29 protein-coding genes and 4 pseudogenes are annotated in these 49,170 nt (G+C 56.5%); 10 read left to right on the forward strand and 23 right to left on the reverse strand.

Annotated elements, in window-relative coordinates:
- The 4 genes and pseudogenes from INR99_RS17600 to INR99_RS16655 all read left to right on the forward strand — a co-directional run.
- Positions 1 to 128: pseudogene (locus INR99_RS17600) on the forward strand (IS481 family transposase); the annotation flags it as partial.
- A 40-nt stretch (positions 129 to 168) separates the two neighbouring features.
- Positions 169 to 1,827: a UvrD-helicase domain-containing protein gene (locus INR99_RS16645; protein ID WP_194117469.1), complete on the forward strand. Its 1,659-nt coding sequence runs from the start codon at positions 169 to 171 to the stop codon at positions 1,825 to 1,827.
- Between the two features lie 322 nt (positions 1,828 to 2,149).
- Positions 2,150 to 3,502 (forward strand): IS5 family transposase, encoded by a 1,353-nt coding sequence (locus INR99_RS16650; protein ID WP_228098407.1) that lies wholly within the window; start codon positions 2,150 to 2,152, stop codon positions 3,500 to 3,502.
- 205 nt (positions 3,503 to 3,707) lie between these two features.
- Positions 3,708 to 4,175, forward strand: coding sequence for a hypothetical protein (locus INR99_RS16655; RefSeq protein WP_194117470.1), 468 nt, complete (start codon positions 3,708 to 3,710; stop codon positions 4,173 to 4,175).
- Between the two features lie 393 nt (positions 4,176 to 4,568).
- Here INR99_RS16655 and INR99_RS16660 read toward each other — a convergent pair whose 3' ends face one another.
- The 3 genes and pseudogenes from INR99_RS16660 to INR99_RS17960 form a co-directional block, all read right to left on the reverse strand.
- Positions 4,569 to 9,443, reverse strand: a complete 4,875-nt coding sequence (locus INR99_RS16660; protein WP_194117471.1) for a sacsin N-terminal ATP-binding-like domain-containing protein — start codon at positions 9,441 to 9,443, stop codon at positions 4,569 to 4,571.
- 683 nt (positions 9,444 to 10,126) lie between these two features.
- A complete protein-coding gene (locus INR99_RS16665; protein ID WP_228098408.1) occupies positions 10,127 to 10,396 on the reverse strand; it encodes a DUF262 domain-containing protein in 270 nt (89 codons plus the stop codon).
- A 294-nt stretch (positions 10,397 to 10,690) separates the two neighbouring features.
- Positions 10,691 to 11,204: pseudogene (locus tag INR99_RS17960) on the reverse strand (DDE-type integrase/transposase/recombinase); the annotation flags it as partial.
- A gap of 852 nt (positions 11,205 to 12,056) precedes the next feature.
- Here INR99_RS17960 and INR99_RS16680 point away from each other — a divergent pair.
- Entirely contained in the window at positions 12,057 to 12,332 is a 276-nt protein-coding gene (locus tag INR99_RS16680) for a type II toxin-antitoxin system Phd/YefM family antitoxin (RefSeq protein ID WP_194117474.1), read from the forward strand.
- Complete coding sequence (locus tag INR99_RS16685; protein WP_194117475.1) at positions 12,332 to 12,673, forward strand: type II toxin-antitoxin system RelE/ParE family toxin; 342 nt, start codon at positions 12,332 to 12,334, stop codon at positions 12,671 to 12,673. Before INR99_RS16680 ends, INR99_RS16685 begins: the two co-directional genes overlap by 1 nt.
- 248 nt (positions 12,674 to 12,921) lie before the next feature.
- Here the strand turns inward: INR99_RS16685 and INR99_RS17605 are convergent, their stop codons facing one another.
- The 4 genes from INR99_RS17605 to INR99_RS16710 form a co-directional block, all read right to left on the reverse strand.
- A complete protein-coding gene (locus tag INR99_RS17605) occupies positions 12,922 to 13,185 on the reverse strand; it encodes a hypothetical protein (protein ID WP_228098410.1) in 264 nt (87 codons plus the stop codon).
- 290 nt (positions 13,186 to 13,475) lie between these two features.
- A complete protein-coding gene (locus tag INR99_RS16700; protein ID WP_194117476.1) occupies positions 13,476 to 18,620 on the reverse strand; it encodes a RecQ family ATP-dependent DNA helicase in 5,145 nt (1,714 codons plus the stop codon).
- 1,661 nt (positions 18,621 to 20,281) lie between these two features.
- Positions 20,282 to 20,632, reverse strand: a complete 351-nt coding sequence (locus tag INR99_RS16705; protein WP_194117477.1) for a type II toxin-antitoxin system ChpB family toxin — start codon at positions 20,630 to 20,632, stop codon at positions 20,282 to 20,284.
- A complete protein-coding gene (locus tag INR99_RS16710; RefSeq protein ID WP_194117478.1) occupies positions 20,626 to 20,877 on the reverse strand; it encodes an AbrB/MazE/SpoVT family DNA-binding domain-containing protein in 252 nt (83 codons plus the stop codon). Before INR99_RS16710 ends, INR99_RS16705 begins: the two co-directional genes overlap by 7 nt.
- Positions 20,878 to 21,481: 604 nt before the next feature.
- Between INR99_RS16710 and vapB the strand changes: the two genes are divergently transcribed.
- The gene (vapB, locus tag INR99_RS16715; RefSeq protein WP_194117479.1) at positions 21,482 to 21,712 is read left to right on the forward strand and encodes a type II toxin-antitoxin system VapB family antitoxin; all 231 of its coding nucleotides are present in this window, start codon (positions 21,482 to 21,484) and stop codon (positions 21,710 to 21,712) included.
- Positions 21,713 to 21,720: 8 nt separating this feature from the next.
- Positions 21,721 to 22,122, forward strand: a complete 402-nt coding sequence (locus tag INR99_RS16720; protein WP_228098411.1) for a type II toxin-antitoxin system VapC family toxin — start codon at positions 21,721 to 21,723, stop codon at positions 22,120 to 22,122.
- A 548-nt stretch (positions 22,123 to 22,670) separates the two neighbouring features.
- Here the strand turns inward: INR99_RS16720 and INR99_RS16725 are convergent.
- The 4 genes and pseudogenes from INR99_RS16725 to INR99_RS16740 form a co-directional block, all read right to left on the reverse strand.
- Positions 22,671 to 23,165 (reverse strand): GNAT family N-acetyltransferase, encoded by a 495-nt coding sequence (locus INR99_RS16725; protein WP_194117481.1) that lies wholly within the window; start codon positions 23,163 to 23,165, stop codon positions 22,671 to 22,673.
- A complete protein-coding gene (locus tag INR99_RS16730; protein ID WP_194117482.1) occupies positions 23,162 to 23,428 on the reverse strand; it encodes a type II toxin-antitoxin system TacA family antitoxin in 267 nt (88 codons plus the stop codon). The genes INR99_RS16725 and INR99_RS16730 overlap by 4 nt, the downstream gene beginning before the upstream one ends.
- Before the next feature lie 709 nt (positions 23,429 to 24,137).
- On the reverse strand, positions 24,138 to 24,935 hold the full coding sequence (gene istB, locus INR99_RS16735) for an IS21-like element helper ATPase IstB (protein ID WP_194117483.1): 798 nt from the start codon (positions 24,933 to 24,935) through the stop codon (positions 24,138 to 24,140).
- Positions 24,928 to 26,143 (reverse strand): annotated as a pseudogene (locus INR99_RS16740) (Mu transposase domain-containing protein). The gene istB and the pseudogene INR99_RS16740 overlap by 8 nt, the downstream one beginning before the upstream one ends.
- 143 nt (positions 26,144 to 26,286) lie before the next feature.
- On the opposite strand from INR99_RS16740, the gene INR99_RS16745 reads away from it, so the two are divergent.
- Complete coding sequence (locus INR99_RS16745; protein WP_194117484.1) at positions 26,287 to 26,682, forward strand: lysozyme; 396 nt, start codon at positions 26,287 to 26,289, stop codon at positions 26,680 to 26,682.
- Between the two features lie 9 nt (positions 26,683 to 26,691).
- Here INR99_RS16745 and brxL read toward each other — a convergent pair whose 3' ends face one another.
- The 10 genes from brxL to INR99_RS16800 all read right to left on the reverse strand — a co-directional run bounded on the left by brxL (position 26,692) and on the right by INR99_RS16800 (position 46,167).
- A complete protein-coding gene (gene brxL, locus INR99_RS16750; RefSeq protein ID WP_194117485.1) occupies positions 26,692 to 28,782 on the reverse strand; it encodes a BREX system Lon protease-like protein BrxL in 2,091 nt (696 codons plus the stop codon).
- Between the two features lie 5 nt (positions 28,783 to 28,787).
- Positions 28,788 to 31,316 carry a PglZ domain-containing protein gene (locus tag INR99_RS16755; RefSeq protein ID WP_194117486.1) on the reverse strand — a complete coding sequence of 843 codons (2,529 nt, stop codon included), beginning with the start codon at positions 31,314 to 31,316 and terminating at the stop codon, positions 28,788 to 28,790.
- Complete coding sequence (locus tag INR99_RS16760; RefSeq protein ID WP_194117487.1) at positions 31,313 to 33,121, reverse strand: DUF262 domain-containing protein; 1,809 nt, start codon at positions 33,119 to 33,121, stop codon at positions 31,313 to 31,315. Before INR99_RS16760 ends, INR99_RS16755 begins: the two co-directional genes overlap by 4 nt.
- The gene (gene pglX, locus INR99_RS17610) at positions 33,118 to 36,939 is read right to left on the reverse strand and encodes a BREX-1 system adenine-specific DNA-methyltransferase PglX (protein WP_228098412.1); all 3,822 of its coding nucleotides are present in this window, start codon (positions 36,937 to 36,939) and stop codon (positions 33,118 to 33,120) included. Before pglX ends, INR99_RS16760 begins: the two co-directional genes overlap by 4 nt.
- A gap of 10 nt (positions 36,940 to 36,949) precedes the next feature.
- Positions 36,950 to 39,670 carry an ATP-binding domain-containing protein gene (locus tag INR99_RS16775; protein ID WP_194117488.1) on the reverse strand — a complete coding sequence of 907 codons (2,721 nt, stop codon included), beginning with the start codon at positions 39,668 to 39,670 and terminating at the stop codon, positions 36,950 to 36,952.
- 2 nt (positions 39,671 to 39,672) lie between these two features.
- Positions 39,673 to 43,314 (reverse strand): BREX system P-loop protein BrxC, encoded by a 3,642-nt coding sequence (brxC, locus tag INR99_RS16780; protein ID WP_194117489.1) that lies wholly within the window; start codon positions 43,312 to 43,314, stop codon positions 39,673 to 39,675.
- A gap of 28 nt (positions 43,315 to 43,342) precedes the next feature.
- The gene (locus tag INR99_RS16785) at positions 43,343 to 43,918 is read right to left on the reverse strand and encodes a BREX protein BrxB domain-containing protein (protein WP_021263471.1); all 576 of its coding nucleotides are present in this window, start codon (positions 43,916 to 43,918) and stop codon (positions 43,343 to 43,345) included.
- Complete coding sequence (locus tag INR99_RS16790) at positions 43,899 to 44,687, reverse strand: DUF1819 family protein (RefSeq protein WP_194117490.1); 789 nt, start codon at positions 44,685 to 44,687, stop codon at positions 43,899 to 43,901. The genes INR99_RS16785 and INR99_RS16790 overlap by 20 nt, the downstream gene beginning before the upstream one ends.
- Before the next feature lie 2 nt (positions 44,688 to 44,689).
- Positions 44,690 to 45,190 (reverse strand): BrxE family protein, encoded by a 501-nt coding sequence (locus INR99_RS16795; RefSeq protein ID WP_228098413.1) that lies wholly within the window; start codon positions 45,188 to 45,190, stop codon positions 44,690 to 44,692.
- Positions 45,191 to 45,252: 62 nt separating this feature from the next.
- A complete protein-coding gene (locus tag INR99_RS16800) occupies positions 45,253 to 46,167 on the reverse strand; it encodes a BrxR family transcriptional regulator (protein ID WP_194117492.1) in 915 nt (304 codons plus the stop codon).
- A gap of 171 nt (positions 46,168 to 46,338) precedes the next feature.
- Between INR99_RS16800 and INR99_RS16805 the strand changes: the two genes are divergently transcribed.
- Entirely contained in the window at positions 46,339 to 47,271 is a 933-nt protein-coding gene (locus INR99_RS16805; RefSeq protein ID WP_194117493.1) for an IS5 family transposase, read from the forward strand.
- Positions 47,272 to 47,332: 61 nt separating this feature from the next.
- Here INR99_RS16805 and INR99_RS16810 read toward each other — a convergent pair whose 3' ends face one another.
- Together INR99_RS16810 and INR99_RS16815 are read right to left on the reverse strand one after the other, a co-directional pair.
- Positions 47,333 to 48,301: a tyrosine-type recombinase/integrase gene (locus INR99_RS16810; protein ID WP_194117494.1), complete on the reverse strand. Its 969-nt coding sequence runs from the start codon at positions 48,299 to 48,301 to the stop codon at positions 47,333 to 47,335.
- A 322-nt stretch (positions 48,302 to 48,623) separates the two neighbouring features.
- A pseudogene (locus INR99_RS16815) lies at positions 48,624 to 49,052 on the reverse strand (transposase); the annotation flags it as partial.
- Positions 49,053 to 49,170: the final 118 nt, after the last annotated feature.

Below are 49,170 nucleotides of genomic sequence, written 5' to 3' on the forward strand. Positions count from 1 at the left end.
ATAACCAGCATTTGCCACAGCGGGCGCTACAGCACCAATCCCCCCTTCAAGCGATGAAGCATTGGCAGAAGCAAAGGCCCGAGTTATTCAAAAAGCGTGTAATCAATCGAGCGGGACTGGACAGCTAGTTTGGTGGTCCTACCCATGGCGTTCTCAAGACGTGGAGTGGTGCGCTACAACTTGATGTTGGATAGGATGGGCGCAGGAGCTGACCGAAATTGTATCAGTCTTGATTCACTGTGCCTCTCAGTCTTGCGCGAGCATTCGATCGCAAAGTCTTGGGAAATTGGGCGGGTGAGCGCAAATATCGGCGATGCCGCGATGGGTCTGGAGCTAATGCGGTTGGCTGTGGATAGCCTGAATGAGCGGATCGTATTGGACGAGTACAGCGAATTGGATCCGCTTTCGAGAACGCATGATTCGCTTCTTAAATATCTTGACCTAATTAATAACATTAAGGTTAGTTTGGCGTTTGAAGCTGAGCCGTTCAATAAAATTGAATCGGACGAGGGGTTAGACGAGTTTGATCTTGAAGCCATTGCTGATGCGTTGGCTGCTCTTGGCTTACCGCCTTTTGCCTTTAGCCTATTTTCCCTGTTTGAAAATCTGCGGCGTGATAGCCGATACATGAGCTGGGCTGATCCAGCCTACGATTTGTGCAGAGAGCCTGAGGCGCTCCGCCGATGGCTCAAATCCGAAGGTGTGGACGTTCTGCTGATCGATGAGTTTCACGACACCAAAGCCAGCCACTTTCAGATGCTGTCACTGCTAAAAAAATTCGGTGTTTCGTATGTGGCGGCTGGCGATCCAGCGCAGGACATTTATGAGTTCCGGGGCATTGCTCCGTTTAATGCGCTGCAACGCATGTTGGATGCAGGAGCATTGAGAGAGACATTAACTAGAAGCTATCGCTTCGGATCGAAAATCGGTCGCGAAGTGTTTGCGCAATTGTCCAAAGCAGAGAGACAGCATATCGAGCTGGATGTAGCCGGCCCGGACGGCGCGGTGGTGCATCTTGATGCGGATGAGTCGCTGGCTAAGCAGCTTGCGAAGCTGCAGCCTCGCTTTGTGAAGCATAATGCTTGGCCGAACAGCACGGTGATTGTTGTGCCTAGCAATCCGCATGCGATGCCTGTCATGCGTGATTTGCTACTGGCAGGCATGCCGGTGCGACAGGGGGCTGGAATGCCTCGGTACGGGCAACGCCTTGAGGTTCTACTGATGCGCGGAGTGGTGCTAATGTCCGGTTGGGTTAGAAGCACAAAAAAGATATGGGCGGATGATGTGATGGCTGCGCTTGAACTGCTCAAGCTGCCGGCGATCGGTGTACCGGTGTATCAGCGCGAGGAAATTGAAGCGGGTCTAGTAATCCAGCAGGAAAACGCTGAGTACGAAACCACGTTCAATATGAAAAAGGCTGCAACATCGATTGCCCAGTTACGCGCGATTTTGTCGATTGAATGCCAGCTTAATCGTGAGTCGCTACAAAGCATCATCGTGCGCTGGGGTATTCATACATATGTTCGTGATCAGGCAGTGACGCAGGCTGAACGTCTCGGTTCTGAACTGTTACTCAATGAGCTAACAGATCGGCTACTAGAAATGGGCGGCAACGACTTCATTGCTGACCTTGATCTGATTTACGAGCGCGGCCAAATGGTCAAGGAGGGTATGCGGATTACCTCGGTGTTGCAGTCAAAAGCGATGGAGTGGCCGGTAGTCATCATGCCGCCACAAGCATGGCACAGTAATCGTAATCGAACGGTTTTAGAGCAGCGCGAACGATATATTGCCATGTCTCGAGCGAAAAGCATGCTTCTGCTTTAGCCGGGATATTCGCCGTCCCAAGAAAGGCGTCCGGTTGGGTGCATTGAATAACCCGACATTTATTAGACAAAAAGCTGTCGGTCAGGTCACCAGCAGCCTGCGCACAAGTCATTAGCGATATGATCACGAGTAATCAGTCGGGTCTCGGTCAGGTCACCAGCAGCCTGCGCACAAGTCATTAGCGATATGATCACGAGTAATCAGTCGGGTCTGAATAATACATAGCGCCATGATTTCAATGACGAAACATGCCATTCGCACCCATGAATTTGCAAGTTTTCATTAAAATCGACGCGTTTCCTTGCACATTTTCGAGACCCGCATGGGCCCCAAACCGCTGACTCCGAAGCCCAATGATCTGTTTCGCCAACGTCTGGATGAGCTGGTCAACCTCCGCCATCCGCTGGTGCAACTGGCGGAACACATCGACTGGAGCGTGTTCGAGCGGGAATGGGCTGGCCTGTTTCCCTCTCAGCGTGGCCGACCGGCGCTGCCTCCGCGTTTGATTGCCGGCCTGCTGTATCTGCAGCACACCTTTGGTTTGTCAGATGACGACGTGGTCTGGGGCTGGGTGGAGAATCCCTACTGGCAACTGTTCTGCGGCGAAACCTGGTTTCAGCATCAGCCGCCGATTGATCCCAGTTCGCTGACCCGCTGGCGCAAACGCATTGGCGAAGAAGGGTTGGAATGGCTGCTCACACAAACCATCCGTGCTGCCGAATCGACGGGCGTGGTCAAGCGGCAGAGTTTCGACAAGGTAATTGTCGACAGCACCGTCCAGGAAAAAGCGATCGCGCATCCGACCGACAGCCGTTTGCTCAACCGTGGACGTGAGCAGCTGGTGAAGCTGGCGGCAGAAGCCGGGTTGACGCTGCGGCAGAACTACAACCGCGAAGCCCCGAAACTGGCCGGTCAGATTGGCCGCTATGCACATGCCAGACAGTTCAAGCGCATGCGCAGTAGCCTGAAGAAACTGAAAACCCTGGTTGGCCGGGTCTGGCGCGACGTCTCGCGTCAGGTGGCACGCATTCCTGCCGAACTGCAGGACAAAAGCCACGAGCTGCTGCACAAGGTCGAGCGTTTGCTCACGCAGCAGAAGAAGGACAAGAACAAGCTGTACAGCCTGCATGCACCCGAGGTGGAATGCATCAGCAAAGGCAAGGCGCGCCAGCCTTACGAGTTTGGCGTCAAAGTCTCGGTGGCGACCACCCACCAGGAAGGGCTGGTGATCGGCATGCGCAGTCTGCCTGGCAACCCGTATGACGGGCATACGCTGCACGAAGCACTGGAACAGCTGGAAATCCTGACGGATCACTGCCCGAAAGAAGTGTTCGTCGATCTGGGCTATCGCGGCCACACGGCTCCCGATGACATCAAGGTCTACCACCGGAATCTGAAGCGAGGCATTACCAGCAGATTGAAACGGGACATCAAGCGGCGCAGCGCCATTGAGCCGGTGATCGGGCACATGAAGAACGACGGGCGACTACGGCGGAACTGGCTAAAAGGCGCGGAAGGCGATGCCTTCCACGCCCTGTTGTGCGGTTGTGGCCACAACCTGCGGCTGATTCTGAAGAAGCTGCGGCTTCTTTGCGCCCTGATCTGGCTGGTGTGTTACCGGCGGTTGATCGGCAGAGGAGCCCGTCAACCGCAGTTTGCGATCGGGGCCATGTGAAAATCGAATTGTTCAGGGCCGACTATGTAAGTGCTTGCTCACATATACTCGGCTTGTTGTCTAAGCGTGCGCTCAACCGGACCCGCAACGGCCTGCCACCGTCGGGCCTCATTTCATTCTGGTCCGCTGGCGTAATGCCGTCGCGGGCCGGTTAGCTAAATCGTTTGGCAACACCACGTACTGATTCACGAGTTGAGGTGATTTCATGTTCCAACCCCAATACTTCAATGTTCACTGGTATGGTCCGTACTCATTTGAAGACGCAGAGGCGCTTAGTGACCCGAACCTAGTTCTCTACATGATTTGTGGTACACACGGTATCTATGGAAAGAGCGTTCCCCTCTACATCGGAAAGACCTTCCGCACACCTTCCAAAAGGTTGGGCGAGCACAAATGGATAGAGCATGAACCAGATCCAGTGCAGGTTTACGCTGCGGCAATTAGTAAACCGTTTCAAGCATGGAACGAAATCGAACACGACGAAGAGTATCCGGCGCCTGAGAATTCAATAATAGAGAAGGTGGAGTCATTGATAATCTTTGCGCATCAGCCCGTCTATAACTCACGATCCAAAGCTGGAACTCAAACCGTAAGCGACGATATTGTCATCTTCAACACGGGCCGTCGCTCCACCTTGCTTCCAGAACTTTCCTCCATGTATTGGTATGCATAAAGTGTTGCTGAACCCATCATTCCACCGGAGCTTCGCGAAAGCCTGCGAGTGGGTGAATTCGGACGTTATTGTTTGGAATGTAACTACAAATCGACATTGATGCCTTGAAGATGAATGTCAGCTCTGGCCGAGCAGCAGCCTGCCAAGTGCGGATTCTGGCGGACATGAACACCCATTCTGATCACTCGTGATCATATCGCTGATGACTTGTGTGCAGGCCGCTGGTGACCTGCCAGGCAGCTTTTTGTCTGCAATTCGGCCATTGCAGTCGTTTTACCCCACTCAGTTGAATGACCGTAGTCGCACACAAAGCTGACTACGCAGTCTCTGCAAAACCGGGGCGATTCAATGGAGCTGGCAATGGGATCCAAGCTGAGGCCAGCTTCGCATGAGTCACGACGATGAACCGGCACAAACGGAGAGCATGAGATGCTCGGCCTCCTTGAAGAGGTCAACGGAAAGCTGCACCTTGCGGCTAACCGAGTGGCCAACCCGAACCTCAGCCGCGAGTTGTTCGAAGGGGTTTCGAATCGTTCGAACGAATGGCTGGGTGTCCTCTAGATCCGAGCGGAGATTGCCTACCAGGTAGAGGTAGAAGCGAGATCTGAGCGCGCTTGAACCGGCCGACTTCCACTCGTTCCAACTCATTTCCTGCACCCGCGACTTCACCCCCGAAGACTTGAGTTCAATAAGGCGATCGAGATACTCAGGAGCTCGTGGGTCGAGGGTGAGCACATCGAATCCAGGCCACTCTTGTGAAATGCCGAACCTCTGGCTGAGGTGCTGCATCGACTCATCGAAGCGCTGTGACAGTTCTCGCGCGCGGGCGATCTTGTCCGGTGATGACACGTCGAATACCAGCGCGTCTGGCTGTTGCTCGCTACGTGCAGGGTCGAATATGTCGGCGTTGATAAGGCCGACCTTACGCAGTCGGTTCCGCTCGAAGGACAGAGTAACCCACATGCCGACTTTGTTGAGTGCGACGAGGTCGGTGTGCCCCCCATACCCGCCATTCTTGGAACCGGTCTGGCCTCCCCCGGGGCTTGCGGTGTCGGTCGACTTTCCGATTGATGTGGGCTGCGGAGTGCCCGCGCCTACGACCAGAACGGGCTGACCGTCGATGAGCAGCTGACCGGGTGAAAATAAGGGCACGCGGCGTATATCGGCCGAGGGCTTTTGCTGGCTTGTGCCATCGGGAAGCACGGCCTGTTGCTCGCGTGTGCCGGTAGCCAGGGTCGTCTTGGGATCGACGGTCGGACCAAGTTCGACATCCGGCGGCATTCCTTCCTCGCCACTACTCAGGAACAACGTCCGTCTCTCCTCAACGTCGAGAGGCGCGCCGGCGCGACGGAGGAGTCGCTCACGATCTTCAGGTGTCCTGGCCTGTATCAGGGCCAGGAACGGCTCGAAATATCCGGCACCAAAAACTTCGCACAGCGCGTTAGCGAGCGCTTCTGCTTCACGCGGTTCTGGAGGCCATGAGTGCTCTCCCCAAACGACAAAAGCCTGAGTCGGCTTGCCCAACTCCAATGCGACGAAAGCGTCTCGACCACCGTTACCAAGGTCAAGTTTTCTCCCTGCCAACTCACAATCGAGTTCCAGATTTGTCACGGCATCTAGGCAGTCAACTAGATTACGCAGACGTTGCGCATCTTGCCTTGCGAGCTTTTCGTCTGATCGTTCCGTAGCAATTCGCGAGAGCAAATAGGGTGCGAGAAGACGAATCTCCTGTCGTAGACGTTCGAGATCTTCGTCGCTCAACGCACTGTCCCCGGGCCGTGGGGCCCATCGGAGCGAGTCTTCTAGTATAGGTACACCAAAGAGGTGGGCGATCGACGTTCGCGCTACAGGCAGCGACTCCATGACGAATGACCAAATGGTCACGTCCGATTGCAGGTGCTCCCGGGTTTCTCGACGATCCATGTAGAAGAGTTGCCCGTCATCGACAAAGCGATAGGCCTTGTGACCATCATGAGCCAAGAGCGGTGCGCTTGCGAGCGGAGCTGCACCAGGGGCTAACTCCCGATTTGAGTGGTCCCTGCCGGAGAGAAGTTCGAAGAGGTTTCGGTAGGCCGGTCGGATGACCTCCCGGAGATCGAGCCTTAGGTCCTCCCCCGCTTCGAACCTCGTGGCGTAGAGATCACGCAGGCGCTCGAGTAGGACTCGTGCATCATCCAAAGTAAAGGTGGCAGGGCTCAATTCTTCGCGCAAGCCGAGCGCCTGTGCGAATCCCTTCGCCTTGCCTTTGAGAACTGTTGGATCCACCTCGAGAGCTGGAACTAGAAAGCTCCCAGTCCTGGCGCGACGCCCGAAGCGCCGCTCGACCTCGAGGGTCGGCAACCAGACCTGCTTGGCGTGTCGAGGACCATGCCCCGTTGGACAGAAAGGCGACGCCTGAAGACGCGCCATCCAGAAATCCACGCCCGCCTCGACAAGTTCCTCGTCTTTCGCTCGCTGTGGCTTGGTTCTCATTGCTGGAACGCTACCTGATGACACTTGCGCGACAAGTGCGCTTGAGAACCGCTCCAATGAATGCCAATTCCGTGCGAGGTGCTCATAGAGCGCTTGGCCGAGCTTAGTCGTTCGGTCCTCAGAGGCTGCCCTCAGGAGGGTCACGAGGTGATCGAGATCGTGTAATCTGTAGAAGTAGGGTGTTGTGCCCTCGGTCTGCCCCTCTTCGGCGAGCGAAGTCCTGAGCCGACTCATGTACTCACTCCAGATACTATGGTCCACGTTTTTGAAGATCCAGCCTTCCGGGCGTTTTAAGTCGGACGTCTTGAGCCAGCCAGACGCGCGATCCTCTACATCATGGAAATGGACCGGGCGGAGCACCTGATTGACCCCAAGCCACAGAAGGAAGTTAAGCCAACGGCTTCTCTCGTCTCCTTCCAGCGCGGCTTCTTCATCCTCATCTAGACCCACCTCGTCCGCGCCTGAGTCGAAACTATCTGTCTGTGGCGCCTCTTGGAGATGGCGATACTTAGCCAGGAGTCCCACGAACACATCGGGCCCAGCGAGGAAGTGGATTGACGGCAACCCTTCGACGCAGAGCTCTCGACCGGTCGCGAGAATTCGCTCGACTGAGTTGTCGGCGACCCAGTCACTCCCAAGGTACGCTTGGTAGGCAGGTATCCAGACGAACTGACCCGGCGCGTCGCCACGACAGGGCACGTCCAAACGACTCAGGTTGAAGAGGGCACGATTCGTTCCGAGGCGCTCGTAGGGCAGCGGCGCACCAGGATTTGGCGCTCGGCCGGCAAGCTGGCAAATGGCGGCAATGCGTTCAAGGGAGTGCAATGACTCGCGCTCGCCGCGGCTTTGGGCGTCTCTCTCTAGATCGAGGGCTGGCAGGACGCTGGCACGCATGACGGCAGGGAACTTGAATTCCTGCACGTCGAAGAGGGCCTGCCAAGTGGCCACCTCTTGCCCCAGTTGTTGATTGCGCTCCTTGGGTGTCAGATCCCCCCAGCAGATTTCCTGCATCAGGAAGCAAAGGCCGTCCAGTGGCACCGTTCCATGGAGCGATCGCGGGGGATAGAAACACGTCAGTCCTAATGTTGTAACCCGGTGAGCCGTCCCGTCGTCTGCCATGCCAACCGGAAAAAGAGGCTCTCGGCGGGCCGCTGCAGCAAGGCTCTCGCGTCCGTCGGCGTCCAACGCCAGCCACAGCCTCTCCAGAACATGAAGCACCGGATCCACAAATAGTTTTCCAACGACTTCCAGTTGAGAACGCGAAGGCTCAGGATTGGCAAGAGCCGCCGCGGCCCGGTCGGGCTTCAACTCATACGCTCCGTGGTCAACGAGAACTCGGGCAACCTCGGAGCCGCAAAGTGCTGCAGAGGGGAAATGTCCGTCCTCTGTAGATGCGTTCGCAGGTAGGAGGGCTCTGAGCGCCTCTCCGACATTGGGGTCGTCGACGATTGGCGGCACGACGCATGTGGCGATCGCTATCGGTACGCCCACTTCCTGGGGTAGGAATGCGAAGTCGTGCAGCGCAGTACGCACCTCGTCGAACAGCGCCTGTGCTGCCGCAGTCCCACACGGAACTCCAACGTGCGTTCCTCTATCAAGAAGCCTCAGGACATCGACAACTGACGCCCCGTTGGACAAAAGCTGCGGAATCAGAAAGTCACGAAGCGTGCCTGCAACCTTTCGCATTAGGAGGCGGTTGTAGTTCGTTGCATCCGCTTCAACGCGAATCTCTTGCCGGGATAGGTTCGAGCCGAATGCTCCGCTCACTAGTAGGTGGTAGGGACAAGGTTCCCCAGTGGGAAGGAACACGTGAAGTTTTTGCCACGTTGGATCGAGCGTAACAGGTTTGCCGTTCCGGATGCGTGCCGCCACGGAAACCTCGGTTAGCTCAACGCCGTCCCAAGTAAACTCATCTAAGCCGCCGCGATGGTTCTCTATCGGGATGTTGGGGTTATGTGCGACGAGGAATGTTTCCACAGCCCCATGTTCGGAAGTCAGCGATACGCGATACGTCCCCGCATCAGTGAATGCAGAAACGTCCTGTTCGTTGGTGCTGGTGACCCTCTTACGCTGTACTGTCCAAGCGAACGAGTGTTGGCGGGGTTGGATGGACACCTCAACACGACTTAGGTGCTTTAGGAACACTAGCGACGTCACCGGCAAATCGAGCAGGGACTGCGCGAGTCCGTCGCGTTGCTCTGCGGTCATCTTGGCTCGCAGTGGAAAACGGAAGGCTGTATGCATCCCTTGTCTTTGCAAGGCAAGCCATTGCTCAGGCATGTCTTCAATGAGCCAAGGAAATCGTGTAACGGGCGCGCGAGCGACCGGTGTGAGGGTTTTGTCTGCAACGAGGACTTCGACGGCTTCCAATGCTCTGCCAGGGCCGAAACTGAAACATATCGTCGTCGAGTACACCTCCGGCGCATCTGAGATCTCCAGAACAGATTTGAACCCCATCCCTTTGTGGCCGATGGATGCCCGGCGCTTTTGATTCTTTGCGGATTTACTGCTAGCACTGATCCCGCAGAGCCCTCTCACATCTGCTTCATCAAGGGGCCTGCCTGAGTTGGCAACCCATAGTGCGTCTTCCTCAAGGACAAACGCGATAGCTGCACTGGAAGGATCGTTGGACGATATGGCGTCGTCGGCGTTTTGAAGAAGTTCGTAGATAAGGCGCCCACGGTAGTCCTGAGCGATTTGCGACTCTTGGCCGACGTCTTCGCGCAGTCGTTGGGGACTGGCTCGATAGACGTTGAGGTTCTCGGTTCGAATACAGGCGAGTAGATCATCGAGCACTGCAATCACCTTGGCCTTGGAGGAGAGTGACGGATAGGAAATTCAACGATACTTTTGCAGTATCCCGAGGTTTCTAGATGTAAACAAGCGCGAATGAACCTCGAAAATCCACCTCAGACGGACCGCTTCTGGCCGAACAGAACCTGATCACGAACGTCCACGTCAGCGGGGTGAGCAATTGGGATTAGTTGGTAATCAAGTTCATCGGATAACCTCCCCGTTTGGCATGGCGGCTGTTTTGCTTGGCAGCGATTCGAACTTGTAGTCTAGTCACCAATGCTTGAATCTAACCGCTTAAATCGTACGCACGTTACTAGCTGATTATAAAGAAAGTAGGTTTGTGGCTTGTGGACTTCGGGAGTTTCGCGGAGAGCGGAGAGATGAATCGCCCCCAGTTTTGTAGAGATTTCGCTGTCATCTATGTACACCACTGCGGCCGTTCAAGCCGGAGGGACTGAACGGCCGCAAAGGACGAACAGCTGTCAGTGAGACCATCACGATGGTCATATCTCATCGGCGGAGTGGGCACGAACGCCAGAATGAGTGGTCACGAGTGACCAGATTCCGCAGCCAAGCTTGGTCATCGGCCATAGCGGCAGTTCAGCACCCAAGTATTACGTCTCCACTTTCGATCTGCAGCAGACGGTCGTATTAGGGTTGGTCATTGCCAAAGACGGCTACAGCTAGTGTAGCTGTCGTAGGAAGATCGTTGTCAGTCGCTGCAGCCCATCGATAAGCTCCCACTGGTCGCCACGCTGTGTCACGACGATTGGCTGAAGGCAGTAGAAGTCCCCTTGGACGGGTCTTGGCCGCAGAGTGAAGGAGGCGACATCGTCGAGCAACTCCGTCACTTGTCTGGCGGTCCAGCGGTACCCGCGCTGGTAAGCGGGAATGAAGAAAGATTCTTTCATCAGCTCGCTGACCGAGCGCAATTGAAGATCACCAGTACTCATGCATTTTCCAAATAGAGTGCAGCGCAGGCTCAAGCAGTGAGGTGTGCAGCCGAGACTCCTCCCCCGCGAAAATTATGCCACATGTCGCACAGCTGACATCGCACTCAATTGTCATCCTCGACGAATGAACTCTGGATAGCTTGCGCAGATACTTCGCCCGAAGTCGGGGCGTCGGGCCAAGAACCCACCGAAGCGATTCATGCCGGCTCGATGCCGGGATGAGCGCCGTAGGAATCCCCCGCCTTTAGGCGGGGGAGGATGTCAACGTCGAATGGTGCCTGAACAAGCGGCAGCTCCGTGCTGTTGCCATGCCTGATCCAGCGACTTGCAAACCAGTTCGGCATCCGGTCGTTCCGACATGGCCCAGCCCTCCACACAACGTGCATACAAATCCAGCACCACGGCCAGATCGGCCCAGCGATTGCCGGTCCAAATGTAGGTCATGTCACCGCACCAGATTTGATTCATGCGCTCCGGCTGGAATTGACGATCCAGCAGGGTGGAAAGTCGGGCTGCTCGGACTTCGGAATACGATAACGATGTTGTCCCGGTTGTTTGCTGGCCTGTCCGGCTTCACGCATCAGCCGCTGCACTTTGTAACGGCCAGCCTGATGGCCTTCGCCAGCCAGCATTCAGACCAGGCTGCGACTGCCCATGCCAAAGGTACTGCAGACCAGCTCGACGGGTTCATGCTCTCTTAACTGGTCTACCAGCGCGTACGATTGATCTCGTCGGCCATCAAGAGAGCGGTAGCTTTTTTTAGAATGGCTTTCTCCTGTTCCAGTCGGTCAATGCGCGCTTCCAGTTGTCACTACTCGCAAAGTCGATAAGATTCTGCTTAATTTTTAACCTTGTATCTATTTCGTTGTATCGTTGTTTATTGGTGTTTTTCGTTGTCCTCCCCCCGTTACTTCAACTATTTTTTTGAAGAAGTAACGCGGCGCATACGCTGTTTTGAGGTTTGGTACTGTGGATAACTCGCGAAATTTGCGGCGTTTGTATCAGCGGGGTGGATGGCTGCTTTTACACAGGCGCGGTGCATAAGTCGGGCTGTCTTGTGCTGGATGTCGCGGTTTTGTTGCGTTTGAGGCCGATGCTTAATTTTTGGGCTTTCGGGTAGGTCGCGCGCTGGGGGGGGGTATGTTCTGCTGGCTGAGCTTGCCGTTGTCTTGCAATTGTTTGCTTGGAAGCCAATGCGCGCATATTGCGCGCATATTGCGAGCATGTGCCAAGTACATGATTGTTAATGGATATATCTCGTTTTTTCTATGTTTTCAAAGTGTGTTCTGGTTGGTCTAAACCTAGTGTTTGCTGGTGTTTTAAATGCGCGAATAGGCAAATCACAGTTGCGCGCAAGTTGCGCGCAAGTTGCGAGCAAGTTGCGCGCGTGTATTATATGTCGTTGAATTTTAACAATTAAATTCACGGTGGGTCCTGTTCTTTGTGTTGATTTTGTCATCTCTCCATTCTCTTAAATGAGGGAGCCTCCACGAAACCCGATGTGATTCACAAATCTATTATGGCGGCCAAGAAAAGCCAGCTGCTGCGCGTACGGATGTGATGGCTGAATGATGACGCACTCTCCAGAAGCCTTCGCCATACATTGCAAGAAGACCACAAAAAGACTATATTAAGTCTTGTTCAAGACTGGAACACCGCCATGCGCTACTCATCACAAGTCAAGCCGATCAGCTATCTTAAAGCCAACGCAGCCGAGGTTTTGACTCAGCTCGCGGAGCAGCGCGAACCGATGGTCATCACCCAAAACGGTGAAGCAAAGGCTGTGCTGCAGGACGTCGCTTCGTTCGAAGAGACGCAAGCAACACTGGCCTTGCTAAAGATCCTCGCGTTGGGCAATCAGGATGTTGCCACAGGCAAGGTCAAGCCTGTGCCTGACGTCGTTGCACGCCTCCGCGCCAAGCGTGCCTCACCCTGATGGCAGGCACATCTGCCAAGTTTGAGGTCCTGCTCACTGAGGGTGCGGAGCAGGACTTGGAGGCCATCCACGACTACATCTCCGAGTTCGACTGTGTGGCCAACGCCAACTATGTGTTGGATGAGTTGCTGGACGTTGTGGATAGTCTGTCGAAATTCCCGGAACGAGGCAGCTATCCAAAGGAACTGGTTGGCCTTGGAATCAAAGAATACCGCCAGACCTTCTTCAAACCCTACCGCGTGCTCTACCGTGTCATAGGGAACCAAGTCATTATTTACCTGATTGCGGACGGACGTCGTGACATGCAATCCGTACTCGCTCGTCGCCTATTAGGTGCATGACCCGCAGCCGCAACACGCGCCAGTGCTCATATGCTCGGGAGGGCAGTCGGCACATGGTCAGACTTCCGCTAGCAATTTTGCCTAGGTTCTGTTGATGTTTTCCGCATCTCAGCGAAGCCACAGCAAGACCGCTGCAAATGCGAGCATCTCCATGTAATGACTGGATTTTTGCTCAAAACGAAAGGCCATCCGGCGATAGTGCTTCAGTTTGCCAAACGTGCATTCCACCACGTGCCGCTCCTTGTAGGTCACAAAATCACAGGGGTGCGGCGCGATGCGATTCGCCTTGGAAGGGTCACCACCTGGATGCTTTGCTCCTCAAGCCACCTCACGAACTGGTAGGAATCGAACCCCTTATCTGCAATGACTATCGCCATCAGGATACTCGCCACCAAAGCTTGGGCCTGAAAATCTCGGCTCGGTGACTGCCTGTCAGCAGGAAGCGAATAGTCCCTTTTCTTCACCAGATCCAGTAGCGCCGTCATCATCTTGGCGCCGCCGAACACATTCACCCATTCGCCGAAAATCAGGTTGATCGTCTCGGAAACGCCACCGAGGACAACCTGCTCATAACTTCAGTCGAACTGGCCGAGCTCGCTGGGCGCAAAGGACCGCGGCACGAAGGCGTGCGACACGCTGCTGCTTGAGGTTACCTGACCTTATGTCGGCGGCGGATCTTGCCGATAGTTTCCATGCAAAGCACCCCTGGTTGGCCTCCGCCCAAAGGGCGGAAGTGTGGCACACCCTGGGTGGTCAAAATTAGACGCTGATCCAAGAAACCTGGTCACTTTTGCACGCTGTTTCACACTGTGGCGGATGTACAAATAAGTCTTGGGACGAGAATAACCCAGCGCTCAACTTTGCAACTTGTTTGATACTGCTCTTCTAGATCGGCCTTATTTCGCAGCAGAATCGCAGAAACTTCAATCTCATGCAGATGCTCTGGTGGCTTGAATGCCTTCGAACTTCGACCAACAACCTCCCCCTCTTGGTTGATGAACTGGCAGCGGCCACTGGTTTCGGTGCGCAGTGTCAAGCGATCCCCAACGCGCAAGCCACTCAAGTGCTGATGGATCGCATCGGTGGAATGGTGTCGACCCGCGAATCCAAGATCAATTTCTTTCAGGCTAAGCTGGTGATAGCGCAGATTGAGCTGGGGGAGGGGAGTAAAGGCTTGAGGACGAACGAGCATTTCGTACCCATTCAGCGCTTTGATGAAAGGGTGCCGATGCTGTTCAAACTTGCATAGCGTCAACGTCTCCATTGCTCGGGTCATTCCCACATAGAACAGCCGTCGTTCCTCATCCGATGCCTCATTCCAGGCGCCATCCAGCATAGCGACATGCTTGAATTCGAGGCCCTTCGCTGAATGGACTGTCCCCAGATAGAGACCTCGTTTCCCTGAGTGTCTGCATTCCCGAGCATAGTCATAGAGCCAATTCACGAGCAGAGGTATCGCCAGAGTACAGTCACCAAATTCAGCCTTGAGTTGTTCTGCTGCTGAGTCGAAGAATGTAAGCCACTCAGGATCATCGCTGCCATCCTTCATCACTCGGATGGCATCGGTGGTTGCTATGTCTTGTTGAGCAAGTTCGCGAAGCCGATCCACTGCAAGAACAAAGCCACGCTGCCGTGTAATTGGTAACTGGTTGTTTTTGTCGGCGGCCAGCACATAGGGAATCCCGTGATGTTCACACCAGGCTTGGAAAGGATGGAGGTACTCATGCGTGCGGGCGAGGATGGCACCATCAGTCCAGCTACTTTCCGGATCCAGTTGCAGTAGTCTGTTTAGCTCGTTCATCACTGCCTGGCATTGCACATTGCCACTACCCAGATCATCCGAAGGTAACTGAAGTAGCAGCAACTTCCCCTGTCGTTCACCATCGAGTGACTGCCAACGTCCTCCGAGTGGCGAGGCTTGGCGCAGAGGATCGATGCATATCGGGTGCTCAGCTTTCAAGCGGGCATTGCAGTGTGCGATAACGCTGTTGGCAGCGGCAATGATGTGTCGTGTCGAACGATAGTTGCTGACCAAAAATGCAGTCCTGGCCTGATAGTCTTGCTGGAACTGCTCAATGTAGCGATTGCTGGTATTGCGCCACGCATACACATTCTGGTCATCATCGCCGACCGCCAGGATGGTCAACTTGTTTTCCGGATCCTGATTCCGTCCTGCCAATGCCGAGACCAGCCGATATTGCCAGTCGTCGATATCCTGATATTCATCCACCAGGATGTACTGATACCCCTGCAGCAAACGATCCCTGAGTTCATCTTCGCCCATCGCTTCACGTGAGCCTTCGAGCAAGGCAACAGCCTGCTGAATAACCTGCGCCAGTTCGTGCTCATCCACGCGGTCTTTGGTTTTGAAGCTTACGCCCATCAGGCGCATGGCCATTGCATGATAGGTCAGAATGGTCAATCCAAAGGCATCAGCGCCCACAAGAGCATACAGGCGTTTGCGCACTTCATTGGCAGCATGGCGGTTGAAGGTAAGCACAATGATGCTTTGCGCTGGAATGCGCCTGACGCGCAGCAAGTAGGCGACCCGATGGACAATGACTCGGGTTTTGCCTGAGCCGGGACCAGCCAGAACGAGCTGATTATGATCCTCTTCATCCGAGACGATGGCGCGTTGTTGCTCATTGAGTGGGTCAATGATCTTGCGCCAGGAAGACTCGCTGGTCGCAAGGCCTAGCACTTCCTTCTTGCTTGAGAAGTAGCGCTTGAGGAAATCCCGCTTCGGTAAGGTGAAATAGTGCATGACCAACCGGAGCGCATCGGCCATCTCCTTAAGTGCAATCTCTGCATATTCGCGCATGACATGCACTTGGATCCGCCGCTCGCTGTAGTGCTCGGCGAGGGGATCATAATCATCCTTCTGGTAACGCCGGTTTTGTTCGTCATTGACCTGAATGGTCATCGCCCGCCGCATCACGGTCATCCCATGATTCAATGCCAGTACTTCTTCTTGATGCAGGTAGAGCAGTACGTGTTGTATGGCTGGTTGGCGCCTATCTGGTCGCACGATGGTCGACAATTCGAGATCAGATTCGATAATTCCGACCAAGCTACCCAGCGTGGTCTCGACCAAGAGATCCTTGCCACGTTGGCCTTCGACACATTTGAGTAAGTAGTCCACTACTTTCAGAGCGAGCAGGCGGCGTTTTTCGCCCATTTCTTCAATATCTGACCAAGTGCGCGTGCCCTTGATACGGATTTTGACGGAGTCTTGCGCGTACCCTTTAAGTTCAAAGCTACCGCGATATTTTCCAGAGTCATCCGAGTCTGAGGACAAGGCATTGAGCAATCGAGACACATGCAGTGGGATGACTTCTTCTTGTGTCTCTTCCCGCAGGCGAGTGGTCAATTCCGGAATATTCAAGACTTGCCACTCACCAAGATCGGCATCGGCAGCATACTCACGCAGCAAACTGAAAAGCGCTTTCTCGAGCTTGATGGAACGTTCGAGCCGTTGCAGCGATCCATTCGCAATGCCTGCATGAACGTACAAGGTAATTTGTGTATCGTTCACCAGCAATTCCAGCTCTTCCAACTGACGAAGCGTTGCGGTTACCTCGTCCTGGGTCAGGCCGGTATGCTGCATCAACTGATCTGTGGTGACGCGTTCGTCTGCCTCGGCTGCATAGAGAATGGATAGTACCGAGGAGTATTCCTGCCGGCGTCGATCTGACAAATCGGCCTTGGCAAGGCGCGCTTGCGCCTCTTCCATGCTGGTAAAGCGAAGTTTGGCTGGGAAAACTTGCGTGTGGTTTTCGTTTCGCTCCAGAAAATGCCCACGTTCGAGCCAGGCAACCGCTGTTGCAACTTTGGTCTCGGCGTCGCGATCATCGGCTTCAAAACTGGTATGCACATACTGATCGTTCAGAATTTCGCCTGCAGTAATGATGACCTTTCCATCCTTGACCCGTTTGGCGGAATTCCGCAGTTTTTTGAGAATCTGATCAATATCGGTTTTGCTGAGCTTCGAGCGTTCAGTGATGCCGAACTGGGTTTCGATGTCATCCGGGTCATACAGCAGTACACATTCTGCTTGATGCTGATCACGTCCAGCGCGACCCGCCTCTTGTAGGTAGTTTTCGAGGGAGCCCGGTATCTCTGCGTGAATCACCAAGCGGATATCCGGTTTGTCGACGCCCATGCCAAAGGCATTGGTTGCCACAATCACGCGCAAGGCGCCGGCGATGAAGGATTCCTGGATTTCTTTCTTATGCTCGGGCTTAAGCCCCGCATGAAAATGTTCGCAAGCCCAGCGTTGCGACTTGAGGAACTCCGCCAGTTCTTCGGCGGATTTGCGGCGTGCGACAAACACCACTGCACCGCCTGGGGAATGTTCCAGTGTGTCCGTCAGCAAACGGTGGGTTGCCGACCATTTCTCTGATCGATGGACCTGGATCACGCTGAAATCCAGGTTGGTTCGTTCATGACCACCGATGAACTCTACGAACTGCACGTCCAGTTCACGCTTGAAGTGGTCACGGATATCATCGAGCACTTCCAGCTTCGCTGTCGCAGTGAAGCAGCCGATCGGAGCCAACTCACCATGGCTGGAAAATTCACGAATGAAACGTGCGGCGTATAGGTAGTCCGGGCGGAAGTCATGGCCCCACTTAGAGAGACAGTGCGCTTCATCGAAGATCCAGGCATTGATCTGCCGATGCTCGATGGCGTTACGAAAAGCCCTGTTCCGGAACTGTTCGGGTGACACAAGTAGGATACCGATGTCACCCATCTGGATCTTTTCCAGCACATTTGCCCGCTCCGGCATAGTAAGCAGCCCATTGAGAGCAGCCGCGCTGTGCACGTTTCGTTTGAGCAAGCCGTCAACCTGGTCCTTCATCAAGGATTGCAGGGGCGAGATGATGATGGTTAGACCGCCATTCCTGTAATAGCGATTCAGCGCTGGCAGTTGATAGCAGAGAGATTTGCCGCCGCCTGTGGCCAGAATTGCAAGCACATGTTTACCCTGCATCCCGGCCAGCACAATATCCTCCTGGAGGCTACCGCCTTGGGAATTGCGGGGTTCACTGCGGAAATGATCAAAGCCGAAATAGCGCTTGAGCTCATGACGAGGGTCATGGATTGACTGGCAATAGGAGCATTCCGAACTGCCACAGGGGATGTCACGCAACTCATGGATCAGCCTCGCGACAGCTGGAAACTGATGTCGTACCCAGGGAGCTAATACCGAATTGCCACCGGAGACTCTTAGCCAAGCCAAGGTATAAGCAATCGCCCAATGCATCGCTTTGTTGGTAAGGTCCTGCTCGAGGAGTTGCTGCAGTCGGGTAACACAGACCTTCAGAGTGCGCTGTACTGCTGGATCTGATTCCTGTAGTAGATTGGGAATGAGTCTGCGAAGTTCTGTCAAACCAGGGGCGGGTTTCCCTGCGAGATAAAGCATGTAGTTGCCCAGCCCTGGCCCCGGATTAGGGGCTGTCAAGGCATGGTAGACCCGCAGTTCGCTTTTATCATTTGCAGCGAGCTTGTCAAAAGCCAGGCATTGATCTTGATACAGCGAATAGGTGGCACGGCAATCAGCAAGCGGTGAATTGATGCTATCTCTGATCAGTTTGTAGTTTTTGATCAGTCGATGATAAGGATTTTGGGGAAAGGCGAGTGGCGCAAGACGGAGCGTATCGATTGCAGGTAGCTGCAATAGCTGCAGATCTGGTCTCCGCTGCTGCAAGATCGGCAGGTCATGTGCCAGGATATTATGTCCAAGGACAAAACTGGCCCCTTCGGATAGGCTATCCAGCTCGGAGAGCGCTGGAAGTAAGTTCTGATTATTCGTCTTACGTTCGAGGTCTTTCAGGGTGTCCGGTCGTAATGCGCCGATCTTGATGATTTTCTCCTCGTCGCTCCCAGTTTGCGGGACGGTTTCAAGATCAAAAATCAGGCATTTGGGGGTCAATGATGCGGACATACTACGCTCATGGCATCGATACGATTGGCTTACGCCAAGCATACCTTATTGCAGAGATATGAACACAGCCACAGGACAGCCTGCGGGCGTGCAGGAGGCGGATCAGCCTATTTTCATATCGGTTTCCCGGAGATCTCCCTTTGCCGCGGCTCGGGTGATGAGCGTCGGGATATGAGTACTTGTACAAAACACTGCACTTAACCTCGATCCGGCTGGCCGAGCCGGCAAAGCGGCTTGATGCGAGCCTGATGCTGGTTTCGAGCAAAGACCGCACTTAACCACCGGCCTGACGAGATAGAATCTGGCGCAAAGCCCTGTAAATGCTAGAGAAAAGTACTTCCAAGCCTTTTGCAAAATACTGCACTTAACCCCCCTTGCGGCGGGTCGAGTGACGCACGTCGCGATATGAAATTAGCTACGGCATCATCAGCCTGATAAGACCTCCTTGGTAACAACACCGAGTGCGCCCGGGTTCCACGAAAAGCTATCGTGCAATGAGATGCCGCGCCGGTCAGCCTATTTTCGTATCGGTTTCCCGGAGATCTGAGGGGGGCGGGAGGCGGATCATCCTATTTTCGTATCGGTTCTTCGAAACTCGAAGGCGGCCAGGTCGCTGTTTTGGCTATTTTCGTATCGGTTCTTCGGAACTCGAAGGCGGCCAGATCGCTGTTTTGCTATTTTCGTATCGGTTCTTCGGAACTCGAAGGCGGCCAGGTCGCTGTTTTGCTATTTTCGTATCGGTGATTCGGGTGCGGATTTCGGAACTCAAGGTGCTCAGGTGGCCGTTTGGGCTATTTTCGTATCGGTTTTCCGGAACTCGAAGGCGGCCAGATCGCTGTTTTGCTATTTTCGTATCGGTTCTTCGGAACTCGAAGGCGGCCAGATCGCTGTTTTGCTATTTTCGTATCGGTTCTTCGGAACTCGAAGGCGGCCAGGTCGCTGTTTTGCTATTTTCGTATCGGTGATTCGGGATATGGGTTTGTAGCGGATTTCGGAACTCAAGGTGCTCAGGTGGCCGTTTGGGCTATTTTCGTATCGGTTTTCCGGAACTCGAAGGCGGCCAGATCGCTGTTTTGCTATTTTCGTATCGGTTCTTCGGAACTCGAAGGCGGTCAGATCGCTGTTTTGCTATTTTCGTATCGGTTCTTCGGAACTCGAAGGCGGCCAGGTCGCTGTTTTGGCTATTTTCGTATCGGTTCTTCGGAACTCGAAGGCGGCCAAGTGGTCGTTTTGGCTATTTTCGTATCGGTTCTTCGGAACTCGAAGGCGGCCAGGTGGCCGTTTTGGCTATTTTCGTATCGGTTTTCCGGAACTCAGAAGGGGGGTAGAGGTCGGTCGGCCTATTTTCGTATCGGTTTTCCAGAACTCATGAGGGGGGGGAGTGCCAGGCCTGTTGTTTTGCGAAATATCGGGTAATGAGTGGCCTCATAACGGATTCAGGTCTAACAATGTGGCTACAAAAATCACGCCGATGTGGTCGGCGCGATCAATGTTTTAGAGCGCGAACAGTGCTTGTTAGCCTGTGGAGAGCTGGTGCAATCAGGCCGCTCGGTGAAGCAGGAGTCCGCCGAAGTGAGTCAGGCGAGGGCCTGAACGCCGTAGGAATCCCCTTCCTTCCCGCCTAAAGGCGGCGAGCCATAGGCGAGAGGGAGGGGAGGATGTCAATCGAGGATGGTCTGCAAGCGTGCCAGAGCGTCTTGTACGATGAACTCCGGGGTTTGCTCGATCTTCTTCGCCTGCCTGGCTTCCAAATCCATTGTGCGAACCATATTCACTAGCACCACACCTTGCGTCTCGGTGCCGGCTCCGGTGAGAGGAACAGCAAAACCAGCGAAACGGGCAAAATCACCGCCCTGAGTGATCGGCGCAATCAAGGCGATGCCAAGGGCATTAAAATCACCCGTGGACAACACCAACGCGGGCCGAAAATCACCTTGCTGCTCACGGCCCACGGTTGGATTCAGGTTCACACGCACGATATCCCCGCGCTCAAAGCGTGTACGCTTCACCATGCTTCACATCCCACCGCTGTAGCGTCCTGCCATGCTTGCAGGTCGGATGGCATCGGAGCAGACAGATCGCATTGTGCCAACAGGGTATCCAGGGCGTATTTTGGCCGTGCAGCCGAAATCACCAGCGCGTCACCATTCAGCTCAGCGCTAAGTTTATCGCCAGCGCTGACATGAAGTTGTTGGAGGACGGGTGCTGGCAGGATGAGCCCGGTGCTGTTACCGAATTTTCTGAGCTGGAGTTTCATGTACTATTCTCCTTAATAGTTATAACAATGTTATAACCCCGCGCCTGTTTGCGTCAACCAAACGTTGTAACATTGTTATAACCACTCAAAACAATGGCCGCACACGGCGGCCTGTAGTGGGTTCATGATGGCTTTTCCCTGGCATTTACAGGGCTTTGCGCCAGATTCTATCTCGCCAGGCCGGTGGTTAAGTGCGGTCTTTGCGCGACCCAGCATCAGGCTCGCACCAAGCCGCTTTGCTGGCTCTGCCAACCGGATCGAGGTTAAGTGCAGTGTTTTGCACAAGTTCTCATATCCCGACGCGCATCATCCAGCCCGCTGCAAGGGGGTTAAGTGCAGTATTTTGCAAAAGGCTTGGAAGTGCTTTTATCTAGCATTTACAGGGCTTTGCTCCAGATTCTATCTCGCCAGGCCGGTGGTTAAGTGCGGATTCTGGCGCAAATGATCACCCATTCTGATCACTCGTGACCGCATCGCTGATCAGGTGTGATCAGCCTGCTGTTCATGGTGAGCAGTATCGTTGCTACCCATATGTCTTGCATATGCCCAACCAGATGGCGTATGATGTGCATATGTAAATCATATGCATGCCAAGGAGCTTCCAATGCGCACCGTTTCTATTTTCAAGAATGGCAAGAATCAGGCTGTTCGCCTGCCTAAAGACATGGAGTTCGAAGGTGTATCCGAGCTGGAAATTGTCAAAAATGGCGATTCCATCACACTACGCCCGTTGCGCCCAAGCTGGCTGTCTTTTGCTGATCAACCCAAAGCAGATGATGATTTTCTGCAAGACCGTTCGCCTGTTGTGGGTGATGAAGGTAGGTTTGTATTGTGATTACATACATGCTGGATACGTGCATTTGTTCGTTCATCATGCGCGAACGCCCTGAGTCGATTTTACAGCGCCTGGCTCACGAGGTGAGTCGAAAGAACCGGATTGTCATTTCCGCCATCACCTATGCTGAAATGCGCTATGGCCAGATTGGCAAAAAGGCATCGCCAAAGCATTCCATACTGGTAGACGAATTTATCCGCCGTATTGATGACATTCTGCCGTGGGATTGCCATGCCGTAGACGCGACGGTATCCGTCAAACAGTCACTTGCAGCGGCGGGTACGCCCATTGGGGAAAATGACACGGCAATCGCCGGGCACGCTATTGCCAACGACTGTATTCTCGTCACCAATAATCTTCGCGAGTTCAGCCGAGTGCAAAGTTTGAAAGTTGAAGATTGGGTTCATTAATCTGGCAAGCAGGATGGTCACGAGAGCTCAGCGCCGTGTTCACGAACGCCAGAAATGGTGGTCACGAGTAACCATATTCCGCAGTTAAGTGCGGTCTTTGCGCGGCCCCAGCATCAGGCTCGCACCAAGCCGCTTTGCCGGCTCGGCCAGCCGGAGCGAGGTTAAGTGCAGTATTTTGCAGAAGTTCTCATATCCCGACGCGAACTGGCCAGACCGCTGCAAGGGGGTTAAGTGCAGTATTTTGCAAAAGGCTTGGAGGTGCTTTTCTCTTGCATTTACAGGGCTTTGCGCCAGATTCTATCTCGCCAGGCCGGTGGTTAAGTGCGGTCTTTGCGCGACCCAGCATCAGGCTCGCACCAAGCCACTTTGCCGGCTCGGCCAGCCGGATCGAGGTTAAGTGCAGTGTTTTGCAAAAGTGCTTTTCTCCAAGTCTTGACACCCCATGACAACGCTGTTCGCCTTCGAAGCCAAGCTCGGCCGTTTGATGTTCCGTATCTTCGTTCTTATCGAATAAGAGCGAAGATACGGAACAGCGTTGGGCGCAGGCATTACGGCGTGGCATGGCTCAAGCGCAGCATCAGTACCAGCGGATCAACCAGAGATGCCTGAAAGCCGTAATACTCGTAAAACAGCTTGGCGCGCTCATGTAGGGCATGTACGAGTAAAGCACGAACGCCCGTGTTCTGCGCTACGTTCACCGCACGGTTGACGGCATCCTGCAGCAGTGAGCCCCCCAGCTTGATGCCTTGGGCTCGGGTGTCGACCGCAAGCCTGGCCAAGACCATGACGGGCACAGGATCGGGCATGTTTCTGCGCACACTGCCTGTAGCCAGCTGATGGGACACAGCACCAGCTGCCATTGAGTAGTAGCCGTACACACGGCGCTCTTTATCAGTCACGACGAAAGTGCGACTGGCTCCGCTAACCTGATTGGCCATCGCCCGGCGCTTGAGCCATTCATCAAGCACCGGCTCACCACAGGAAAAGTTGGCACATTGATGATCTGACGTCAGTGGCTGTGGCGCGACAAGATCAAGGCTCATGCCTTGCTCCAAGCAGGATTCAGTGCCAACAGCCGTTCAAGCCCAGTATTGGGCTGAGGTGGCGCATCAAGCAAGTCAGCAAACTGCTGAAATTTCTCGGGATCCAGCGAGAAGTGGACCTGATCGAGCACAACGGACTGAGCCCGCTCGCAGGCGGCCTCCAGCATGAAGTCCGAACGGTTTTTGCCCAACAGGTGGGCTGCGTGATCGATGAGATCGCGCTGCTCTGGCAAAGCTCGTAGATTGATGGCGGCGGCACGCATGGCAAGGCTCCTTACGTGTATACAATAGATACACAAATGGTAGTTACGCGTATAGCTGTTGTCAATACATTCAAAGGCGGCCGAATCGTCTAAACCGAGGACTAAGGTGCAACGCTTTCGTATCTGCGTTGGAGCCTGGACGCGGGTTCGGTTCCCGAATTGACCACCAATACACAAACCCCAACTGTTCTCAGTTGGGGTTTTTCTTTGTCCAGCCCCGCCGCTACAAGCCTTGTGGCGCAAGGCTTCCGGACTGCTTACAGCAAAAATTATCCGGATCGGCGGGCTACTGATCTCTGTGCCGGCCATTTCATATGTCATCTCTCAGCCCCACCCAAAAAGTGAAGTCCGGAAGCATGGTTTTACATTTGCCATATAAATCATGGCGTTACTTCTTGACTTGCCGAACGAGTTTTACAGCAGAAATGCTTGGGCAGTCCTCACTGTTTGTCCAACTACACCCGCCTTCTGTTGTTGTTCGACCCAACCAGTCATTCAGGGCATAGGCAACCAAATACCACCGTTCTGCGCCACTTGGACCGACCTAGGGCACTCCCGTGTCTGTGCGCATCCAAAATTACCCAGCTGTGCTCATCGAATTTTACCCAGGGGTATGGCCGCAGTTTTCATGACCGCAGCTGTGGATAAGTCTAGCTCATTTACGCCTTCAGCATACCCGGGAGCGGTAACCTGCTCCCGGGTTGATCGCTCAGAATGGTTCGGGGTCTCCTGATACCCGAAGCGCTTCCCGGGCTTTGATCCGCTCCATCGCACTGTCACTGCTATGCCGGAATCGGTAGGACTCGTTGCCCGTTTCGATGATGTGGCAGTGATGCGTCAACCGATCCAGCAGTGCCGTAGTCAGCTTGGCATCACCAAAGACCGTTGCCCATTCGCCAAAGGTCAGGTTGGTGGTGATCATCACGCTGGTGTGCTCATACAGCTTGGACAGCAGGTGGAACAGCAAAGCCCCACCGGCTTGGCTGAACGGCAGGTAGCCCAGTTCATCAAGAATGACCAGATCCATGCGCAGCAGGCTGAAGGCCAGTCGTCCCGCTTTGCCGGCAGCTTTCTCCTGTTCCAGCAGATTCACCAGGTCAATCGTCGAGTAAAAGCGCACGCGCTTGCTGTGACGGGTGATTCCTGACACCCCCAGCGCAGTGGCCAGGTGCGTCTTGCCGGTGCCCGTTCCTCCGATGAGCACCACGTTATGAGCCTGCTCGGTAAAGCTCAGACTGGCCAGATCATCGATCTGCGTGCGATCAACCCGGGACTGGCTGAAGTCGAAGCCGGCCAGGTCGCGATGGGCCGGGAATTTGGCAGAATGCAGCTGATAGCGGATTGAGCGCATCGCCCGATCAGTTTCCTCGGCGCGCAGCAAGTGCTCGATCAGCCAGCTGGAGCTGCTGATACTACTGCCTTGCGGGTTGTGGGCGAGCAGTTCCTGCCAGGCATCCGCCATGCCATACAGGCGCAGTGCTTTGAGTTGTGCCGCGACATCATGCATGACGAACCTCCGCTCGCAGCTGGTCGTAACGCTGCGGATCGGCTTGCGGTGCATCGCTAACCATGAGCGGCGTTGGTACCGGCTCCGGCATCGGGCCAGCTTTCAGCCGGCTCAGCACGTTCTCAATGTGTTCGACACTCGGAGCTCCAGACTCCAGCTCCAGTTCAACGGCGACCAGTACCGCCTCCAAGCCAGCATGCGGGACCGTCGCCAGCACCTTGACCATCAACCGGTCTCCGCCTTCGCGCTTGAGCAGGATGCGGCGCAAGCGCTGCAAGACATCGGGCAGATCGGCAAAGGGAGCGCCATTGCGCAAGGCGCCTGGCTTGCGCTCCAGCAACGGGAGGTAATGCTGCCAGTCATACTGCGTGTAATGACTACCAAACCGGCGTTCATGACTGGCCACAATCCGGTCGAGTGCCACCAGATCAATCCGTTCCGGATAAATGTGAATGCCAACCAGTTGCCCTGCCAATTCGCAAGGTGCCGAATAGCGGTTGCGGTCGAGGTGCACCAGACTCAGGCTGTTCACCTTGCCCAGCGTTTCCACATAGCCGTCGAACGCTGCCACCATCGGCATCAGATAAGGCTGCTCCAGCTCCAGCATCTCGGCCAGCGTCAATCCGTCGCTATGCCGCAGTTGCTGCCACAGCATCCGGCAGTGCTCCAGCAGCCAGGCATTCAAGGCCGTAAAGCTGCTGAAGCGGTGTTTGGCCGCCTCCTGCCAGATACGTGAACGGCTGTCCTGCACGTTTTTCTCGACCACGCCTTTTTCCCAGCCCGACGCCACATTGCAGAAATCCGGTTCGAACAAACTGGAAGGCCTCGCCCAGTTCAAACTGCAGCGGCACAAACGCACGCACCCGTGTTGCTCCGCCTTGGGCTCGCCACTGCCGGATATAGTCGGTGACCCGGCTGTAACTGCCGGTATATCCCTCTGCCTTCAATTCGGCAAACAGCTTCAGCGCGCTACGCCGCTCGCGCTTGGACCGGTGCAGGTCGGTTTCCAGTGCCTTGGTCAGCTGCTCAGCAAACGGCGTCAACTTGCTGTCGGTGATGCGCTTGCGCCGGTAGGTCGGCGCGGTTCCCTCGGCCGCCTTGAGCCAGCGCCGAATCGTCTTTCGCGTCAGTCCGGTACGGCGTTCGATCTCGGACAAGGACAGATGGTCGCGGTAAAACAGCCGGCGGATAATTCCCAGTTCTTTCATGGTGATCACTCCGTTCTCCTGCTGAAAAATTCAGCAGATGGATTGAACACCCTGGGTAATTTGCAGTGAGCAGAACCCGCTAAAACTGGGTAATTTTCAATGCGTATGTACAGGCCAAGCGCTTCGAGGGGTTCGAGCGCAGGGTGAAGCGTGGAATCGAGATCACCGCCGTGCCCTACATCTGCCCGGCAGGCTTCTGGACGATTGGCTACGGCCATCTCTGCGCCCCCAAGCACCCGCCAATCACGGAAGCAGAAGCAGAGGTCTATCTGGCGCGGGATCTGCAGACTGCACTCGCCGCGACGCTGCGCTACTGCCCGGTGCTGGCCACAGAGCCAGATAGCAGGCTCGCTGCCATCGTGGATTTCACCTTCAACCTCGGCGCTGGGCGGTTGCAGACATCGACGCTGCGACGGCGCGTCAATCAGCGGGATTGGACTGCTGCGGGCCAGGAGCTGCGCCGGTGGGTCTATGGGGGCGGAAAGGTGCTGCCCGGACTGGTGACTCGGCGGGAAGCGGAGGTTGCTCTGATTCTCTGACCTGCCGATTTACGCTCGGAAGATATCCACCTTCGTTTCAAGGCACTTGCGCAAGCTCAGATCATTCGCGCCCACCTCGAACCAACCTCCGGGCTTCTGGAAGAAATCCAGACCCCGGCCAATCTTGATCACCCAGCCGTTGTCGATACGAATCTCCCGATCGTGCATGTTCGGGTTGAGCTTTACCTCCAGCTCGACATCCAACTCCAGCAGGCTTTGCTTCAGTTCATCAAGCTTCTCTGCAATGTCGGCCAACTGGGTCTTGTCGTCGTAGCCGGTGATCAGGCTGATCTTCTTCACGGTTCCAGCCTTCAGCACTGTCTCGCAGAAGCGCACAAAGTTCTGAATCTGGTGCTGCAAGCGAATGTACGGGTCCTCGATCACGACGGACTTCGCACCCTGCAGATACGGACCGATGATCGACTCATAGCTGTACCCGGTATCGCCATAGAGAATGGTGAAGTGCTGTTCCTTGAGTTCGACCAGTGGCAGCGAAATTACAATAGGGGCCGGTGATATCGGTGCCGGTACTGCTGGATATTCCGTAGTAGCAGGCACCGGTTGCTCAGTGGGTTGCACCGCAATCACCTCTGCAGGCTGCCCATCCGCCTGATTCAAGCGACGGCGAGCTGGCTCCTGTGTTGCCGATGCATCCTTGGACTCAGGGCAGAAGACCACCACCTCCTCACCGCTGGCCTTGAAGTAAGACAGATTGATCCGGGCAAACTCGTCATCCGGTTTGCGCTTGTTCATCTGCTCCTTGACGCGGCGGCGGCACTCGGTGGCATAGGCCACGTACTCCTCGAACTCCTCGTCCGTCGGCGGTCCATTCGGATGCAGTACCTTCAAGAACGCACAGACGGTCTTCTTGATACCTTTCTCGTCGCGCCCCTCGATTGATTTGCCGAGCCGAATGCGCTTGCTCACTTCCTCATACCGATTCGTGTGCTTGAACTGGTAGTGGAAGGCCTCGGCCAAGTAATCGGTGATGAATCCGTAGTTGCTCGTCAGAAACTCGCTACTGTTCTTCGGCATCTCCCAGCCCGGGATATAGGCAGCGAAACGGTCCATCACAGCCAAGTCGAGCTCTGGCGGCAAGGGCTGGAAAAGATCGTGCTCGTTGGAGTTCACCACCTGCTGCACGGACACGTCGATGTTGCCAACGAAGCTCAAACTGGCATCAGCAATAACCTCAGCCCCGCGCGAAAAGCGCCCGTTGGCCATGAAGTCCTTCATGATCTGGATGGTGTCCGGATCGCGCACCTTGATGCCGCCGACTTCGTCAAAGGCGACCGTATCCCAGAAACCGACCAGGCCCACCTTGCGGCGCGCGTTGTTATAGAACAGCGTGGCCTTGGTCGCCTGGCCGCCAGAGATCAAAGTGGCGTAGGGCGAAAACTCACTGAAGAAATAGGACTTGCCGGTGCCGCGTGGCCCCAGCTCGATGTAGTTGTAGTTGGGCTCAACCAGCGCAGCCAACCTGGCGATGAAGTGCATCTGCACGCGCTTCGAGAGCTTGCTGGGTTCCAAACCGACGGAGCGCAAAACCGCCGCGATCCACTCATCGCGAGTGAACGCTGCCCGGCCTTCTGCGTAGCGGTCGAAGTCGAAGCGGGTCAGTTGGATCGGGCGCAGGTCCTCGATAGAAAACGCGTAGTCGTCTTCATCGATGTCGTTGTGCGCCAGGGTGACTTCGGCCCAAATGCCGCCTTCCAGCAGCCTGTCGTTGTCGCGGTAGAACTTCTCGCCGATCGCGATGCGTTGCGAGTTGAAGTTTTCCAGCGATGCCCAGTGACGCTTTTCTTTTTCGACGTAGCGAACGTGAACCTTGTCGATGAACCGGTGCTTGCCCTTGGTGGCGACTTTGGACTGCGCGGCATTAGCCTCGTCCGGCCGTACGTAGTTCTCCTGCAGCGACGACAGCACGGCTTCCATGCCGGCATCCATCTCCGCCTGGTCGTTGCTGGCGCAATACTTAGCAAGCAGGAACTCCAGGACGAACGTCGGGACGTTGGTGCCTTTTTTGATTCGATGCAGCAGGTCTTTGCGAAGCACCTTGCCGTCGAACGTGGCGTTTAATTTTTGGTCGAGTTCGTCCATAGGGCTCATTCCGTATAGTCGGTTTCAAGCGCCAGATTGCTGTAGGCAGCCAGAGTCGTCGGGTTTAGCGCCACAACCTTGAACTTGCCCCTGAACTCATCATCCATTCGCAGCGCAATCTGCTTGCGTTGACCTGGCATCAGGGTCACGGTTCTGGTCGCGGGGTTCACATCGCCGCCTGGGCGCGGCTCTCCCACCACATTGCCCTTACTGTCTTGCGCTTCCAGCAGGATCTCCACGTTCATGTCTTGCGAGAACATGTCGTCAGCCACCAGTATCACTTCGATGACCGGCAATCGCGTAGTAATTCGTTTGGCGCCATTCTTGTAGCTCAGCTCCACCACCACCTTGCGCAATTCCGCATGTGCGGCGGTGTCCAGCCGGGCCACCAGCACCGGCACAACGGCCTCCGCCAGTGATGCCCCACCGTGGAAATACAGATGCCCCGAGCGATAGGGGGCCATGCTGCGCGGCAACGCCACCTGAGTGAAATCTCCGCGAATGCCGACCTTCTCAGCGCTGACGACCAGGCTATGAGCGTCTGCGGTGCCGTCGCCCAACATGATGCGGTCATGGGCGTTCACCGGCCATTTCCCTTGGGGTTTCACGCACACATCGCCAGCCTCCGCTTGTGCGTTCAGGAAGAAGCCATGGTCGGTGACGATGACCGCCTCTTTGAAGCCCATACCACGCAGCTTGTGCAGCGCAACTCGAATCAACTTCAGCGTGCCGGGGATCAGCCCCAGTGTTGTCTCTGGATTGCTCTCCAGTTGGCTATCGATCTCGGTGGAGCGCAGCACCAGCAGGTCGACGGTTTCGGCAAACTTCGGATTGCCGCGTACAAATTCGTTGAGAGGCATCTCCTCGAAGCGGTCGCCGTACTTTTTGCTCAGGACGCCCATTCGCTGCGCAACATTGCTCACCGGTGCCCCTGCCAGCTTCGGCACCAGGCAATCGTTCTCCAGCGATAGGGTTAGTCCCGTGCGAGCACTCGGCAGCAAGCTCGCCATGCCCACCAGAGTGATGGTCGGTAGCTGCGCATAGGCCGCTTGCAGCTCGACGGGACCGTCTTCCGCCAGCAGCTTTTCGAGGGCCACGCCCAACTCGTAACGCAGGGCGTCCACCATCAGGTAGGCCACCTTGCGCCCGCTTTCCTTGAGGCGATCTGCCACAAGGCGATCAAAGGCATCGGCGTTGGCCAGTCGCCCAGTCGGCGGCCATCCCGTAGTCTCGACGTGCTTCACAAACACGCCCTGGACCTTTTCGGCCAGGCGCCGGTAGCGGGCCCGAGCCTGGCCGATAACCTCATGCATCAAGCCATGTGGGTCAAGGAAGTCGCCCGCCGCTTGCTCAAACTCGCGCTGCAAGCGATCTGCCTCGCGTAGGCTGCCCAGGTAGAAGTCGATGAGCTCCGCTTGCGAGCGGGAGTGATCCGGTAGCTGGCGCTCAAAATCGTCGCAGGCCTCAACCAGGCTCAAGCCAGACCGCACCAACTCCCACTGGGCCTGGCTTTCGCCCTTGCCGAGCCATACCGAGCTCTTATGGCGAGTGAGCACACGGCGCGTGGCATCGGTGTCGCCGCTGACAATGCCCTTGATCGCTGTGCGTAGGAAGGTCCGCTCTTCGAAGGGGAACGTGTCGCGCTCGCCCAGGTCTTCAATCGCACCGCACAGATCGGTCAGGTTGAGTTCCGCCTCGGTGGTCTCGGCGCGCTCGATGTATATCGCGCGTGACTTCGGGTCGCTGCGCAGACGGTCGCACACATCCTCGACGATGGGTCTGGCTTCCATCGGTGCGTGCGGCACACCCTTCAGTGTGTCTGGCAGTGCCACTGGCAAATCGAACACGAATTCACTGAACAGCACATAGCGCCACAGTTCATCCGCCAGGGCAGACCAGGTCTTGCCGCGGGTCTTCACGCTCAAGCCCAAGGTAGCGCGGAGGAAATCCCGCGCCTCTTGCACCCAACCTTCCTGCCCCTTGAGCGCTTCGGATTGGCTGGTACTCGGGGCCAGCAATGCCGCCAGAATCTCGCGCCCGGACTCCACCCGCAGAGTGGCTCGCAACTGGGGCCAACTCACACCGCCGCCAATAGCATCGATCACTGCAAAGGTCGGCCCAGAGGGAGAGGTGGCAAAGACCTGCCGGATCTCTGTGGCGTGATCCGGCCTGGCGCGCAGGCACAGGCTCAGATACTCGTCCCCATCATCTTGCGGGAACACCGCGCCGCATTCCGCGTACAGGGCGAATGGATCAGCTTGCTTCTGCTCGTCGGTTTCCGGGCGCTTAGCAGGTACGTAGATCAACACACCTTCAAGCGGCGCCTTGGGCTGACCCACCTCTCGCAGTGCCTGCAGCGCCGCCTCACGGCTTTCGATGCTGCTTTCAGACGCATCCACCACCCGCACCTTGTCGGCCGCCAGATCGAAACACTGCTCGCGGTAGCGCTTGTCGGCGTCGTACACCACCAAGGCGCCAGCTTGCTTAAGGCGCGGCCGCAGCACGCTTTCTCGAATGAATTCCGCAATCGTCATTTGTCCCCCCGCAGGCTCAGGATGGACATCACCTCCTTGAGCATCTTGTCTGTTCGCGCCGTAATGGCGACCTCGTTCCAATCATCTCGGCTGGCCAAGTCGGCATTCAGATACAAGCCGTTGCGGTAACCGATGAAGTCGCCCTGGTCGTTCTTGCGATCCCGCTTTTTCAAGAATTCCATCGTGCCGAGCTTGGAGTTGTAGCCACTCAGGGTCAGGTTGCCGAGCTGATGAGCAGAGCGCTCGCGAATGGCAGCCGCAGTGCCTTTCTGATCCCCTTCGAGCATCGTCACCCAGCCCGGTCCCAAGTTCTCGGTCTTCGGCAGGATGTGTTCGACGGTGAATACGGGACGATCATTGGCGTCATGCGCCCACAGGTCGCGTTTGTTTTCACGGGTTTGGTGCGCCTCTTCCAGCTTGCACAGCATGAACCGCGTGGCCTCGTAATTTTCGAGATACACGTCGCCCTTGAGGCGCGACTCGCAAATCTCCTGCGGGGCTACTCGTGCCAGCAACCAATCACTGGTTTGCTGGATGAAGCCTTCCAGCGTCGTGATCTCGCCACTGCGAATCTGCGTCAGCAAGTGGCCGACCAGTTCCATGAATATCGGGTCGAGTTCGCGGGTGGGCGGCATATCGGTGAGGTTGCGCCAAAAGAACCACTTGGTGAGCAAAGTGGCCAGACGGCTCACTGCATCACCCTCAGTCCATTTCTGGCTCTGCGCCACCTGGCTGGCCCACAGCAAGAATGCGTAAGCCGGCGCGGCTCCCAGGCGCTGTAGGTCTTGCAAGGCCGCTGCGGCAGCATCGCCCCATTCCGCGCGTGCGACGGTGGGGTTGAGCAGCGCCGAATAGGTTTTGCCCTTGGCCTGAAGCGCACCGAACAGCCAGACCGGTCGCTTGCGCAGCAGGGTGTCGTAGATGGTGATCAGATTCGAGCGCGTGGCGCGGGTGCAGCCTTTGACTTCCACCCGCATGAGGTACTTGAACATGTTGTACAGCTGGCGCAGAAAGCGCTCCTGCACTGCTGGGTCGGGCAACAGGTCGATCAGGTCTTTCCACTCGTCGAACGCCCGGTCGATGCCATAGTCCGGGCGCTTGTCCAATTCGGCCAGTAGGTTGTTCTTGATGATGTCGATGGCCGAGAGCGGGATACCCCGGTTGTTGATCGACTCGAACAACATGAATGCGTCGGAATGGCTGCGCACCTCGATCTTGACCAACATGGCCGCTTTGAGCTTTTCCAGTAGAGCCAATACGCTGTCCTGGCTCAGCCCTTCCAGTCGCTCGCAGAAGTAGCGGTAGGCGCGCGCAATGCGGCGGTTGCCGAAATTGCTCAAGCCCTTCGGCGCTTTCACCTGTTTGGGGAACAGATCGCTCAGCACCTTCTGGAAATCGGTCTTGTTCTGCGCTTGCTCGCTGGGTTCCAGACGCCACTGGCCAGAAGTGCGGACGAAAATGCGGCTCTCCAGGTTGTCCAACTCCACCAGCAAGCGGCGATCCGGATTCGGAATGGCATTCAGCTTGTCGTAGAACGCACAGAACAACAGGCTGATGGTAGTGAACCGCTGTTGGCCATCGATCAGCTCCAGTCGGCCACCGGCCATGCCATCTTGCTGAGTGTTCACGCAGATGATAGAGCCCAGAAAGTGCCCACTGGGCGACTCCTCCAGGTCATTGAACAGCGCGTCCCAGTTCTTGCCGCCCCACACATACTCGCGTTGGTACTTGGGAATGAAGAACGACGTCGTCCCATCGGGGCTGAAGTAGAAACTGACCGGCAGCGCTTTGACGTCCTGAATCATTCATCGCCTCCGGTCTTTTTCCTGCCGCGCGTCTTCTTCGGCGCTGCCTCAGGCTCGATGTACAAATCCTCCAGACCATGGGCGATGGCGAGCGACTTGTCGGTCTTGCACTTCTCACGCACGCGCTCGGGCCAGTAGTTCATGGCTAGGTGCGCCCAGTCGTAGTCGCCTTTTTCCAGCTTGGCCCAGGTGTCTTTGAGCACCTTCTGCCAAGGTTTGTGGCGGAACAGCGACCACAGCGGCGCGGCGTTGATCTGCACGCCATCATCGTGGTTGGGCTTGTAGGTCGGCGCGAGCTTGAGCAGGGTGTCGCGCAGTTCGATCAGCTCCAGCTCAAAGGCTTGCAACGCCTCGAATTGCTTTTCGTCGTCTCGTGTCCGTGCAGAACCCTTACTTCGCAGCGTCGCCATGTCAGCGACGACCTGTTTGAGCTTGGGCTCAACGAAGTCATTGATGGCGGTGTATAGCGTTTCGCTGGTGAGCCTGGGGTAATAGACCCATAGCGTGTAACTGCCGGACGTTGTGGTGAGCGGCCAGCAAATGGGCGCCCTCCTTGGGGACAACGAATGACTGGTAAGGTGATCGTCAAAAAAGCCTTTGGCCTCAGCAAAGTAGTTTTGCAGTGATGTTCCCGGCACTAATGGGGTTACGTCCTCTATGAAAACGTCCTCGGGCACTCCAAAGACGCTCTCTGAAAACTCAACCACCATTGAGAGAAGATCCTCGGTCAGACCAGATGAATGTCCTACCTTACCCGCGTGGGAGAAGGCTGCGGCAATCAATCTGTTGAGCAGAATGGAAAGACAATCGCGAAGCCCCTTATCTGCATCAAACATCGATGCCAAGTATTTCTCGGGACGCAATACCGACTCGATTTCTGGGCTTGATTCGTCCGACCCGCGCAAGCGATCGATATAATCGGCTAACAACCTCTGCTCCGATGCAGGAATGCCGTAAATATCAAATACCCTCAAATCAATTTGATGCTGCCGATCTGCAACACTCTCCCAGAAGGCGGAAATATTTCTCGCAGCTTGAGCCAAGCCGCGCTGAACGCTTTTGGTCGACGCTATCTCTTTAAGGGTCATCTCAAAGATGGCATCTTCGTCGGTTGCATCCCTAACAAAGCCATATGCCTCTCGCGCAAGGGTGCGCAAACCATCGTCCGCGAGTACTCTTTCTTCGATGGGAATTGCTGCGAGATGGGCGACCTCAAACTTTCGCCCCGGATGAAGAGCGGCGCAAATAATATCGGCCAAGCGAGAGTTGAAAAGGGCGAGCAAGTTCCAAGTTGACGCCTCTTCTTCAGGGATGATCGCCATCCCTGTGTCAGAAAATACCGAGTCTTGTGGCATGAGACGCCCATTCATGCCAACACTGCTGACCCTGGGAAAAGTTATCCCTGGCTTGAAGAACTCTGATTCATTTTTTATTGTTCGAGAAGCTCCACCGTACCTCTGCTCTGCGAAAGCCTTTGGCTCTAAGCCGCTTTTCTGCCATAAGAACAGCCAATTCTCGTTAGAGAAATATCGACGGAACTCGCCTCCCTTCATCATCGGAACCCACTTAAGGCCGCGACCTATTTCAGTGCTGGATACCTCCCATCGCAACCTGGTAAACCGAAAAATATCACCAGGAATCAGTCCTTGCCTTACTCTCCCATAGCGCGTCTTGCTGGTCGGTCTCTCGGCCAGTGGCTTGCAGGCGAAGCCTGGATCAAATTGTGGAAGGCGCTTAATTGCCTTTTCCACGGCTTCAGGAAGCCAGTAACAAAGTGATCCATTTGGGATCTCCAGAAACCAGCTATGTTCTCGCACCCAAGTGCTTTCAGGTGATCCGCCGCTCCGCAATGAAGACAAGATCTTAGCGATAGTCGGCTGCTTCTCCTTACTCGTGGAGAGATCAAAAGAGTAGAAAGATGTGCTTTTGCCTCTTGATGCAATGTAGGCACTGGTCTCGACAGTTGCCCCATCAAGGACGCCGCTTCCGAGGTCTACGAGAATTTGGAGTCTTGTTTCTCCAGTAAGGAGCTCGCGTCGCATAGGCTCGAAAAACTCAAGCGTATGAAATGTGCGAGATGTTATTTGTCCTTGGAGGCCGTTCGAAGCAAGCAGATCTTTGGCGCACCGCAGAAAGAAACACATATACAAGTCGGGGCGCCCAAGAGAGTAGGCTTCCTTTAGGTACTGCGAAGCCGAAGCGGAGGAATCTCCAAACGGGGGGTTCATGACGATTACATCGAACTTTTCGCGAGTCAGATCGATCATTCGAAGTAACTCGAGGGAGTCCTGGGCGAAAAGCCGACCTTGAAACGTAGCCTTCGACGTGTGCGCGAACTCAGTCAAAGACGAATGAAGACGTCCCTCTGCTTGCTGCCAGTTCTCCTGCTCCTGCGCAGCGAACAGGCCGGTGCCTTTGCCCACATAGAGCTGGCGAATCAAGTGCGGTAGCTCGCGTTCAACCTGAAGCAGCACCCCCAGCTCCGGCAGACCCTTGAGCATTTGCAGGGTCTTCTCGAACAGCTCGGCATCGCGCTGATCGAGGTTGGCGGCAAACTGCTGGCGCAACTCACGTTCGGCCGGCGGCGCGATAGCGGCAACTACGTGACCGCGCCCAATCAGTGGGCGGTCTTTGGCTTTCACTCCCGCATCGTGCCAGGCACGCTGCGCCCGCAGCCACAGCGCCAGAGATGCGATCTGCGCAGCGCGGGGGTCGATATCCACGCCATAAATATTGTGCTCGATGATCAGACGCGGCACGTCGCGCAGATATGCCGCCTCGTCCTCATAGGTCTGGCTCAGTGGCTTGAGTGCTGCTTGAGGTTGAGTCGATACATCCAGCGAACCGGGGCCGTGCTGTTGTTCCCAGGCCCAGGCCTCGCAATAGATCTCGGCGAACAGATCAAAGGCATACAGGCCGAAGTGCATGGAGCCGCAGGCCGGGTCCAGCAGCTTGAGCGTGCGCGGGTCACGCAGCTTGGTGGCGGCTTTGGGCGTTTCGCCAGGCTTCACCAGCAGGTATTGGCAGCGATCGCGTAAACCTGTTTGCCCGCCCGTGGCGTTGAGCCAGAGTCGCCCGAGGGTGTTGTCCACCAGGAACTCGACCACATAGCGCGGTGTGAAGAACTGGTTGCGTACCGCCAGTTCTCGGCTGTTGCGCGGTGCCTGACTGGCATCGCGCATCGCCTTGCGCTCTTCCTTGGAGTTGAAGTACTGGTAGATCCAGCCGATGGTTTCATCTTCGCTCCACAGCGGGGCGATGTCGGCATCGTTGATCAGGTTCAGCACTTGCAGCAGCGCAGCCTCGCGCGGGAACAGGCGCCCCTGCGGTGAGTAGCGGTCGAACAGGCCCGGCAGGTCTTGGGCGAGTTCATCGAACACGCTGAACAGGTACACGCGGTAGGCATCGCCGGTTTCGCCCAGGCCAGTGCCAGCTAGGCGCGCGTAGAGCTGAAAGCCCTTAGCCTGGAAACCGTTGCCCACTGATTCGACCAGCAGACCACGCGCCTCGGCCATGCGCAGCGCCGCCAGGCGGTTGAGCACGGTGAAGGCCTGCTCCCGCACGATGCGATCAAGGCCCTGCGTGGCGTTCATGTCGCCACTGGCGGTGTAGTGCGCCAGGGTGTCGCGCAGGATGCGGGCAGTTTCGCGCTGGGCGTCGTTGATATGGCGCAGGCTGGCAAGCTCCGCCACGGTGCCCGCGTTCGGGTCCATGCCGTAGTCGTTCTGGAGCTGGCGAGTGAATTCCTCTTCCAGCACCCGGCGCGCATCGTTGACGAAGCGCTGGAGGCGGTTTCTTGTTGTTTGGTCGAAAGCCATCAATCGATTCCTATTGTTCTGTGACCGCTTGGAGCGAACCGGGCGCTTGCCAATCCTGGCCAAAGTGAGCGCGCAGGCTCTCGATAGCGGTTGGCAATGTCCCATCGCAGGTGACGCCAAGGTACGTGGCTGCCCGTGTGGTGCCCACGTACAGGTATTTGTCGAACAAGGCCGGATGCAGCGCCGCAAGTTGGTCAATGCCCACGAAGAACACGGCCTCGAACTCCAGACCCTTGATGTGCTGGATGTCGAACACGCGCACGTTGCTCTCTTGCCCGACGGCCTGTCCCTCACGACAGGCAATGACTTGGATGTTGTGTTCGGCCAGGGCTTCGTTCAGTGCCTCAGCCACTGGTGCCACGTCGTCTTCAGCATTCACAAAGATGGCAGTGGACGGCAGCTGGCCGACGAAACGCTCTATTTCTCGGATGCGGTCTGCCAACCAACTCACCACGATTGCTGTGTCTGTGGCGTGCTCCAGGAGCGCGGGCGCTACGCCGCCACTGTCCACATGCGCAGGCAAGCTGACGTTCTGCTCGGTGCCGCCGACGGCACGGATCATGGCGCGAGCGAGATCGTTCAGTTGCTTGCTCTGCCGGTAGGAGACGGTGATCTCCTTGATGTCGAAGTCGGCAAAGACCCACTTCATTTCGTCGGCGGATCGCGCACCCCAGGTGGTCAGACGTTGATTGAAGTCGCCGCAGGCAAAGAACGAGCGCAGCCGTGGATGCGCCAAGGCGGCCATGCAGGCCAGCTGGATAGGCGAAAAGTCGGTCGCTTCATCCACCAAGACCTGGTTGCGGTAATGGCCCAGGATGGGCTGGAGTGCCGACCAAGCGGGGCTGTCGATATCGCGCTGCACGTTGGGCCGGCTGATCAAGTCGCCTGCGGCGCGCAGGATGGCGAGCAGCACAATGTCCAGTTCGAGCGGATGGATGTCGCGGGCTTCGAAGCCTTCGTTGCGATACCAGCTCTCGGCTTGCTGGCGATCGCGCCGGAACGCGCGGTAGCGCTTCGGAATGCCGTCGAGATAGCGCTTGACCGGATTCACGAAGCGGCGCGCGTTGGTTTGCACCAGCAGGCTCGCCCCCACCTCGGCGCGGTCGGCTTCCGTCAGGCCACGCTCTGCCAGCCACTCGATGATCTTGCCGTTGCGCGACGACTTGCTGACCGCGCGCTTTGAGGCTGCAGCCCGGGCTTGGGCACGCACCGCTTGCATGTAGGCGTTGAGAGCGGCGGCACGACCGGTACGCGGTGCTGTAGTGTCTTCTTCCTCATCGGCATCAAGCTCGTCTTGTTCGTCGGCATCGGTGGTCTGGGCTTGCTGCAGGCCATCGATGAAGCGCGCCAACTCATCCAGGAACGCCCGATTGCGATTGAGCTGGAGGTTGAGCGCAGCTTTGATCTTGCCGTCAGAGGCTTCCTTCAGGCTGGCGACGAGCGCCTGGACCTTGGGGAGCTCGGCTGCCAGCGATCCGAAGGTGGACGCCAACGCGCCATCGCCCGCTTGCGGAAGGATGATGTGCAGCCGCTCGCCCAAGCTCTGGACTTCTGGCGCCTTGGCTTCGCGGAGCATGCTGGCCGCTTCATGCAGCTCTTGCACATAGGCGTTGCGCTGCCACGTGTTGAAATCGTCGAACCACCGAATTGGGCGATTCAGCGCCTCTGCGCTCAAGCTTGGCAGGCCGTCTTTCAGGACAAAGGTGCCGCCACCCGATGCGGTTCTGAGGACGCCGAAAGCATTTCTGGCCAGCTCGCGCCTGTAGTCCTGCCAGGTTCTGATGCGCAGATCGGAGGCGGGAACGCCTTCACGAGCGAAAGCCTCCTTGAGGTACTGTTTGAGCAATTCGGTGGGCGTGAACATCAGCCAGCTGTTGGCGTGCGCGACGCCCTGGGCGGTGGCCACCATTTCAACCAGACGTTGTTCGCCTTCTTCCAGGAAGGCGGTGTCGAGCTTCTGGCCAAGGCGGCGGATCAGGGTCGTCGTCTTACCGGTACCGGGCGGGCCAAGAATCAGCAGGCGCTTGTCGAGGGGAAGACGAAAAATCTCATCCTGGTATTGATCCAGAACGGGCTGATCGCGCAGACCCATCTTGGTGATAACGCTGCGGCGCACGCCGTCGATGATGTTGGCCTTGACGGTTTCTTCGGCCAGCAGTTGATCCAAAAGGTCTTCGGTGACTTCTTCTCCGGCAACCTCAGTCAGTAGCGCTCGCAACGACTCGATCGTGAGTGGACCGAAATGCTCGGCCTCCACCACGGTGTCGCGCGAATCCCAGCCATCAGCCAGTGCGGCGGGTCGGAGTTGGGCGCGCTCCAAGACCTCGACAACGGTGCCATTGGGCAGTGTGAATTCAGCCCCGATCGCCAAAGAGGCCAAGCGACCGACCGGGGCACGGTAACTGGCCAGATTCTGGAATCCTGAAACCGGCGTGGTTCGACAGATGTAATAGGTACGCTCTTCGCCTTCCTCATCCACAACGACGACACGAGCGATCGCAGGCTCGGCCGCCAATACCTGATAGCTCTCGCGGTTGGCCTGGCTAATCTGATCCAGTTTCTGGATGGCCGAACTGGACGTCATCGTATTGACGCTCGCCAAGGCATCGGAGCCCAGCGTTCGCCCATCGTGCAGATTGCGTTTTGCAGCCGAAGCAATGCTGTCGAGCTGGGTGAGCGCCTCGCCTGCGACTTGCTCAATGTGTTGCCTGGATTCGGTAGTCAGCTCCATGCTTAGTTCCCACCCGTTCCAGGCTGTTCACCCACGACAAGAGACACTTCGATCTCGGCATACAGAGCGAGTTGAGCCTTGATTTCATGGAGCTGTTGAATCAGCGTGTCGATGTCTGCGGCCGAGGTCATCTTCACTGGCACGGCGATCGATTTGGTGAGCTTCGCCGGACCTTTCTCACCAGTCTTGGCCCGCTCTTCCTCCATGCGCTTGCGCAGGCGTTCCTGCCCTTGGCGCTGGATGGAGCGCTTCAGATCTTCGAGGGTGCTGTTGATGTCGTAGTCGCGAGCCAGCAGCTTCTTGAGTCCGGCCAGATCCTGCGTGGCGGCCAGGGCGAGCCCGTCTAGCCGGTTCACGGCGTTGCCGCGCTCCTCCTGGGTGAGCTCTTCCCACTCGGGGATGCGCTGCAGATCCTCGACACCTTCCTTCAAACGGAGCTTCTGCTGATCGGATAGCGTGATGACCGCATCGCGCACGCGGCCCTTCAGATGGGTAAGCTGCGAATTGAAGTCAGCCGTGTGCTTGTAGAAGTCCTCCTTGCCCAAGCGCTCAGACAGGGTTCCCAGGTCTTCCGCAAGTTCGCGACGCAGCTCCCCTGGCACGCCGGTGTCCGGCAAGGCTTCGATGTCGCGGCGATGGGCTTGCAAGTCGCGTAGCGTGGCGTCGAGCCCGTTGTCAAGCGCCCGCTTCACTTCGAGCGCCCACTTGAGGTTGTCGTAAATGGCGGACGTTTCGGCACCCAGGCGCTGCGGGGCGTCGGAGGCATCGGTGAACAGAACGTCGGCAATGTCCTGGTTCAAAGTGCGGATGCGGTCACTGCCTGCCAGCCCGAGGCCACTGAGCTTTTCGGCCAAGGAGCCGTAGTCGTGCTGGAAGCGTGGGAAGTGCTTCGCCGCCGCCTTGCTGATCTCCTGCTCCAGCGGAATAACCATGTCACCCACCAGTTCGGTGAGCCGCTCAGCGGCGCGACCGAGCGTTTCGATGGATGGGCGCTCATCGCGCAGCGCGACACCGATCTGCTTGAAGGAGTTGTTGGTCTTCAGCGCATCGATCGCCTGTTGCCCAGCAGCCGTGACTTCACGGCCCGAGACCTTGAGCTTGATTTCGCCCGCCATGAGCATGGCGGCCACGATGTAGCGCGTGGTATCAGGTGACCAGCCAAACGGATCGCTGCTGAAGTCGTCGAGCAGGCGCTTGCCATCGACCGTGCCGCGCTTGTCGATGTAGTCGCGGATGCTGATCATCGCCTTGTGGTCAATCTTGAACGAGGCGCGACCGGCCACGGTTTGCACCAGGCCGAGCGGGTCCAGCGCACTGCTGATGGCGGCGGGGTTGGCGACCTTGAGAAATTTCTCGGCGGTGTCGGTTCCCGCACGCACCGGCGCTTCGACATAACGGTCGAACACCTGGTCGGCCACGTCAGAGAGCAGTTTTTTAGCGGCGTCCAGTAGGTCGGCGTCCAGTGCCGATACCGCCGTGGCCTGGCCACGGAACACAAACGAGCCTGCTTGCAAGGTTTGCTTGATCTTGCTCTGGAGCTGGGTAGCCAGCTTGGCAGCACGGTCGAGCTGGCCGGTGCAGTAGTCCTTGACCTCTTGGTCGGGCTCGTTGCGGTGCAGTTCGGCGATGCGCTGGCAACGATAGATTTCGTTCGCCAGATCGTCGAGTTCGGAATTGGCGCGAGCCAAAAGCCCGATGACATTCCGACCGGCGCGGCTGCGGGAGTCATCCAGCATCCGGTTCTTGGCGGTGTCGTAGTCGCTGGTAGGCACCAGCTCGACAACGGTCTGGATCGTGCTCTGGTCACCGGCCAGGCTGGTAATGGCGCTACCGGCCTGGACCTTCAGGCCCGTTGCGACGGCCATCGTGCCGTGGAGACTGACACGAGGCAGCGGATCGAAGGACTCGCGCAGTGCATCGTTGAAGATGCGCTTCACGTCCACGGAGCGCAGTGCGATGGCACCGCGCTCCTGCTCGATATCCCGCAGCTTCTCGCTGAGAAACACGAGATTGCCATCCTTCTCGCCGAGTGGCACATGCACGTCGTTAAGCATCTCTTCGACGGCTTTCTTCACCGTATCGAGTTGCGATGCTGCAGTGATGGACGGGTGCATCAAACTGGCGACGTTCTGCACCGACACCGGCAGGTTGCCGAGGATCTGAAGGACAGCGACGGACTTGGCGATGTCCTGATGGAGCTGCGAGTCCGGGAAGCGAATCTGCACCTTGCCGACCGCCTGGTGGATGGACGTGAAAGCGCGGCGGATGTCCTTTTCCAGTTCGTCGTACAGCGTCACCGTGGTGGCCAGCCAACCCACGGGCTGATCGGCCATTGCCTTGGAACCGCCTTCGCCTTTCAGCACGTCCTGGATCACTTTGATCGCAGAGCGCAGGCCAATACCGCCGGTGGACTTGGCGAGTGCGCCCAACAGGTGCAACAGGATGTCGAAGTGCGCCGGCAGGAACGGGTAGAGATTGGTGAAACTCTCTTTGCTGAAGTCCGCGTCGTAGTACTTGGCGTCCTGCAGCTTGGTGTTGTGTCGAAGCGCTTGGCCGTGGGCGTCGAACAGCTTGCCAAGCTCGTTCTCGCCCGTCGGTGATTTGCCAAGCAGACGGCGATAGCAAATCTCTTTGATGTCGCTCGATTCCAGGTCGATCTGGATCGGGAAGCGGTCCTTCAGCTTGTAGAGCTTGTCGGAGTTCAGCGCGGCGCGCGGGTCGTCCTCGGTAAGGGTCTGCTGCGCGGTAGAGATGATCCATGCCTTGCCGTCGCCCAGCCGCTTGAGGTTCTTGGCCAGGCCATCGAGGTTGAGGATCAGGTTGTCACGCGAGGCCACGTACTGGCCGACTTCGTCGACGATGAAGATGATGTTCTGCTTGCCACTCTTCTCGCGGACGATGTCGATCATCTCCTGCACGCGCTGGTCTTCGAATTGGAAGAAGCCCTCGGTGCTGGACGAGAAGGACTTGGCCTCGGGGAAGAGTGCCGGGTACATCTCATGGGCGATCTTGGGGATCAGTCCGTCGATTGCCAGTGGGTTGTTCTGTACTCGGGCCCAGGTTGCGCCCGGCAGTGCCTTGGCGATCCGTTCATGGAGCTCATGCGTGCGGCCATCCTTCTCGACCATGCGCTCAAAAGCGGCAACCTTCAGGTTGCGCGAGTAGCCGGCCCACTGCAGCACCTTAAAGTAGAGGACCGTGGAGACGTCTTCCATCGTGGCGCCGGCAAGCATTTCACTGGCCAAATCCAGCATGACCACAGCAGCCGGGAAACGCTTCGCCACAGTGCTGAGGAGTGCCTTGGTCTGTGGCTTGTGCAGGCGGTCTTGCAGGTAGTTGATGAATGAAGTGCCGTCGATGGTGCGCTGATCGTCAAACGCCAGGCCGAGGTACTTGGTGAACGAGCTCTTACCGGAGCCGTAGAAGCCTGAGACCCAAACGCCCACCTCATTTTCGCCACCGGACTCCATCGCGAGCTGCATGCGATCGAGGAGCTTGCGGAACTGTTCCTCAATGCTTTCGGTGACCACGTATTCGGAGATCTCAGCCTTGAGTCGGCCTTCTTGCGAGGCGCCATAGGTGATGACCTTCTCGATGGTCCGGTAGATGTCCTTGCTTGGATCGAAGAGTGAGCGAATGGTCATAGGTTTATCCCAGGGTTCTTTTGTCTGTTCAGCCGCCGACGTGGACGGAGCGGTAATTGCCGTCTTCCGGGTAGAAGCCGAGAAACTTCAGGCGCGTCTTGCCGGTTCGCACGCCGGGGTACAGAAAAATCGTCGGCACATGAAACTTGCCCTGGAGCTGGCTCTCGATGGCGCCGATGCGCATAAACGGATGCAGTGCCTCAAGGTCCGTTACCAAGAGCAGCGCGTTCTGCTGGCCTTCGAGCGGCTGCAGGGCATCCTCAAGTCGCTTCAGCAGGCCGTTATCTGCCGTCAGGATGTCCGCCAGCGCCTTGTTGGTACGCGGCCAATCCAGTGGCGCTGACTTGTCTTCCATCACACAGAGCGACCAGAACGGGTCGTCTTTGAGCAGCGCCCAGAGCTGTTCGGCGATGGAGAACGTGTGCACGTCCCAGCCTTCTTGGTGCAGTTTGGCTACCCATGCGGGTGTCTGCCGCTTCACCTCGAGGATTTGTTCTGGTGGGAAGACGAGGTAGTAGATCGGCTCGAAGCTCGCATGGCCGAGCTCGCGCCCGTGCCGAATGCGCTCGCGCAACTCGTCGAAATCAGCTTTGAGTGAGGACATCGCAGAGCGCCTCCATGTCTTGTTGTTTCCAGCTGATGCGGATCACGTCGCCAGCAGCCTGGACGATGAACAACCCCTTCAGCGAGAGTCGTTTGATTTCCTCCAGCACGTCTTCGCGCGCCAGGCCAAACAACTGCCAGTCTTCGTGGGTCAGTAGCGCGTTATCACCGACGCCGGAAAAGTGCAGCTCATGAGCTAAATATGCAGCCGCAGACGGCGAGATGCGGAACGGCAGGATGCGGCGGCTTGAGCGCAATCCGCGCTCAAGCATTCCGTAGTCGGCACAGCATCCGGTCAGATAGGCGGAGACGCGCCGCACTGTCGTCTCAGACCAGCGCTTAACTGTCTTGCCGTCATCGATGCCTCGCTCGACAAAGGCACGGGCGTCTTCATTGGTGATCTGTGTGTATCCACCGGCGTATCGAGCCCAGTAAACGTGGCGCACGAAGTCACCAAGAATGGGATTGGCGCGGCTCGTGAAAACCAGCATGAGCTGTGTCAGATCAGCAGTGGAAATCGTTGCCGACAGCCGCTTGAGGTGAGCAGCCGGTGTACCGCCATTGACCAGATAGCGCGGGGCAAAGCATTCGACGACGATGTTGCGGAGTCGACGCGCGGTAACGGTTGGGAATCGACCTGATTCCAGCGCGACTTGATGCAACTGATTCGCCGACATGCCTGGCGACCACAGGTCGAGCAGCGTCTTGGTCTCGTTGACGAGCCCAAGGCCTGCTTGTAACTGTGTCGTGTAGGGCTTGTTGTCGGCCACGATCACCCCACCAGATATGGATATGTTTTGGCGTTCTGCGTGAACGCCGATAGATAGGCCGCAGCGATAGCCTTCAGTGTGTCGGTGGAATCGAGATCCTTGATACCACCAACCGCCGTTGGACCTACGCTGGACGTGCCGCCCATGGTGGCCAAGCGCTTCAACGCATCCAGCGCAGCCTCTTTGCTCTGCGGTGTCTGACTGGCGAGTTCTTCTCCCGCGCTGCTTTGCACGATCGCGTGCAGGTCTTGTTCGACTTCTTCAGGCAGCCGGAACAGGTGGTAGCTGCCCACGCTCAAATGCTCGTCGTGCAATCGTCTGGCTGCTTCCAGCACACCGTGGTACTGAGCAAGGCGAGATGTTTTCGAGAAGACCGGCTCCAGGAAGAGGCGGCTTGATGCTTCATAGAACGCCGTTGGCCACCAGGCGCATTGAGCGCGCTCACCGAGGAAGCCGACGAGCAATCTCATCTGTAGCAACGTGGGCAGGTAGGATTCTTTCATCTCAAATCTCATCATTCGTTTGTTCTGCCGACGCGACCGGCGTAGGCAGTGATATCCACTGTTTAGTCACAATCCGCTCCCGCGTGGGCCGCATCCACAGGCGCATACCCTGGAGCCAGCACGGCGTTCTTGACGCCATACAAGGCCAAGTGGTCCTTGAGCCAAAGTCTGTACTCCGGCCCGCGCAGGCTGTGGTCTGGCGAGCAGTCGACGCTCCACTGCCGCAAGATGTACCCGGCTGTGGCTGCACGTAGCTTCATACGCAGTGACCCGCCAACCATGCCGTAATCCATCTTCGTAATTTCAGGATGAGGCTGGTCTGGATGTGGCACTAACTCCAGTTCAACGATCCGAGTCCACTGGATATCGTTGTCATACCGTTCGCTGGCTTGTGGCTCCTCATTAAGCCTGGCTGGTGCTTCAATGCGAGTCACAACGAAATCTCGAAACTCTCTGCTCTTGCGATCAAATGCCCGGATGTGCCAGCGCAGGCCAGTATCTACCAGCGCAAAAGGTACAATGACCCGCTCTGTTTCACCACTGCTGATTGAGTGATATCTGATTTGAAGCGGTCTGCGGGCACAGATTGATCGCGTCACAGCTGCCAGCACATCTAGCGAGGGCGTACTCAGCGATGCTGGCGCCTCAAATGCCCCAAGCACAGGTCGGGCAACTGTCGAGCCATCCCCAAACCCTTCGGTCAGCCAGGACAGTACGCGCTGGGTTGCATGCTCAAAAAGCGCCACAAAACTGGACTGATAGACATAGGCTTTCGCCTTCGCGTCATAGTCGATGTTGCAAGGCGCGAGCTCTTTGTACAGCGCCAAATCTCTGGATGCAGCCGCTGACTTCACACCAAATCGATCGACAATATCCTGACGTCGTATGTCGCCAACAAACCATAGACGCAACTCGACCAATGCAAGTCGCTCTCGCTGGGACTGTGACAAAGAAGAAAGTTGCTCAGAATGGTTCATTTCAGTCTTTGAAAGCCAATTCCGGGTACTTTATACGGTTTTTTTTGTGGAGTCTATGGTTATCAAAATGAATACCAATCGACCTAGGAAGTAGCAACTTGCGGTTTTGTTGCACAAATCGGCACGTATCCTGCTTGATCTGACCTCATCGCAGCCCAATCCGTCATCAGCATGAGCAAGCCAGCCCCGCCAAAGTACCGCACGACCAACTGGGAATCCTACAATCATGCGCTGCGCCAGCGTGGCTCTCTGCTGATCTGGCTGGACAAGGACATGGCATGGTTTGCCACCCCAGCCGGCAAACGGGGTCGCGCCGAACGATTCAGCAATGCAGCGATTCAGTTCTGCCTGATGATCAAAAATCTCTTCAATCTGGCGCTACGCCAGACCACGGGCATGGTCGCCAGCCTGTTGAAATTGGCCGGATTGGACTGGCCAGTGCCTGATTACAGTACCTTGTCGCGACGACAGAAAACGTTGCAGGTGCTGATTCCTTACCGGAAAAATCGCACGGGCCTGCATCTGCTGGTGGATAGCACCGGCATCAAGATGCTCGGCGAAGGTGAGTGGAAAACCAAGAAGCATGGTGCCGAATATCGCCGGCAATGGCGCAAGGTGCATCTAGGCGTCGATGCGGAAACGCTGGAAATCCGCGCCATGGAAATCACCTCGAATAGCATTGGTGATGCGCCCGTCTTGCCTGATCTGCTGGCGCAAATTCCGAGCGATGAGATGCTGGTTTGCGTTGTTGGCGACGGTGCCTATGACACCAAGGGCTGCCATGCCGCGATTGCCAGCCGCGAGGCCGAAGCCATCATTCCTGTGCGCAAGAATGGTAAGCCCTGGAAAGAAAACACCGCAGGGGCAGCAGCCCGCAATGAAGCATTACGAACGACAAGGAGTCTCGGGCGCTCCATCTGGAAGAAATGGAGCGGCTACCATCGGCGTAGCCTGGTTGAAACCAAGATGCGGTGCTTCAAGCTGCTGGGCGAACGCGTGATGTCGCGAGACTTTGATCGTCAGGTTGCTGAGCTGCAAATTCGGGCGGCACTACTGAACCGCTTCACGCAGCTCGGGATACCGGAAACGGTTCGCGTAGGGTAACTCCGTCCGGGGTTGGGGAAATTTGACTCGGATTTGATTTGTGCAACAAAGCCATTCCAGACTATAAAAATTCTTCACCAGCATGATCCTTAAACAGATTTGCACGACGTAAATAGCGCAACACTGTTCGAGGATCTTTCTGTCCGGTAACCTCCATGATCTTGTACAGCTGAACATCCCGCTCACCAGCGGAAGTAATAAAGCCAGAACGGAGGCTATGCCCACCAAATTCGGTGAAACCTAATCCGATCTGGTTTGCACAGTTCTTGACCACCCGAGCCATCCACTGCGCGCTCAGGCGCTGCTCGGTTGCGGCCCCCGCCCAGTCAACGCGTCGAAAAACAGCCCCTTCATCAATCCCCGCAGTGGATAACCAGGCCTTCAGATGCGTAACAGGTTGCAGTCGTCGACCATTCAAGATGGGCTTTTCAAATCCATTGCCGCCTTGATCGGTTTTGCCACGCCGGATCAAGCAGACTAGGTTACCGGCCTGGTCAAATTTCAGATCGGAAACATCAAGTGCCGCCAGTTCTGATCTACGAAACGCTCCAGCAAACCCCATGGCAATAATCGCCCGATCGCGTAAACCAATGAGGGTATCGGGTGTTAGCTGCAACATGCGAAACACCTGATGATCCAAGATCGGCTCTTTTTGATTGCGAGGCAGCGTGCCATGGATACGCCGGATACCAGTCAACGTACCACGCACTAACGGATGGTCTGTTGGTGACGGTAACTCCTTCATCTGATGCACATAGCGAATCGCTGCCAATCGTCTTTCCAGCGTAACAGCCGCAACACCTGATTCTGCCTGATCAGAGAGAAACATCGCCAAGGTTTCGGGTGTAGCCGGTGTTGTTGCCAACTTGAACCGTTCGCACCAGTCACAAAAGATTCGGAAATCTGACTGATAAGCCCGCAACGTGGCAGGAGCCAGCTGAGCGCGCAAGTAGCCAATCGCGGCTTCAAAGGATTTTTGCAGCTCAGCGGGTACACCGCTGAAGCTGGATTGTGGCGTCAATGTTGTCATGGCGTGAACTCATCTGGCTCTGCGTTCATTCTAGACTACTAGTCACGATAAGTGTCATTATCGTGACTAGTAGCCTCGACAAGATAAACTGGAATTTGCGGTCCTGCTACTCAAACGTGGGGGGACGTCGTTAACAGCACAGCCCGGCACAAAGGCCGGGCTGTGCTGGTCTGGCAGAACCGCAGGCAGCGTTAGAGAACGAACGCCGAGGAGGTCAGCCTGCTCACACCGGTGAGCTGGATTTCAAATTCGGCGGTACTGTCGGCGTTGGTATTGCCGTACAGGATGTACGTTCACCAGCCGCACCTGACCGGCCAGGGGGAATGCAGTCGAGGTAGACGATCAGGTAGACACGATCCAGCGGGCGGGACTGCCAAGCCTTGGCATCCTCCATCACCACTTCAGTAACGGAAGAAATTTGCCTAGGCGATACCTCGCTACCATACATTTCCTCAAGTTGCGCCTGAATTTCCCGTAACGTCATGCCGCGGGCGTAAAGTGAGAGGATTTTGTCGTCGAAACCGGTCCTGCGGGTCTGGTGCTTGGAGATCAATTGCGGCTCGTAGATGCCATGCTGGTCGCGTGGAATGTCGATGGGCAAGACACCGAATTCGCCCTTGAGCGTTTTGCGGCTGCGGCCATCGCGGATATTGCCGGCAGGATTGGCGACCGGTTGATGTTTGTCGTGGCCGAGGTGTTCGGCCATTTCGAGTTCGAGTGCTTTTTCGACGATCAGCTTGGTTAATTGTCTGGTCTCGGATCATAATTTACCCATCCGCAGTTGGCGACTCTATCTGGCACGTTCGGTTTTGGGTACGCTCTGCATGTCGATCTCCAGGTCAGGCCAATGAATCTCCGTTTGCACGGGC

The organism is Chitinilyticum piscinae, from assembly GCF_015223195.1.
GTDB classification, from domain to species: domain Bacteria; phylum Pseudomonadota; class Gammaproteobacteria; order Burkholderiales; family Chitinibacteraceae; genus Chitinilyticum; species Chitinilyticum piscinae.

Bases quoted from the DNA above. Each gene is read 5' to 3' on its own strand.
- INR99_RS16680 (WP_194117474.1), top strand. From the start codon at position 12,057: ATGCGCTACTCATCACAAGTCAAGCCGATCAGCTATCTTAAAGCCAAC.
- brxL (WP_194117485.1), bottom strand. From the start codon at position 28,782: ATGGACGAACTCGACCAAAAATTAAACGCCACGTTCGACGGCAAGGTG.
- INR99_RS16730 (WP_194117482.1), bottom strand. From the start codon at position 23,428: ATGCGTGCCGCCGCCATCAATCTACGAGCTTTGCCAGAGCAGCGCGAT.
- vapB (WP_194117479.1), top strand. From the start codon at position 21,482: ATGCGCACCGTTTCTATTTTCAAGAATGGCAAGAATCAGGCTGTTCGC.
- INR99_RS16800 (WP_194117492.1), bottom strand. From the start codon at position 46,167: ATGAACCATTCTGAGCAACTTTCTTCTTTGTCACAGTCCCAGCGAGAG.
- INR99_RS16775 (WP_194117488.1), bottom strand. From the start codon at position 39,670: ATGGAGCTGACTACCGAATCCAGGCAACACATTGAGCAAGTCGCAGGC.
- INR99_RS16705 (WP_194117477.1), bottom strand. From the start codon at position 20,632: ATGGTGAAGCGTACACGCTTTGAGCGCGGGGATATCGTGCGTGTGAAC.
- INR99_RS16685 (WP_194117475.1), top strand. From the start codon at position 12,332: ATGGCAGGCACATCTGCCAAGTTTGAGGTCCTGCTCACTGAGGGTGCG.
- INR99_RS16720 (WP_228098411.1), top strand. From the start codon at position 21,721: ATGCTGGATACGTGCATTTGTTCGTTCATCATGCGCGAACGCCCTGAG.
- INR99_RS16785 (WP_021263471.1), bottom strand. From the start codon at position 43,918: ATGTCCTCACTCAAAGCTGATTTCGACGAGTTGCGCGAGCGCATTCGG.
- INR99_RS16650 (WP_228098407.1), top strand. From the start codon at position 2,150: ATGGGCCCCAAACCGCTGACTCCGAAGCCCAATGATCTGTTTCGCCAA.
- INR99_RS16725 (WP_194117481.1), bottom strand. From the start codon at position 23,165: ATGAGCCTTGATCTTGTCGCGCCACAGCCACTGACGTCAGATCATCAA.
- istB (WP_194117483.1), bottom strand. From the start codon at position 24,935: ATGCATGATGTCGCGGCACAACTCAAAGCACTGCGCCTGTATGGCATG.
- INR99_RS16795 (WP_228098413.1), bottom strand. From the start codon at position 45,190: ATGAAAGAATCCTACCTGCCCACGTTGCTACAGATGAGATTGCTCGTC.
- INR99_RS16710 (WP_194117478.1), bottom strand. From the start codon at position 20,877: ATGAAACTCCAGCTCAGAAAATTCGGTAACAGCACCGGGCTCATCCTG.
- INR99_RS16700 (WP_194117476.1), bottom strand. From the start codon at position 18,620: ATGTCCGCATCATTGACCCCCAAATGCCTGATTTTTGATCTTGAAACC.
- INR99_RS16760 (WP_194117487.1), bottom strand. From the start codon at position 33,121: ATGATTCAGGACGTCAAAGCGCTGCCGGTCAGTTTCTACTTCAGCCCC.
- pglX (WP_228098412.1), bottom strand. From the start codon at position 36,939: ATGGCTTTCGACCAAACAACAAGAAACCGCCTCCAGCGCTTCGTCAAC.
- INR99_RS16755 (WP_194117486.1), bottom strand. From the start codon at position 31,316: ATGACGATTGCGGAATTCATTCGAGAAAGCGTGCTGCGGCCGCGCCTT.
- INR99_RS16665 (WP_228098408.1), bottom strand. From the start codon at position 10,396: ATGAGTACTGGTGATCTTCAATTGCGCTCGGTCAGCGAGCTGATGAAA.
- brxC (WP_194117489.1), bottom strand. From the start codon at position 43,314: ATGACCATTCGCTCACTCTTCGATCCAAGCAAGGACATCTACCGGACC.
- INR99_RS16805 (WP_194117493.1), top strand. From the start codon at position 46,339: ATGAGCAAGCCAGCCCCGCCAAAGTACCGCACGACCAACTGGGAATCC.
- INR99_RS16810 (WP_194117494.1), bottom strand. From the start codon at position 48,301: ATGACAACATTGACGCCACAATCCAGCTTCAGCGGTGTACCCGCTGAG.
- INR99_RS16655 (WP_194117470.1), top strand. From the start codon at position 3,708: ATGTTCCAACCCCAATACTTCAATGTTCACTGGTATGGTCCGTACTCA.